Source organism: Arthrobacter sp. ISL-85, from assembly GCF_018613675.1.
Taxonomy (GTDB): domain Bacteria; phylum Actinomycetota; class Actinomycetes; order Actinomycetales; family Micrococcaceae; genus Arthrobacter.
Window position 1 is genome coordinate 53958 of record NZ_JAGGPQ010000004.1, and the last position, 56676, is coordinate 110633.

Annotated in this window: 54 protein-coding genes (2 of these 54 running past the window's edge); 33 read left to right on the plus strand and 21 right to left on the minus strand. The window is 66.5% G+C overall.

The annotated features are described in order from the left end of the window. Nucleotides 1-1154, plus strand: partial view of an alkaline phosphatase family protein gene (locus J7I84_RS02285; RefSeq protein ID WP_214940097.1) — the 3' portion only. Its footprint begins 478 nt before the window's first position; only the last 1154 of its 1632 coding nucleotides appear in the window; the start codon falls outside the window, past its left edge; its stop codon occupies nt 1152-1154. A 44-nt stretch (nt 1155-1198) separates the two neighbouring features. Here J7I84_RS02285 and J7I84_RS02290 read toward each other — a convergent pair whose 3' ends face one another. The 4 genes from J7I84_RS02290 to J7I84_RS02305 all read right to left on the minus strand — a co-directional run bounded on the left by J7I84_RS02290 (nt 1199) and on the right by J7I84_RS02305 (nt 5832). After that, the gene (locus J7I84_RS02290) at nt 1199-2725 is read right to left on the minus strand and encodes an FAD-binding oxidoreductase (protein WP_214940099.1); all 1527 of its coding nucleotides are present in this window, start codon (nt 2723-2725) and stop codon (nt 1199-1201) included. Between the two features lie 131 nt (nt 2726-2856). Next, nucleotides 2857-4002 carry a glutamate--cysteine ligase gene (locus J7I84_RS02295; RefSeq protein ID WP_214940102.1) on the minus strand — a complete coding sequence of 382 codons (1146 nt, stop codon included), beginning with the start codon at nt 4000-4002 and terminating at the stop codon, nt 2857-2859. Next, nucleotides 3983-5482 (minus strand): M20/M25/M40 family metallo-hydrolase, encoded by a 1500-nt coding sequence (locus J7I84_RS02300; RefSeq protein WP_311381048.1) that lies wholly within the window; start codon nt 5480-5482, stop codon nt 3983-3985. The genes J7I84_RS02295 and J7I84_RS02300 overlap by 20 nt, the downstream gene beginning before the upstream one ends. Then, nucleotides 5479-5832, minus strand: a complete 354-nt coding sequence (locus tag J7I84_RS02305) for a hypothetical protein (RefSeq protein ID WP_251045945.1) — start codon at nt 5830-5832, stop codon at nt 5479-5481. The genes J7I84_RS02300 and J7I84_RS02305 overlap by 4 nt, the downstream gene beginning before the upstream one ends. A 313-nt stretch (nt 5833-6145) precedes the next feature. Between J7I84_RS02305 and J7I84_RS02310 the strand changes: the two genes are divergently transcribed. The 3 genes from J7I84_RS02310 (at nt 6146) to J7I84_RS02320 (ending at nt 7992) form a co-directional block, all read left to right on the plus strand. Beyond that, entirely contained in the window at nt 6146-6403 is a 258-nt protein-coding gene (locus tag J7I84_RS02310; RefSeq protein WP_214940105.1) for a hypothetical protein, read from the plus strand. Between the two features lie 381 nt (nt 6404-6784). After that, entirely contained in the window at nt 6785-7507 is a 723-nt protein-coding gene (locus tag J7I84_RS02315; protein ID WP_214940108.1) for a VIT family protein, read from the plus strand. Beyond that, entirely contained in the window at nt 7507-7992 is a 486-nt protein-coding gene (locus tag J7I84_RS02320; RefSeq protein WP_311381049.1) for a hypothetical protein, read from the plus strand. The genes J7I84_RS02315 and J7I84_RS02320 overlap by 1 nt, the downstream gene beginning before the upstream one ends. A 45-nt stretch (nt 7993-8037) precedes the next feature. Here the strand turns inward: J7I84_RS02320 and J7I84_RS02325 are convergent, their stop codons facing one another. After that, entirely contained in the window at nt 8038-8601 is a 564-nt protein-coding gene (locus J7I84_RS02325; protein ID WP_251045946.1) for a nitrilase-related carbon-nitrogen hydrolase, read from the minus strand. Nucleotides 8602-8799: 198 nt separating this feature from the next. Between J7I84_RS02325 and coxB the strand changes: the two genes are divergently transcribed. From coxB to J7I84_RS02365, 8 genes are all read left to right on the plus strand, one after another. Beyond that, nucleotides 8800-9657, plus strand: coding sequence for a cytochrome c oxidase subunit II (coxB, locus tag J7I84_RS02330; RefSeq protein WP_214940398.1), 858 nt, complete (start codon nt 8800-8802; stop codon nt 9655-9657). A gap of 14 nt (nt 9658-9671) precedes the next feature. After that, complete coding sequence (gene ctaD / locus J7I84_RS02335; protein WP_251045947.1) at nt 9672-11426, plus strand: cytochrome c oxidase subunit I; 1755 nt, start codon at nt 9672-9674, stop codon at nt 11424-11426. Between the two features lie 289 nt (nt 11427-11715). After that, nucleotides 11716-12864: a zinc-dependent alcohol dehydrogenase gene (locus tag J7I84_RS02340; RefSeq protein ID WP_214940111.1), complete on the plus strand. Its 1149-nt coding sequence runs from the start codon at nt 11716-11718 to the stop codon at nt 12862-12864. Nucleotides 12865-12877: 13 nt separating this feature from the next. After that, nucleotides 12878-13456: a hypothetical protein gene (locus J7I84_RS02345; RefSeq protein ID WP_214940114.1), complete on the plus strand. Its 579-nt coding sequence runs from the start codon at nt 12878-12880 to the stop codon at nt 13454-13456. 181 nt (nt 13457-13637) lie between these two features. Continuing rightward, nucleotides 13638-14693 carry an iron ABC transporter substrate-binding protein gene (locus tag J7I84_RS02350; protein WP_214940117.1) on the plus strand — a complete coding sequence of 352 codons (1056 nt, stop codon included), beginning with the start codon at nt 13638-13640 and terminating at the stop codon, nt 14691-14693. A gap of 4 nt (nt 14694-14697) precedes the next feature. Beyond that, nucleotides 14698-16287: an iron ABC transporter permease gene (locus J7I84_RS02355; RefSeq protein ID WP_214940120.1), complete on the plus strand. Its 1590-nt coding sequence runs from the start codon at nt 14698-14700 to the stop codon at nt 16285-16287. After that, complete coding sequence (locus J7I84_RS02360; RefSeq protein WP_214940123.1) at nt 16284-17441, plus strand: ABC transporter ATP-binding protein; 1158 nt, start codon at nt 16284-16286, stop codon at nt 17439-17441. Before J7I84_RS02355 ends, J7I84_RS02360 begins: the two co-directional genes overlap by 4 nt. A gap of 109 nt (nt 17442-17550) precedes the next feature. Then, nucleotides 17551-17814 (plus strand): hypothetical protein, encoded by a 264-nt coding sequence (locus J7I84_RS02365; RefSeq protein WP_214940126.1) that lies wholly within the window; start codon nt 17551-17553, stop codon nt 17812-17814. 17 nt (nt 17815-17831) lie between these two features. Here the strand turns inward: J7I84_RS02365 and nhaA are convergent, their stop codons facing one another. Both nhaA and J7I84_RS02375 read right to left on the minus strand, forming a co-directional pair. Beyond that, entirely contained in the window at nt 17832-19184 is a 1353-nt protein-coding gene (nhaA, locus tag J7I84_RS02370) for a Na+/H+ antiporter NhaA (protein ID WP_214940129.1), read from the minus strand. Nucleotides 19185-19268: 84 nt separating this feature from the next. Continuing rightward, nucleotides 19269-19949 carry a PAS and ANTAR domain-containing protein gene (locus J7I84_RS02375; RefSeq protein WP_214940132.1) on the minus strand — a complete coding sequence of 227 codons (681 nt, stop codon included), beginning with the start codon at nt 19947-19949 and terminating at the stop codon, nt 19269-19271. A gap of 418 nt (nt 19950-20367) precedes the next feature. On the opposite strand from J7I84_RS02375, the gene J7I84_RS02380 reads away from it, so the two are divergent. The 8 genes from J7I84_RS02380 (at nt 20368) to J7I84_RS02415 (ending at nt 29581) form a co-directional block, all read left to right on the plus strand. Then, entirely contained in the window at nt 20368-22512 is a 2145-nt protein-coding gene (locus J7I84_RS02380; protein WP_214940135.1) for a copper-translocating P-type ATPase, read from the plus strand. Nucleotides 22513-22517: 5 nt separating this feature from the next. Then, nucleotides 22518-22994: a hypothetical protein gene (locus tag J7I84_RS02385; RefSeq protein ID WP_251045948.1), complete on the plus strand. Its 477-nt coding sequence runs from the start codon at nt 22518-22520 to the stop codon at nt 22992-22994. 56 nt (nt 22995-23050) lie between these two features. Next, nucleotides 23051-23665, plus strand: coding sequence for a DUF305 domain-containing protein (locus J7I84_RS02390; RefSeq protein WP_214940138.1), 615 nt, complete (start codon nt 23051-23053; stop codon nt 23663-23665). 140 nt (nt 23666-23805) lie between these two features. Further along, the gene (locus J7I84_RS02395) at nt 23806-24483 is read left to right on the plus strand and encodes a low molecular weight phosphatase family protein (protein WP_214940141.1); all 678 of its coding nucleotides are present in this window, start codon (nt 23806-23808) and stop codon (nt 24481-24483) included. Nucleotides 24484-24597: 114 nt separating this feature from the next. Continuing rightward, entirely contained in the window at nt 24598-25746 is a 1149-nt protein-coding gene (locus J7I84_RS02400) for an LCP family protein (protein WP_214940144.1), read from the plus strand. A gap of 218 nt (nt 25747-25964) precedes the next feature. After that, on the plus strand, nt 25965-27653 hold the full coding sequence (locus J7I84_RS02405) for an alkaline phosphatase (RefSeq protein WP_214940146.1): 1689 nt from the start codon (nt 25965-25967) through the stop codon (nt 27651-27653). 196 nt (nt 27654-27849) lie between these two features. Then, nucleotides 27850-28656: a histidine phosphatase family protein gene (locus J7I84_RS02410; RefSeq protein WP_311381050.1), complete on the plus strand. Its 807-nt coding sequence runs from the start codon at nt 27850-27852 to the stop codon at nt 28654-28656. Next, nucleotides 28640-29581, plus strand: coding sequence for an ADP/ATP-dependent (S)-NAD(P)H-hydrate dehydratase (locus J7I84_RS02415; protein WP_311381051.1), 942 nt, complete (start codon nt 28640-28642; stop codon nt 29579-29581). Before J7I84_RS02410 ends, J7I84_RS02415 begins: the two co-directional genes overlap by 17 nt. 185 nt (nt 29582-29766) lie before the next feature. Here the strand turns inward: J7I84_RS02415 and J7I84_RS02420 are convergent, their stop codons facing one another. Further along, complete coding sequence (locus J7I84_RS02420) at nt 29767-30189, minus strand: Hsp20/alpha crystallin family protein (protein WP_214940153.1); 423 nt, start codon at nt 30187-30189, stop codon at nt 29767-29769. A gap of 656 nt (nt 30190-30845) precedes the next feature. Then, the gene (locus J7I84_RS02425) at nt 30846-31409 is read right to left on the minus strand and encodes a hypothetical protein (protein WP_214940156.1); all 564 of its coding nucleotides are present in this window, start codon (nt 31407-31409) and stop codon (nt 30846-30848) included. A gap of 147 nt (nt 31410-31556) precedes the next feature. On the opposite strand from J7I84_RS02425, the gene J7I84_RS02430 reads away from it, so the two are divergent. From J7I84_RS02430 to J7I84_RS02440, 3 genes are all read left to right on the plus strand, one after another. Next, nucleotides 31557-33773, plus strand: a complete 2217-nt coding sequence (locus J7I84_RS02430) for a S9 family peptidase (protein ID WP_214940158.1) — start codon at nt 31557-31559, stop codon at nt 33771-33773. Nucleotides 33774-33850: 77 nt separating this feature from the next. Further along, nucleotides 33851-34057 carry a DUF2945 domain-containing protein gene (locus J7I84_RS02435; protein ID WP_214940161.1) on the plus strand — a complete coding sequence of 69 codons (207 nt, stop codon included), beginning with the start codon at nt 33851-33853 and terminating at the stop codon, nt 34055-34057. Nucleotides 34058-34061: 4 nt separating this feature from the next. Next, nucleotides 34062-35258 carry an NAD(P)/FAD-dependent oxidoreductase gene (locus J7I84_RS02440; protein ID WP_214940164.1) on the plus strand — a complete coding sequence of 399 codons (1197 nt, stop codon included), beginning with the start codon at nt 34062-34064 and terminating at the stop codon, nt 35256-35258. 2 nt (nt 35259-35260) lie between these two features. Here J7I84_RS02440 and J7I84_RS02445 read toward each other — a convergent pair whose 3' ends face one another. Together J7I84_RS02445 and J7I84_RS02450 are read right to left on the minus strand one after the other, a co-directional pair. Beyond that, entirely contained in the window at nt 35261-35821 is a 561-nt protein-coding gene (locus J7I84_RS02445; protein ID WP_214940166.1) for a GNAT family N-acetyltransferase, read from the minus strand. 6 nt (nt 35822-35827) lie between these two features. Further along, nucleotides 35828-36988 carry an acetate kinase gene (locus J7I84_RS02450; RefSeq protein ID WP_214940168.1) on the minus strand — a complete coding sequence of 387 codons (1161 nt, stop codon included), beginning with the start codon at nt 36986-36988 and terminating at the stop codon, nt 35828-35830. A gap of 381 nt (nt 36989-37369) precedes the next feature. Here J7I84_RS02450 and J7I84_RS02455 point away from each other — a divergent pair, with 381 nt between their 5' ends. Beyond that, nucleotides 37370-37660 (plus strand): hypothetical protein, encoded by a 291-nt coding sequence (locus tag J7I84_RS02455; RefSeq protein WP_214940170.1) that lies wholly within the window; start codon nt 37370-37372, stop codon nt 37658-37660. 84 nt (nt 37661-37744) lie between these two features. Here the strand turns inward: J7I84_RS02455 and pta are convergent, their stop codons facing one another. Next, nucleotides 37745-39871, minus strand: coding sequence for a phosphate acetyltransferase (gene pta / locus J7I84_RS02460; protein WP_214940172.1), 2127 nt, complete (start codon nt 39869-39871; stop codon nt 37745-37747). Nucleotides 39872-40149: 278 nt separating this feature from the next. Here pta and J7I84_RS02465 point away from each other — a divergent pair, with 278 nt between their 5' ends. The 4 genes from J7I84_RS02465 to J7I84_RS02480 all read left to right on the plus strand — a co-directional run bounded on the left by J7I84_RS02465 (nt 40150) and on the right by J7I84_RS02480 (nt 43118). After that, nucleotides 40150-40626, plus strand: coding sequence for a hotdog fold thioesterase (locus J7I84_RS02465; protein WP_214940174.1), 477 nt, complete (start codon nt 40150-40152; stop codon nt 40624-40626). An 8-nt stretch (nt 40627-40634) separates the two neighbouring features. Further along, nucleotides 40635-42017, plus strand: coding sequence for a phenylacetate--CoA ligase PaaK (gene paaK / locus J7I84_RS02470; RefSeq protein ID WP_214940176.1), 1383 nt, complete (start codon nt 40635-40637; stop codon nt 42015-42017). Nucleotides 42018-42078: 61 nt separating this feature from the next. Further along, the gene (locus J7I84_RS02475) at nt 42079-42717 is read left to right on the plus strand and encodes a TetR/AcrR family transcriptional regulator (protein ID WP_214940179.1); all 639 of its coding nucleotides are present in this window, start codon (nt 42079-42081) and stop codon (nt 42715-42717) included. Nucleotides 42718-42812: 95 nt separating this feature from the next. Further along, entirely contained in the window at nt 42813-43118 is a 306-nt protein-coding gene (locus J7I84_RS02480) for a hypothetical protein (protein ID WP_214940182.1), read from the plus strand. Nucleotides 43119-43207: 89 nt separating this feature from the next. Here the strand turns inward: J7I84_RS02480 and J7I84_RS02485 are convergent, their stop codons facing one another. Together J7I84_RS02485 and paaZ are read right to left on the minus strand one after the other, a co-directional pair. Next, nucleotides 43208-43603, minus strand: coding sequence for a VOC family protein (locus J7I84_RS02485; protein WP_251045949.1), 396 nt, complete (start codon nt 43601-43603; stop codon nt 43208-43210). 212 nt (nt 43604-43815) lie between these two features. After that, a complete protein-coding gene (gene paaZ / locus J7I84_RS02490) occupies nt 43816-45927 on the minus strand; it encodes a phenylacetic acid degradation bifunctional protein PaaZ (protein WP_214940188.1) in 2112 nt (703 codons plus the stop codon). Nucleotides 45928-46070: 143 nt separating this feature from the next. Here paaZ and J7I84_RS02495 point away from each other — a divergent pair, with 143 nt between their 5' ends. Both J7I84_RS02495 and J7I84_RS02500 read left to right on the plus strand, forming a co-directional pair. Beyond that, a complete protein-coding gene (locus J7I84_RS02495) occupies nt 46071-46514 on the plus strand; it encodes a PaaI family thioesterase (protein ID WP_214940191.1) in 444 nt (147 codons plus the stop codon). A gap of 94 nt (nt 46515-46608) precedes the next feature. After that, entirely contained in the window at nt 46609-47316 is a 708-nt protein-coding gene (locus J7I84_RS02500) for a DUF4397 domain-containing protein (RefSeq protein ID WP_214940194.1), read from the plus strand. 76 nt (nt 47317-47392) lie between these two features. Here the strand turns inward: J7I84_RS02500 and J7I84_RS02505 are convergent, their stop codons facing one another. After that, entirely contained in the window at nt 47393-49960 is a 2568-nt protein-coding gene (locus tag J7I84_RS02505) for a trypsin-like serine protease (RefSeq protein WP_251045950.1), read from the minus strand. Nucleotides 49961-50055: 95 nt separating this feature from the next. Further along, entirely contained in the window at nt 50056-50775 is a 720-nt protein-coding gene (locus J7I84_RS02510) for a tyrosine-protein phosphatase (protein WP_251045951.1), read from the minus strand. A gap of 161 nt (nt 50776-50936) precedes the next feature. Here J7I84_RS02510 and J7I84_RS02515 point away from each other — a divergent pair, with 161 nt between their 5' ends. Beyond that, entirely contained in the window at nt 50937-51770 is an 834-nt protein-coding gene (locus tag J7I84_RS02515) for an SGNH/GDSL hydrolase family protein (RefSeq protein WP_214940199.1), read from the plus strand. Here J7I84_RS02515 and J7I84_RS02520 read toward each other — a convergent pair. Continuing rightward, a complete protein-coding gene (locus tag J7I84_RS02520) occupies nt 51767-52387 on the minus strand; it encodes a GNAT family N-acetyltransferase (RefSeq protein ID WP_214940202.1) in 621 nt (206 codons plus the stop codon). The two genes, J7I84_RS02515 and J7I84_RS02520, sit on opposite strands and share 4 nt — an antisense overlap. A gap of 73 nt (nt 52388-52460) precedes the next feature. Between J7I84_RS02520 and J7I84_RS02525 the strand changes: the two genes are divergently transcribed. Further along, on the plus strand, nt 52461-52694 hold the full coding sequence (locus J7I84_RS02525) for a DUF6480 family protein (protein ID WP_214940205.1): 234 nt from the start codon (nt 52461-52463) through the stop codon (nt 52692-52694). 22 nt (nt 52695-52716) lie between these two features. Here the strand turns inward: J7I84_RS02525 and J7I84_RS02530 are convergent, their stop codons facing one another. The 4 genes from J7I84_RS02530 to J7I84_RS02545 all read right to left on the minus strand — a co-directional run bounded on the left by J7I84_RS02530 (nt 52717) and on the right by J7I84_RS02545 (nt 56422). Beyond that, complete coding sequence (locus tag J7I84_RS02530) at nt 52717-53589, minus strand: 3-hydroxyacyl-CoA dehydrogenase family protein (protein ID WP_214940208.1); 873 nt, start codon at nt 53587-53589, stop codon at nt 52717-52719. Between the two features lie 3 nt (nt 53590-53592). Then, complete coding sequence (locus tag J7I84_RS02535; RefSeq protein WP_214940211.1) at nt 53593-54402, minus strand: enoyl-CoA hydratase/isomerase family protein; 810 nt, start codon at nt 54400-54402, stop codon at nt 53593-53595. Continuing rightward, complete coding sequence (locus J7I84_RS02540) at nt 54402-55628, minus strand: thiolase family protein (protein ID WP_214940214.1); 1227 nt, start codon at nt 55626-55628, stop codon at nt 54402-54404. Before J7I84_RS02540 ends, J7I84_RS02535 begins: the two co-directional genes overlap by 1 nt. Before the next feature lie 119 nt (nt 55629-55747). Continuing rightward, nucleotides 55748-56422, minus strand: a complete 675-nt coding sequence (locus tag J7I84_RS02545) for a pentapeptide repeat-containing protein (protein ID WP_214940217.1) — start codon at nt 56420-56422, stop codon at nt 55748-55750. Nucleotides 56423-56552: 130 nt separating this feature from the next. Here J7I84_RS02545 and J7I84_RS02550 point away from each other — a divergent pair, with 130 nt between their 5' ends. After that, nucleotides 56553-56676, plus strand: the 5' portion of a protein-coding gene (locus J7I84_RS02550) for a CsbD family protein (protein WP_214940219.1). 53 nt of this gene lie beyond the right edge of the window; only the first 124 of its 177 coding nucleotides appear in the window; the start codon lies at nt 56553-56555; the stop codon falls past the right edge of the window.

Below are 56676 nucleotides of genomic sequence, written 5' to 3' on the forward strand. Positions count from 1 at the left end.
AGCTGCCCACCTACTGGGACTACGCTGACAACTTCGTGCTGCAGGACCACATGTTTGCTTCCGCCGCAGCCGGAAGCCTGCAGGCCCACCTCTACATGGTCTCGGAATGGTCCGCCAAGTGCACCAAGGCCGGGGACCCGTCGTCGTGCGTCAACTCACTGCAAGGCATCGACCCGGAGCCGGAAAAGTCGGACTTCGACAAGAGCCTCATCGGCACATGCCAAGAGAACGCTGATCCGCAGCCTTGCCGGGACGCCCTCCAGGCCGCGGGCATCAGCCCTGACTTGGCCGGCCAGACTGAGCAGATCACTTCTGCCGCCTGCAAGTCCACCGATTCCTTCACCGGCTGCAAGGCCGCCGTCAACGCTGCGGACATCCCCGATGCGCTGAAGGAAAAACTGGCCGAAGCAGCCAAAAACCTCGGCCGGCCGGACTATGCCTGGACCGACCTGACCTATCTGCTCCACAAACACTCCGTACCGTGGGCCTACTACGTGTTCAGCGGCACCGAACCGGACTGCCGCAACGATGCCGCCACGTGCAAGCCTGTCAAGCAGGACGCCGAAACACCGGGCCGCTGGAACCCGCTGCCGTACTTCGACACCGTCACCGAAGACGGCGAGCAGGGCAACATCAAACCGCTGAGCGGCTTTTACGACGACGCCCGGCAGGGCAGGCTTCCCGCCGTCACCTGGGTGGCCCCCACCGACGACGTCAGCGAACATCCCCCGGCGAAGATCACGACAGGCCAGCAGTATGTGGCCGGACTAGTGAATGCCATCATGAGCGGGCCCGACTGGGACAGCACCGCCATCTTCCTCAACTGGGACGACTGGGGCGGGTTCTACGACCACATCCAGCCACCGGTGGTGGACAACAACGGCTACGGCCTGCGCGTCCCTGGCCTGGTCATCAGCCCCTACGCCAAGAAGGGATACATCGACCACCAGGTCCTCAGCCAGGACGCCTACTTCAAGTTCATCGAGGACGACTTCCTTGGCGGTGAGCGGATCAACCCCGCCACCGACGGACGCCCGGACAACCGTCCCGGCGTCCGCGAGGACAACCCTCTTCTTGGTGACGTGGCCAGCGCCTTCGACTTTACTCAGGCACCGCGGCCGCCCCTCATCATCCCCAACGCCACCACATACTGACGCCTCGTCCCTTAGCACGGCAGCGTTGGCCTTCGGAGGCCCTGCTAGGTCGCCGCCCCCTCTGCTGGATTTGCCCTGGGTGGCATGGCGTCCCGTTGCTGCGCCTGCTCCGGCACCGCTTCTGTCTCCGGCACTGCTTCGGTCAGCAGTACGGCCCGCTGTCCTGCTGGGGCAGCAGCGGCCGCGGCGCCGGCGTGGGCGGGCTTGATGTTCTGGTTGACGTGGAAGAAGTTGTCGGGATCGTACTTGGCCTTGAGCTCAGCAAGCCGCGCGTAGTTCGACCCGAGGGTGTCCTCAATCCTTGACTGGTCATCGGCGTCCTGGAAGTTAAGGTAACCGCCGGGCTCCGAAAACTCGTGGAGTGCGGCCCAGTACTCCCGGACCCAGGCGATGTTCCTGTCGTTCTCGGACGCCTCGGGCCATTGGGCCGCTATGACCGGCGCAAAGTCCACATCACGGTAGGCGAAGGCGGTGGCCCCGGGCGCAACGCGGTGAACGGCACCGTTGATCGGATAGAAGTGGTTGGCGGAGTGCACGCTGGGAATGCCCGGAGCGTAGGCGACGGCGGTGCGGAGCGCCTCATCGCTGAGCGTGCGAAGGAAATCGGCCTTCCAGTAGCCCTGCAGCCCAGGGATGCCGCTGAGCCCGTCGAACATGATGTTCAGTGCCGGGTACGGCATCGGTGCAAAGAAGCTTCCCAGCACCGGACCGGCGTCCAGCATGGCTTGCCAATGGGCGGGCCCGGCGTCAAGATCGCCCGTCCACATGCCCGCGATCACAACCACAGGTTTTCCGTGCCATTCCTCCGGAAGGAAGGGAACCGGAGGACCTTGATGGAACCCCAGGAAAGCGCCCATTTCTTCGGGTTCGGCGGCAAGCCACTCGCGGTAGGCCGCACCGACTTGGGCTCCGATCGCGGCATCGAAGAACATGATCCCCACATGGACCGTGTCCAAGGGGTGCAGGCGGAATTCCATCGATGTGACCACACCGAAGTTGCCGCTCCCACCGCGGAGAGCCCAGAAGAGGTCCACGTTTTCCGCTTCGCTGGCGGTGACAAAGGTGCCGTCGGCGAGGACAACATCTGCAGAGACGAGGTTGTCGCACGCCAGCCCGTACTTACGGCACAGATAGCCAATACCGCCGCCGAGGGTGAGGCCCGCGACGCCCGTGGAGCCGATAATACCGCCGGTGCTTGCCAACTCAAACGCGTGCGTGGCGAAGTTGAAGTCTGCCCACGTGGCGCCTGGCTCCACCCGGGCCAACCTTGCCGCAGGGTCCACGCGCACTCCGCGGCGCGCCGAGAAATCAAGGACCAGGCCGCCGTCCACGGTTCCGAATCCTGGTGCGCTGTGCCCGCCGCCGCGCACGGCAACCTCAATCCCCAGTCCACGGGCGAACCGAACGGCCGCCAGAACGTCCGCCACCTGGGATACCCGGAGGACTGCTGCGGGACGACGGTTGATCATCCCGTTGTATACGAGCCGCGCGGTCTCGTACTCGGGGTCGTCCTCTTCGATAACCTGCCCGCGGACCTGTTCGCGGAGCACGTCGAAACGATCGCTACCCATCACAACTCCATTTATTCTGTGTCGAAGACCAGGGGGCAGCCGGCTCCATACAGGGCCCAGCGGGGGCCAGCATGATGATTCCTTCGGTATACGCCCAGGCCTGAAGGGGGTCAAGAGCGCCGGAAATACGCTTAGGGAGTGGCGAGCGTGCAGTCCGCCGCGTCCTCCACTACCCGTTCCAGGTCCCCGGTCCGGTGCAGCACCTCCATCTGCCGCGCCGCGCCGGTGCCGTCGGCCAGCAGCCTGTCCATCAGGTGCTCCACCCGGTGCAGGTCTCCCATGTCCTCCAGCGCCTCGCGGACGTGGTGCAACAACGAATTGACGACGGCGAGCGCGGGCGCCGGGCGGTGCGTTTGGGGATCCAGCAGCTCACCCCGAAGGCCCCAGCGGCTTGCTTTCCAGCCTGCCAGCCGAATCAGGGCCGACGGGACGGACACGGGTTCGATCCCCTCCCGCCATTCCCTGGCGGCGGTTTCCACCAGCCCGCGGGCAATTCCCGCCAGCAGCACGGTGTTCTCCGGGCGCAGGCAGACGTCAGCCACACGGATCTCCACTGTGGGATAGTGCCGGGAGAGGCGGGCATCGAAGTAGATCATGCCCTCGTCCATGGCCACGCCGGTGCTCACCATGTCATGCACCAGCTGGTGGTAGGAGTCCGGCGTGCCCAGGAGTTCCAGCGGCCCGGCGGACGGCCAGCGGTTCCACACCTGGGAACGGTAGCTGGCGTAGCCGCTGTCCTCACCGTGCCAGAACGGGGAGTTGGCGCTCAGCGCGACCAGCACCGGCAGCCAGTTGCGCATCCGGTCCAGTACGGCCACGGCTTCCTCCGGTGACTCCACCGAGACATGGATGTGGCAGCCGCAGGTGAGCTGTTCCCTGGCGGTGAGCCCGTACTCCTCCATCATCGCCCGGAACCTCCGGAGCTGGACGGGATGGGGATCGGCAGGAAGCGGGGAGGTTCCCAGCGCGGCCACGCGGACGCCCACGTCCTCGGCGGCCTGCCGGGCGATGGCCCGTCCGGCCACGATGTCCTGCTCGAGTTTTGCCAGGGTGGCGTGCGGCGGACTGACCACCTCGATCATTTCCTGCTGGAACTCTGCTGTCAGGACAGGCCCGGACGCGGCCTCCAGCGGACGGACGTAAAGGTCCAGGAGCGCGCCTGCCAGCGGTACGGCTTCCCCGGTCCCGGGATCCACCAGCAGTAGTTCCTCTTCGATGCCGAACGTCCGCCTGCCTGCGCCCGCGCCGCCGGTGCCGTCATTGCCGTAGGTGTCCATCGTCGTCGTCCCCTATCCCCTGCATCGTTGCAAGTTCCTTCCAGAAGCAGGCCAGCGTGACCGCCCCGTTCATCAGGACGTCAAGGCTGGCGCTCTCGTCGCTGTCGTGCCAGTGGTCTTCCAGCAGCCCGGTGCCGAAGAACAGCACGGGCGCGGCCAGGGTGCGGCCGAGCAGTTCGGCCGGGCCGCCGCCGGCGTTGCCCATCCGGCCGGTCCGCTCCGCACCGAAACCCAGCGCCATGGCCCTTTCCAGCGCTGCCACAGCGGGGTGGTCCGGGGTGCGGTACGGCTCCTGCGCCGTTTTCAGGTCGGGGATCAGGCTGAAGCCGTAGGCGTCACCGATGTTGGCGGCCACCCACTCCTGCAGCTGCCCGGCAATCTTCTCCAGCCGCTGGCCGGGAACTGTGCGAAAGCTGAGGTCTGCCGAGGCAACGGCCGGGACGGCGGCGCGTGACACGCCCAGCGGGTCGCCGGCGATGATGGAGGTGACCTCGACGGCGGGCCGCAGCCACAGCCGCTCCAGCACCGTGTACCCCTTCTCGCCGGTGATGGCGCCGGTTTCGGACCGAGCCAGCCAGTCCTCCTCAGTGAAGGGCAAATCTTTGAAGGCGTTCCGGAGGTCGGCGGAGAGGGGCTCCATGTCGTCGTAAAAACCCGGGACGGCCACCCTGCCGTCCGGGTCGTGCATGAGCCCCAGCAGCCGGCCCAGCTCGAAGGCGGGGTTGGGCGCGTTCCCGGACACTGCACCGCTGTGCACGTCCCGCTCCGGCCCGTACACCTCCAGGTGGGCGCTCAACATCCCCCGCAGGCTCACGCAGACAGCGGGGTGCCGGGCGTTCCAAAGGAGGGTGTCGGAGAAGACGACCAGGTCCGCGGCGAACAGGTCCGCATGGTCCGCCAGCAGCTTGGCCAGGTTCGGGGAGCCGCCTTCCTCTTCGCCTTCGACGAGGAACTTCAGATTGATTTGCGGCGCAGTGCCATCCTGTGAAGCCGTTCTGCTCCCACCAAGGTGGGCGCGGACGGCTTCGAGGTGCGCCATGACCTGGCCCTTGGCATCCGAGCTGCCCCTGCCGTACAGCCTGCCCTCGCGGAGCACCGGTTCGAATGGTGGGGTCACTGCCCAGTTTTCCGGGCGGACGGCGCGGACGTCGTGGTGGCTGTAGACCAGCACGGTGGGCGCGCCAGGGGCCTGGCACCACTCCGCGTACACGGCGTGGGACTCGCCCGTGGGCAGCACCTCCACGACCGGGAAGCCCACTTCCCGGAATTCGGCGGCCAGCCAGTTTGCAGACCGGAGCAGGTCCTGGGCGTGTTCAGGGGCACCCAGGACTCCCGGTACGCGGACCCACTCAGCCAGCCGCCGCTCCAGCTCCACCTCCCTGGAACGGACAAAGGCACGCAGGTCCGGGGCGCCGTCGTGCCTGTCCCTGCCGCCGGCGCCCTTGGTGTTCTGCACGTCCCTGCCCGTCCCGCCGGTCACTTGCGGGGCTGTGCCGGGTTGGTGGGATCGCCGTGGGACGGCGGGTTGACCGGCGGGCCCGTCACCTCAGACGCCTGTGGGGTCTCCGGGCTGCCCTGGATCTCCGGAGTGGGCGGCACCTGGGTGCCGCTGGGCTCCGCGCCGTTCTGCAGGTCCTGCAGGCGCCGCTCCAGGATCTGAAGGATGGGCAGCCGGTTTCCGTGTGCCTTCTCATAGGTGAGCAACTGGGCAACGCCCGCTTCGTCCAGCCCGGTGATGCGCGTGGGAAGCGTCCCCACGGGCAGGTGGTCATAATCCGGCAGCGGCAGTTCCTTGTGCTGGGGCGAATCGTTCATCCCGTTGTTCTCCATTTCTCTTGGTTACCCATCCGGAGCACGCCTGAGTCGGACATTCCCCGGCAACCTCCGCACCGGTGCGTTCCGGTCCGGAGGCCGCCGTCCAAAGGAGACAACATGATAAGCAGCCTTAGTAATTTCTGGGAAGGGGTTGCCCGACGGGTTCCCCATGCTGCCTCCGCTGTACTTGCGCCATACCCACGCGTAGATTGGAAACTGTGACGGGCATCATGGTCCGTCCTCCCCGGGATCTTCTGCGCAGGGCCGGTAAGAGCAGCTGCTGTAGTCCACCGGCGGCAAATGTCTGCAGAAGCGGAAGAGACACCCAATGGCGTCCTCGCATTTCCAGCAATTTCTTGACGAAGCAACCACTTCCGAACCCTCCAACGATTTCCCCCTTGGTCCCGACTGCCTCTACGGCCTCTACGTCAGCTGGGCAGCGCTCCACGGGCTGACCCCAAAACCGGACCAGGCATTCCGAGCCGGGATGCTGCGCTGCGGCGTCGACGTCCGGAACTCCAGTCTCCGCATGACCGGCCCCGCCGCCACCGACTACATCCTCAGCAGCTACCCGGCCGTCGCCTGATGGCCGGGTATTCCGGAAGCCGGCGGCGTTCGGCTCCCGATGTCCTTGTATACGGCGGGCAGTACATTCACTGCGGGGAGCCAATGACGGCAAATGGAGCCGAGATGCGCAGCATCCACGGCACGTATGGCAGCCTTCCGGAAACCCTAGGCGTTTACCTGGCCACCAGGGGTGCTGCGCTGCGGGTGCGGGTTCCAGATCGAAATACCGGACCAGGACACCCCGGGCGCGGACTGAGCGTGCCTCGCCGGGTGTCCGCCGCCTGACCCACGGCGGTTATCCGCCGCCTGACCCACGGCGGTTATCCGCCGCCTGACCCACGGCGGTTAGGGGATGCAAACCTACGTAGCACAGGGTTCCGCATGGTGATTTACTGCCACCATGTCCGAAACCCTCAAGCTCAGCCGCAACGAACCCCATGACAGCAGCGTGGCCGCACGCCTGAATTGGCTGCGGGCCGGTGTCCTTGGCGCCAACGACGGCATCGTCTCCGTCGCGGCAACAGTGGTGGGTGTCGCAGGGGTGACCAACGACCTTGCGCCCATCCTGGTGGCAGGCACCGCCGCGGTGGTGGGCGGTGCGGTGTCCATGGCCCTGGGTGAGTACGTTTCGGTGAGCAGCCAGAGCGACAGCCAGCGGGCGCTGATCGAAAAGGAACGCCAGGAGCTCCGGGATGATCCCGAAGGCGAGCTGGAGGAACTGGCGCACATCTACCAAACCAAGGGGCTCAGTGAGGCCACCGCCAGGACCGTTGCAGAAGAGTTGACGGCAAAGGATGCACTGAAGGCCCACCTGTCCGCCGAACTTAACATTGACGAAGAAGAGGTGGTCAGCCCCTGGCACGCCGCCATCGCCTCAGCCATCGCCTTCACCGTCGGCGCCATACTGCCCATGCTGGCCATCATCTTCCCGCCAGAGGAAGCCCGCATTCCGGTCACGTTCGTCGCGGTCATCCTGGCGCTCGCCATCACCGGCACCGTCAGCGCCAAGATCGGCGGAAGCTCCAAGCGCAAGGCGACCCTCCGGCTGGTGGTGGGCGGGGCGCTGGCCATGGCCTTCACCTTCGCAGTGGGAAGCCTGCTGGGCACCACCGGGATCGCCTGATGGAGATCGCCGGCCTTCCCGCCCACATTCTGCTGATCCACGGCGTCGTGGTCCTGGCGCCGCTGGCAGGGCTGTCCGCCGTGGTTTTCGCGCTGGTCCGGCGCACCAGGCGTTACCTTGCCTGGCCACTGGGGATCCTGGCGCTGCTGCTGGTCCCGCTGTCCGTCCTCACGGCGGAGGCAGGGGAACAGCTGGAGAAGGCAAAGCGGGCCTCGAAACTCATCGAGGAGCATGCACATCAAGGAAGCTTCCTCCGGTACGTCACGGTGTTGTTCCTGATCGTGGTGGCCGTGCAGATCGCCGCCGCCTTCCCATCAATCCTGACCCGCCGGCCGGCCTTCCGCGGCCTGCGCGGACTCCTGGAATCCCGCTGGCTCGTTCCGGCCACGTCGGTACTGGGCGTCCTGGCGGGACTGTTCCTGGTGTACCAAAGCATCGTGACTGGCCACTCCGGAGCAGCATCGGTGTGGGCCGCTAGCCAGTAGCCAGCAGCCGCCCGGTTTTGCACATTTTCCGTCCGGACTGGTGCCTCAGCGCGTGACGTCGGGTGAAGGTACGACGGCGTAGCGGCGGTTTTCGAGGACGGGCACCTGCGCGCGCACCCGGGCCAGCCGTCCGCGGCTGAGGCGGGCCACGATCAGGCCCGGTTCCTCTCCCGCGTTGGCTACCACCACCCCCGCCGGATCAACGGCCATCGAGAAGCCTGTGGCGAGCGGACCGGTCTGGTTGGCCGCGAGGAGATGGACCTTCCGGTAGCAGCCCAGGACGTCCCCGCGCCTGTCCAGTGCCACGAGGGTGTTGTACGGCAAGCCCGCATCCGTCCTCTCGTACGTGCCCACCAGCACCGCTATGGCGTGCTCCTTCGCGAATGCTGCAATGTTGCGGATGAACGGGCCGTCCAGGTCCTCTGCCACGGCCGCGATGGCGCCGGCCGCTTCGCTGGTGCCGTACAGGCTTGACTCAGGGAGGACCACCAGCTGTGCCCCCGCGGCCGCGGCCGCCGCTATGAGGCGGCGTGCCGCCGTCGTATTTTCTCCTGGGTCCGAGCCCGCGCTGAACTGGCCCGCCGCGATGATCATTTCTGCTGCAACCATGGCTGTCCTTTTCCGGGTCCGGGAGCGGCGCACCGGTGTTTTCCGGCCGCCGCAAAACCTCTTCCCATCAGCATCCTCCCCGCGTAGGGTGGGGCACACAACTGCTGGCTCCCGGGCCGGTGGCGGCTCATACAGTCGGGCTTCGGGAGCATGCCGGAGGGACCACACGTGAGTAAAAAACCGTTGCGTAACCACACCATGCGGCGCTTCGTGGCGCTGGCAGCAGGGGTTCTTGCCCTGCCCGCGCTGACCTCCTGTTCCGACCTGGTGTCCCGGGGCTTCCTTCCGGGAGCCCGTGACACCACCAACAACACGGAGTTGATCACGGACCTTTGGGTCAACTCGTGGATCGCTGCACTGGTGGTTGGCATCATCACCTGGGGGCTGATGATCTGGGTGATCGTGGCGTACCGGCGCCGGAAGAACACCGTGGGGTTTCCGCCGCAACTGAGCTACAACCTCCCCCTTGAGGTCTTCTACCTGGCCATCCCGCTGATCGTCATCGGCGTCCTGTTCGTCTTCACGGACCGGGAACAGCGGGCCATCGATGAGCGCTACCCCAACCCGGACGTGGTGATCGACGTTTTCGGCAAGCAATGGTCCTGGGATTTCAACTACGTCAAGGAACAGGTCCACGAGGACGCCGGCCAGCAGGCCCACCTTACCGGCGCCCCTGGCGCCGCGGACCGGCTGCCCACGCTCTACCTGCCCGTGGGGAAGAAGGTGGAACTGCACCTCCAGTCCCGCGACGTGCAGCATTCCTTCTGGGTGGTGGACTTCCTGCAGAAGCGCGACCTGTACCCGGGCCACGAACAGTACAACCCCTACATCAACATCACGCCCAACCGCACCGGCGAATACATGGGCAAGTGTGCCGAACTCTGCGGCGAATACCACTCCGAGATGCTCTTCAAGGTCCGGGTGGTGACCCAGCAGGAGTACGACAGCCACATCGCGGACCTGAAAGCCAAGGGCAACACCGGCAGCCTGGGCGCGGACTTTGACAGGCAGCCGGAGTCAGCCCCATCCCCGCAGGCCCTGGAACCAGCACAGTAAAGGACGGCACTGTCATGACCACCACAGGCCAAAGAATGGGCGGAGCCGCGGGCACCGCGGCACCGGCAGTGGTCCGGCGCCCTAAAGGGACCATTGTGGTCAGCTGGATCACCTCCACTGACCACAAGACCATCGGGTACATGTACCTGATCTCGTCCTTCGTGTTCTTCTGCGCGGGCGGTGTGATGGCGCTGCTGATCCGTGCCGAGCTGTTTGAGCCCGGCATGCAGATCCTGCAGACCAAAGAGCAGTACAACCAGCTGTTCACCATGCACGGCACCATCATGCTGCTGATGTTCGCCACCCCGCTGTTCGCCGGGTTCGCCAACGTGATCATGCCGCTGCAGATCGGCGCCCCGGACGTGGCCTTCCCGCGCTTGAACGCGCTGGCGTTCTGGTTCTTCCTGTTCGGTTCCACCATCGCCGTATCCGGGTTCATTACCCCGCAGGGCGCTGCCTCGTTCGGCTGGTTCGCGTACGCGCCGCTGAACAATACGACCTTCACCCCGGGCATCGGTGGCGACCTGTGGGTCTTTGGCCTGGCGCTGTCCGGCTTCGGCACCATCCTGGGCTCGGTCAACTTCATCACCACCATCATTTGCATGCGCGCCCCGGGGCTCACCATGTGGCGGATGCCCATCTTCACCTGGAACACCCTGGTCACTGCGATCCTGGTGCTCATGGCCTTCCCGCCCCTGGCCGCGGCCCTGTTCGCCCTTGGCGCGGACCGCAAGTTCGGCGCCCACATCTTCGACCCCGCTAACGGTGGTGCCATCCTTTGGCAGCACCTGTTCTGGTTCTTCGGCCACCCCGAGGTGTACATCATCGCGCTGCCGTTCTTCGGCATCGTCTCGGAGATCTTCCCGGTGTTCAGCCGCAAGCCCCTGTTCGGCTACAAGGGCATCGTGTACGCCACCATCGCCATTGCGGCCCTGTCGGTGACGGTGTGGGCCCACCACATGTACGTCACGGGAGCGGTGTTCCTTCCGTTCTTCGCGTTCATGACCATGCTCATCGCGGTGCCTACCGGCGTGAAGTTCTTCAACTGGATCGGCACCATGTGGGGCGGGTCGCTGACGTTCGAGACGCCCATGCTGTGGAGCATGGGATTCCTGGCCACGTTCCTCTTTGGCGGCCTGACGGGCATCATCCTGGCCTCGCCCCCCATGGACTTCCACGTGTCGGACTCGTACTTCGTGGTGGCGCATTTCCACTACGTGGTGTTCGGTACCGTGGTGTTCGCCATGTTCGCCGGGTTCTACTTCTGGTGGCCCAAGTTCACCGGCACCATGCTCAACGAGCGGCTGGGCAAGATCCACTTCTGGATGCTGTTCCTGGGGTTCCATGCCACGTTCCTGATCCAGCACTGGCTGGGTGTCCTGGGCATGCCGCGCCGCTACGCGGACTACATGCCGGAGGACAACTTCACCTTCATGAACCAGTTCTCCACCATCGGGTCCTACCTGCTGGGCGCGTCCCTCATCCCGTTCTTCTGGAACGTCTACATCACCTGGCGGGCCGGGAAGAAGGTCACCGTTGACGATCCCTGGGGCTTCGGCGCTTCGCTGGAGTGGGCCACGTCCTGCCCGCCGCCGCGCCACAACTTCACCTCTCTTCCACGGATCCGTTCCGAGCGCCCCGCACTGGACCTGCACCATCCCGAGTTGAGCATCCGGCTCCATCCGTCGGGGGATGCACCTGGGGAAAGCGTCCTGGGGGCGGCGGACATCGGCGAGCAAGACCTCCATGACCCCAACCCGAACAAGTAGCGGAGCCGCTTTTCGACCCGCACCGCACTTTTCGAGGCGCAAAACCGCCGGCGCTACCCGAATTCGGGTAGCGCCGGCGTTTTTGCGCAGCGCCAAGTTTTTCCCGTAGCGCACGGTGAGCCTGTCCGCCAGTCCCTACCCACCGTCGTCGGACCTAAGCACGAACACCACCCTTGACCTCATTCCCCGCGGATGGAAGCCTGTGAAGACCGCGCGGTGGGCCTCAAGCAACGGGGTTTGTTCCTGCCAGGAGCACTCCCACTGCCGGCCAAACACAAAGGCGGCACGAATGCGCGCAATGGTGTACCGCGGCCCGTACAAAATCCGGGTCGAAGAAAAAGACATTCCCAAGATCGAACACCCGAACGATGCCATCATCCGGGTCACCACCGGTGCGATCTGCGGCTCGGACCTGCACCTCTATCACGGCATGATGCCGGACACCCGGGTCGGGACCACGTTCGGCCACGAGTTCGTGGGGGTGGTGCACCAGGTGGGCTCCTCTGTGCAGAACCTGATCCCCGGTGACCGCGTCATGGTTCCGTTCAACGTGTACTGCGGCTCCTGCTGGTTCTGCTCCCGCGGACTCTACTCGAACTGCCACAACGTCAACCCGAACGCGACGGCGGTGGGCGGCATCTACGGCTACTCCCACACCTGCGGAGGATACGACGGCGGCCAGGCAGAGTTCGTGCGGGTCCCGTTCGCGGACGTGGGGCCCAGCAGGATCCCGGACTGGATGGATGAGGAGGACGCCGTGCTGCTTACCGATGCCCTCCCCACCGGCTACTTCGGGGCGCAGCTGGGCGACATCGTGGAAGGTGACACGGTGGTGGTGTTCGGCGCCGGTCCGGTGGGCCTGTTCGCGGCCAAGTCGGCATGGCTGATGGGTGCCGGCCGCGTGATCGTGATCGACCACCTGGACTACCGGCTGGAGAAAGCCCGCAGCTTCGCCCACGCAGAGACGTTCAACTTCGCCGAGTACGACGACATTGTGGTGCACCTGAAGAAGGAAACCGACTACCTTGGCGCCGACGTCGTGATTGATGCCGTGGGGGCCGAGGCGGACGGAAACTTCCTGCAGCACGTCACGGCGTCAAAGCTGAAGCTGCAGGGCGGCTCTCCGGTGGCGCTGAACTGGGCCATCGACTCGGTCCGCAAGGGCGGAACAGTCTCCGTGGTGGGCGCCTACGGACCCATCTTCAGCGCCGTGAAATTCGGTGACGCCGTGAACAAGGGGCTCACGCTGCGGATGAACCAGTGCCCGGTGAAACGGCAGTGGCCCCGCTTGTTCGAGCACATCCGGAACGGGTACCTGAAGCCCAGCGACCTGGTGACACACCGGATCCCGCTGGAGCATATCGCCGAGGGGTACCACTTGTTTTCGGCCAAGCTGGACAACGTCATCAAGCCCCTCATCATTTCCACCACGGCCTGAAAGGGAGTGCATCATGACTGAACCGGCAACCCCGTACATGGCAAGCAAGAAAGCCACCCCCGAGTCCTCCGTGGCGCTGCGTGCCCGCATCCCCGGCTGGGGCGTGGACCTGGACCCGAAGGATCGCCCGTCGTTCCCGCGGGAGCAGCCCGGCATTGAGACCGGCGCACACTGGAAGTTCCCGGACCGGCAGCCCGAAATGCAGCCACGGGAACGGTCCATCGAGCACGCCATGCTGACGCCCGCCTTCGGCACCTCCGCACCGCTCAAGGGTGCCTCCGGCGCCATCCGCGGGCATGCCTACCGGCGGTACAGCGAAGGCCGCGCCGCGCACTGGCTGCTGCTGATTGCCGCGGACCGGGTGGACGCCTGGGAAAACCACCTAAAGTCCTTCGCCACCCTTCGCCCGGACAACCCCATCACCGAGACCGGGATTGGCAGCGAGTTTTCCGGCAACGGGCTCAAGTCCCGGACGGGGAAGCGGGTGGACGCCAACCACTCCTGGCTGGACCCCGTCATTGTGGCCGGGCCCTGGGTCCTGGCCGGGCTCGGGGCCGCGGCAGTGCTGCGGGCCGTGCGCGGACGCCCTTAAAACCACCCGGTAATTACGTCATGCCATGCTTGCGTAATTGATGTGAACCTCGTCACTTAAAGCGCTTTCCAGCTTGGAGCTTAGGTTTGCCTACCCTACAGTTTCCTGACATAGGCAACATTCGTGTTGCCTAATAGGACTTAGGTTCAAGCAGACTTTTTCCCCACCGAAAGCAGCCTCAATGAAGATCCGCAACAGCGCGCTGGCCGGCATCGCACTCGCCGCCACCGCAGCTCTCGGCCTGACCGCCTGCGGCGGCGCCACCCCCGCCGGTAACGGCTCGTCCGCCGCTTCCGGCGGCGCCGCCTCGGGTGAAATCACTGTGTACAACGCCCAGCACGAGAGCCTCACCAAGGAATGGGTGGATGCCTTCACGGCGGAAACCGGCATCAAAGTGACCCTCCGCCAGGGCGATGACACGGAAATGTCCAACCAGATCATCCAGGAAGGCCAGGCCTCCCCCGCGGATGTGTTCCTGACCGAGAACTCCCCCGCCATGACGCAGGTGGAGAACGCCGGCCTGTTCGCCGACGTCAACAAGGACACCCTGGCCCAGGTCCCCGCCGAGTTCTCGCCGTCCACCGGGAAGTGGACAGGCATCGCGGCCCGTTCCACGGTGCTGGTGTACAACAAGACCAAGCTCACCGAGGCCCAGCTGCCGAAGTCCATGCTGGACCTGGCCAGCCCGGAGTGGAAGGGCCGCTGGGCCGCCTCGCCCACCGGCGCTGACTTCCAGGCGATTGTCTCGGCCCTGCTGGAGCTGAAGGGCGAGTCCGCCACCGAGGACTGGCTGAAGGCCATGAAGGACAACTCCAAGGCTTACAAGGGCAACAGCACGGCCATGAAGGCGGTCAACGCCGGTGAAGTGGATGCCGCCCTGATTTACCACTACTACTACTACGGCGACCAGGCCAAGACCGGCGAGAACTCCAACAACGTCACCCCGTACTACTTCAAGAACCAGGACCCGGGTGCGTTCCTGTCCGTCTCCGGCGGCGGCGTGCTCAAGTCCTCCAAGAATGCTGCCGCTGCCCAAGCGTTCCTGAAGTTCATCACGGGCAAGAAGGGGCAGGAAGTCCTGAAGGACGGTACGTCCTTCGAGTACGCCATCGGCTCAGACGTCCCCGCCAATGACAAGCTGGTTCCTATCAAGGACCTGCAGGCTCCCAAGGTTGATGCAGCAAAGCTCAACTCCCAGAAGGTCAGCGATCTGATGACCCAGGCCGGACTACTCTAATTCCGTGACCTCTGATTTATCGGCTCCGCCAAGGGCGGGCGCGACGACGGCGGGCCGGGGCAGCAGCCCCCGCCCGCCTTTGGGCGTTTCCGCGGTATCTGTCGTGGCGGTGCTGATCGCCCTCTTCTCCCTCGTCCCGCTGGGGTACGTGGCATACATGACGGTGGCAACCGGGTGGGATACCGCCGTCGGCCTCATCCTGCGGCCCCGCGTGGGCGAACTGCTGGCCAACACCCTGCTCCTGATGGCCGCCACCATCCCGCTGTGCCTGCTGCTTGGCGTCTCGGGGGCATGGCTGGTGGAACGGACCAACCTCCGCGGCCGCCGGGTCTGGGCGGTCCTGCTGGCCGCGCCGCTGGCCGTCCCGGCGTTCGTGAACAGCTACGCCTGGGTTTCGGCCATCCCGGCGCTGGGTGGACTGGGCTCGGGGATCCTGATCTCCACCCTGTCCTACTTCCCGCTGGTGTACATTCCGGCGGCAGCCACCCTCAGCCGGCTGGACCCTGCCATCGAGCAGTCCGCCGCCGCGCTGGGACTGGGCGCCTGGCGGGCCTTCTTCCGGGTGGTGCTTCCCCAGATGCGCATCGCCCTGACGGGCGGCGGGCTCCTGGTGGGGCTGCACCTGCTCGCCGAATACGGTGCGTTCGCCATGATCCGCTTCGATACCTTCACCACGGCCATCATGACCCAGTACCGGTCCACCTTTAACGGGGCGGCCGGCAACATGCTGGCCAGCGTGCTGGTGTTCTTCTGCCTGCTCCTGCTGCTGGCCGAGGTCCGGAGCCGCGGCACGGCCCGGTACGCGAGGATCGGCCCAGGTGTCCAGGGCAGGGCCCTGCGGCTCCCGCTGCGCGCCTACCAGGTGCCGGCCCAGATCTTCCTGCTGGCGCTGACCGCCCTCGCGTTCGGGCTCCCGCTGATCTACGTAATGCGTTGGATCCTGGCCGGCGGGGCGGAAGTCTGGACTGCGGCCGAATTCCTTCCGGCCCTCCTTGCCACTTTCGGGTACGGGATCGCCGGTGCCGTGGCCACCATCGTGGTCGCCTTCCCCATGGCGTACCTCGCGGTCCGGAAGCCCGGCTGGTTCAGCAAGTCCCTGGAACTGTCCAACTACGTCACCAGCTCAATGCCCGGCATCGTGGTGGCCCTCGCGTTCGTTACCGTCAGCATCCGCATGGTTCCCGGGATGTACCAGACCGCCGGGCTGCTGGTGGCGGCGTACGTGCTCCTGTTCCTCCCCCGGGCCCTGGTGAACCTGCGGGCCGGGCTGGCACAGGCCCCCAAGGAACTGGACGAGGCCGCCCAGGCGCTGGGCAAGCCCCCGCTGCTGGCCTTCATCCGCGTCACACTCCGGCTCACGGCACCTGCCGCAGCCGGCGGGGCAGCCCTGGTATTCCTGGCTATTGCCAACGAGCTCACCGCCACCTTGCTGCTGTCCCCCAACGGCACCAAGACCCTGGCCACCGAGTTCTGGAGCAAGAGCAGCGAAATCGACTATGCCGGCGCCGCGCCCTACGCACTGCTGATGATCCTGCTTTCCGCCCCCATGACCTATCTCCTCTTCCAACAGTCCAAGAAAGTAGCCGGACAGTGACAGCACCATCAACCCGCAGGCTGCCCGAGCCTCGGGTGGCAGCCTCCGTGGCAGCAAGCACCAACAGCCACCTGCAGATCACGGACGTCACCAAGAACTTCGGATCACAGGCGGTCCTGCGGGGCGTCAACCTGTCAGTGGCCAAGGGCGGCACCACCGCCATCGTGGGCCCGTCCGGTTCCGGCAAGACCACCCTGCTGCGCCTGATCGCCGGGTTCGAACATCCGGACACCGGGACCATTTCGCTCAACGGCACTACCGTTGCCGGCGACGGCGCGTGGCTGCCGGCGCACAAGCGGCAGATCGGGTACGTGGCCCAGGACGGCGCCCTGTTCCCGCACCTTACCGTAGGCCAGAACGTTGCCTTCGGCCTGAATGCGGCCAAGCTCGAGGGCGGCCGCCGCGCTGTGGCCGCCCGCGTGGCGGAGCTCCTGGAAATGGTGTCGCTGGACGCGTCCATGGCCAAGCGCCGGCCGCACCAACTCTCCGGCGGCCAGCAGCAGCGCGTGGCCCTGGCCCGGGCGCTGGCCCGTGAACCCGAGCTGATGCTCCTGGACGAGCCCTTCTCCGCCCTGGATGCGGGCCTGCGCGTGGCAACCCGCCGCGCGGTGGCCAAGGTCCTGGCCGAGGCCGGCGTCACCACCATCCTGGTCACCCACGACCAAGCCGAGGCGCTCTCCTTCGCAGACCAGGTGGCCGTAATGCGCGGCGGCAAGCTGGCGCAGATCGGCAACCCTTTTGTGGTGTACACCCGGCCCGCAGACAGGGCCACCGCCGAGTTCCTGGGCGACGCCGTCATCCTGGACGCCTGGCTCGAGGGATCCCTCGCCACCTGCTCCCTGGGTGGCATTCCGGTGCGCAGGCCCCCGGCGCAGGGACGCGTGCAGCTGATGCTGCGGCCGGAGCAGATCCGCATCGCCGAAGACGGCCCCATCCGCGGCGTGGTGGTGGACACCGACTACTTCGGCCCCGAAACCACGGTGCGGCTGAAGCTGAACGTCCCCCAGGAGGTGGCGGAGCACGCGGACCACCGCTACCCCGGGGGCGGCGAAGTGATCACCATCCGGCACTGGAACGCCTCGATCGCGCGGCCCGGCATGGAGCTGTGCCTTCGGGTTGTGGGCGAAGCCGTCGCGTTCCCAGTGGATGCTTAAGCCTCAGCAGCCACAGGCGACACAGAGAAAACACCGGGCGGAAACACTCCGGCAACCTGCCCACGGCAAGCTGTGCTTACGGGGATACAACAGCAGGAGGCAGCCCACCATGGAGTCACAAGGAATTCGCACCGCCCAGCTCCGCATCGGAGACCAGATCGAGGCATGGCACCGGGGCAAGCTCTTCCACAAGGGCCGGGTGACCGACGTCGTCCCGGCCCTCGAACTTTTTTGGATCCTGGACGCCCGGACCGGCGCGCGCAAGCTGCTGGACCCGGAGGCCCTGGAGATCCGACACGTGGACCCGGCTCCGGCTGCCGTGGATGGCCCGGCCGAATCCCACACGGCGGCCGTGCCCCTCGCGAGCGCCTGAACCGTGGAGTGGGCGGGTCAGCCGCGCTCCTGGTAGACGTCCGGGACGCCGTCCTGGTCCGAATCCACCCGCTCCAATTCTTCGGCGAGGCGGTACTGCCGGTTGCGGGTGCGCAGCACCGCCGTCGCCAGCACCGCGGCGATCAGTGACGCGGCGAGGATGCCCACCTTGGCGTGGTCGTCGTGCAGGCTGCCGTTGCCGAAGCTGAGCTCTGCCACCAGCAGGGACACGGTGAAGCCGATCCCTGCCAGCAGGGCAACCCCAAACACGTCAATCCATTTGAAGGAGCTGTCCAGGGTGGCCCTGGTGGCTTTGGTCAGGATCCACGTGGTGGCCAGGATGCCGACGGGTTTGCCCAGGACCAGGCCCAGGATGATGCCCAGTGCCACTGGATCGGTGAGGGCCGAGCCCAGGCCCGCCCAACCGCCTACCGCCACGCCGGCGGAGAAGAACGCGAAAACAGGCACTGCCACTCCGGCGGAAATGGGCCGGAACCGGTGTTCGAAGATCTCGGCCAGTCCGGGTCCCGCTTCCGGCCCGCCGGAGGCCTCCGACCTGATCACCGGAATCGCGAAGCCCAGCAGCACCCCGGCCACGGTGGCATGGATGCCGGAGGCATGCACCAACGCCCACGTCACGGCCCCGAGCGGCAGCAGCACCAGCCATGCCGCGGCGGCGTGAAGGCCAAAGAACCGGCGGAACTTCTGCGCCAGGAAAGCGTAGAGGGCCAAGGGAACAAGCGCCAGGAGCAGCGGCAGCACCTGGATGTCGCTGGAGTAGAAGAACGCGATGATGGTGATGGCTATCAGGTCATCCACCACGGCGAGCGTGAGCAGGAAGATCCGCAGGGCGCTGGGCAGGTGCGAGCCGATGATCGCCAGGACCGCGACGGCAAACGCTATGTCCGTTGCCGTGGGAATGGCCCAGCCGCGGAGCGTTTCAGGGCTGGAAAGATTGACGACGGCGAAAATCACCGCAGGGACGGCCACGCCTCCCACGGCGGCCGCCACCGGCACAATCGATTTGCTCAGCTGGCGCAGGTCGCCGGCGACGAATTCGCGCTTGAGTTCAAGCCCCACGAGGAAGAAGAAGATGGCCAGCAGGCCGTCCGACGCCCAGGCCCCCAGGCTGAGTTCGAGATGCCACGATTCGTAGCCCACCTTGAAGTCGCGGAGGGCAAAGTAGCTGTCCGAGGCCGGGGAGTTGGCCCAGACCAGGGCGACCACGGCAGCAATGACCAGGAGGGCGCCGCCTACCGTCTCCTTGCGGAGGATCTCCCCGATCCGCAGTGCTTCGGAATAGCTGCCGCGTGAAAAGACGGTGGAGCCCGGGAACTTATTCCTGTGGGGGGTGGGCGGGGTGGAGTTCATGCGGGCGTCCTTAAATCCGGGTTCGACAAAACCATGCCGACCAGACTTCCCGGCGCACCACCATTTATCCTACGGGTAACCGGCCTAGCCCGCGCGGCGGCCTCCTGCGTGGTCTGGCTGCCCGTGCAGCTGGATGGCCCGCACGGCCCGGTCCAAATAGATCCGGGCTTCCGGGGAATTGGCCAGCTGAACCAGCTCCGCCGCCACCGCCACCAGTTTGACGTTACGGTGGCTGCTGGTGCTCACCAGCAGCTGGAACGCATCATCAGAGCCGAGTTTCAGCTGGCCCATGAGGATCCCCCTGGCCTGGTCGATCACGGTGCGGGTAGCCATTGCGCCCGCCACGGCGTCCCGCGCCGTTTGTTCTGTTTCGCGCTGCAGCGTCCGGCTGAGGTCCACCATCACACCTTCGAGCGCAGTCACGGATCCGTCCGGCCCAAGGACCGCCTCGCCGGACGTGACCACGCGGTGGGTCCTGCCGCGGGCGTCAACCATCCGGTGATACATGCAGAAGAATCCCCCGGTGGCCGAAACCTGTTCAACGATCTCTTCGCAGCGGTCACGGTCATCGGGATGTTTGTGGGCAAAGACCAGCTCCTTGGTGGGAACAACCTCGCCGCGGCGGTAGCCGTGCAGCCGGAACATCCCGTCCGACCATTGGAAGGTTGGGCCTGCCGGATGGATGTCCACCCTGAAAGTACCGGCATCGCTTTCGCTGTCCCCGAGGGCACTCGAATACGTGTACAGGCCACTGAGCTCCGCCACAGGTCCACCTCACCGTGCATAGGCCAGCCCCCAGCGGGCCGGCTCTCTCCTCGCTCCTCCCAGTATGGCTGCCGGAACCAGCAGAAGGTAGTGAGGGAGGGCCTATGGTAGTCAGGGCCGAAATGCGCTACCCCTTGACGCTTATACCCCCGGGGGGTATATTGGTGTTGTTGTCAGTGAAGTGGTATGTCCCGGCTGGTTCCCACACCCGCCTTCACAGCCGTTCAACCCCAGCGCCCTGCCTGCGACGGCGGTACAGGAAGTCCCCAGCGGCCGTGCGGCATCACGACGGCGGGCCCTCCGCAAAGCCGTAACCGCCGCAGGCTGAACCCTGGCCTGAGCTGCCCGCGCCTTTAGTGCGCAGGCCCCGAATTTTCGCCGGCCAGGTATCACCGGCGACCGCCTCCAAGGAGGAACAATGCAGGACCACCAAGACATGCATCATCAAGGCAGTTCCCAGGACCACCACCAGCCACCCAGCGGGACGCTTACGCAGCCCCCGGCACACGGCCAGGGCCACACGCAGCACGGCGGGCACAGTACGCACGGCGACGACGACCACACCATCCACACCCATGGCCAGCACGCGGGGCACAGCACTGCCATGTTCAAGAACAGGTTCTGGCTGACCCTGGCCCTCGCTGTTCCCGTGGTCTATTTCAGCCCCATGATGGCCCACCTCCTGGGCTACATGCCGCCGGAGTTTCCCGGTTCCGCCTGGATTCCGCCGGTCTTGGGCACGGTCATCTTCCTTTACGGCGGCCAACCGTTCCTCAAGGGTGGCCTGCAGGAGCTGAAGGACCGCACGCCGGGAATGATGCTGCTGATCGGCATGGCCATCACGGTGGCGTTCGTGGCATCCTGGGTCACCAGCCTGGGCATCGGCGGCTTCGACCTGGACTTCTGGTGGGAGCTGGCGCTGCTGGTGGCCATCATGCTGCTGGGCCACTGGATTGAGATGCGCGCCCTGGGGTCCGCGCAGGGCGCACTTGACGCCCTCGCCGCGCTGCTGCCGGACGAGGCCGAACGCATCACTGACATCGGCACCGAAACCGTGCCCGTGTCCCAGCTCAGCCCCGGGGACCTGGTCCTGGTCCGGCCCGGTGCCCGGATGCCGGCTGACGGGAGTGTGGTGGACGGTCAGGCCGAGTTCGATGAGTCCATGATCACCGGCGAATCCAAGACCGTGGCACGCGGCGCCGGTGACGCAGTTGTTGCCGGAACCGTGGCTACGGACAGCAGCGTCCGGGTCCGCGTTACGGCCGTGGGCGACCAGACCGCCCTGGCCGGGATCCAGCGGCTGGTGGAGGAAGCACAGGCGTCATCCTCGCGCGCGCAGGCCCTGGCGGACCGTGCCGCGGCGTTCCTCTTCTACTTTGCCGCCGGCGCAGGTGTCCTGACCTTCATCGCCTGGACGCTGATGGGAAGCGTTCCGGATGCGGTCACCCGCACCGTGACCGTACTGGTCATTGCCTGCCCTCACGCCCTGGGCCTGGCCATCCCGCTGGTGATCGCCATTTCCACCGAACAGGCAGCGCGGGCCGGGGTCCTGATTAAGAACAGGATGGCGCTGGAGCGCATGCGCACCATTGACGTGGTCCTGTTCGATAAGACCGGCACCCTCACCACCGGCGAGCCGGAGCTGAAGGATGTTGCCGTGGCTGAAGGCGCGGATGCCGATGCGGTGCTGGCCCTGGCCGCCGCCGTCGAATCCGACAGCGAACATCCGGCGGCACGGGCCATTGTGCGGGCTGCCAAGGCCCGCAACCTGCCCCTGCCCGCCGCCACCGGCTTCACCGCACTGACGGGACGCGGCGTCCGGGCCGGCGTGGACGGACGCACCGTGCACGTGGGCGGCCCCGCTCTCCTGCGCGAACTCGGCGTCGTCGAACCCGCCGCTTTGGCCAGGAGCACCAGGGTGTGGATGGACCGCGGAGCCGCCGTGCTGCATGTTGTGGACGGCGGCAGCGTCCTGGGTGCCGTGAGCATGGAGGATGCGGTGCGGCCGGAGTCGCGGCAGGCCGTGTCAGCCCTGCAGCGGCGCGGCGTCAAGGTGGCGATGGTCACAGGCGATGCCCACCAGGTGGCCCAGGCCGTGGCCGCGGACCTGGGCATCGATGAGGTGTTCGCCGAGGTGCTCCCCGCTGACAAGGACAAGAAAGTGGCGGAGCTGCAGGGCCGCGGCCTGAAGGTTGCCGTGGTGGGCGACGGCGTCAACGACTCGCCCGCGCTGGCCCGCGCCGAGGTGGGCATCGCCATCGGCGCCGGAACCGACGTGGCGGTGGAGTCCGCCGGCGTGGTGCTGGCCGGAAACGATCCGCGGGCGGTGCTGTCCATGGTGGACCTGTCCCGCGCCAGCTACCGGAAGATGTGGCAGAACCTGGTGTGGGCCACCGGCTACAACATCCTGTCCGTGCCGCTGGCCGCCGGCGTCCTGGCCTTCGCCGGGGTAATCCTCTCCCCGGCGGCAGGAGCGGTGCTGATGTCCGCATCAACCATCGTGGTGGCGCTGAACGCCCAGCTCCTGCGGCGACTGAAGCTGAACCCGTCAGAGGTGCGTTGAACATCATGAACCGCCTGGAGGGAGGGGCGCCCGTGGCCACCCGGGCCGCGGCGCCCCTCCTTCGCCGGGCCCGGCTGCTCGCTGCTGCCCTGGCCATCATCGGCGGGCTGCTGGGCATGCACGTGCTGACCTCCGGCCATTCCTCGCACGGGGCAGTGCCGAACGCCTCCCACCGGGCCGGGTACACCGCCGTCGCCCATCCTGCAGGCGCGGGGTGCGGCAGCCATGCTGGCCACGCCCCGGCCGCGTCCCCCATGGACATGCCTGTCATTGGGACCGCCTGCAGTGGTTCGTGTCCCGGAGCGCAGGAATCGGGGGCGCCCTGCATCCCATCGGCTCCCGGCGCCCCGGTCACCCTTTCACCGCCACAGGCAACCCTGGCTGTCCTGCCGCTGCAGCCCGGAGCCAGCAACGCCGGCCCTGCCTACGGCTACCTGCCGCCCAGCCCAACCCCCTGCGACCTGTCCATCAGCCGGACGTAAACCGGACTGCGCCACCCATCACGGCCCAGTTCCAACCACATCCCTGAAGGACAACCATGAACACCACTCTCAAGACCCTGTCCATTGCTGCCGCCCTGGCCTCCTCGCTCGGCCTCGCTGGTTGCGCCGCCAACACCGGCTCCGGCAACAGCGCGCCTCTGGGCCACGGCAGTTCCAGCCCCATGGCCAGCATGGCTCCCAGCGCCAACGTGGACCACAACCAGGCGGACGTCATGTTTGCCCAGATGATGATCCCGCACCACGCCCAGGCCGTGGAGATAAGCGACATCATCCTGGCCAAACCGGACATGCCTGCCGAGGTGACCGCGCTGGCCACGAAAATCAAGGCGGCGCAGGCACCTGAAATCAGGCAAATGACCGGCTGGCTTACCGGCTGGAACGTGCCCACCATGATGAGCGGCCACTCCGGGCACGGCATGGAGGGCATGGTGGACGACGCCGGCATCGACAAACTCAAATCCGCCATGGGCGCCGAGGCCGCACGGCTGTTCCTCGAGCAGATGACCGGCCATCACGAGGGCGCCATCGACATGGCACAGCAGGAGATCAGCGCCGGGAAGTTCCCGGATGCGGTCAGGCTGGGCCATGACATCGTGGACGCCCAGCAGGCGGAGATCAGTCAGATGAAGCAGCTGCTGGCAACCCTGTAGCCGGCCCTCCGGCCCGTCCGGAAATGCGCACGGCGCGGCAGCGCCACCCAGGTTGGAGGCCGCCGCCGCGCCGTTGCATGTTAAGTTGAAGGGCACGGGCCCGAACGGATCCGGCACCAGCTGGGAAAGAGAAAATCTCCTTGGACACTTCCGCGCCAGTACGCATCCTGACTGTCTGCACCGGGAACATCTGCCGTTCACCCGTGGCCGAGCGGCTGCTGCAGGCAGGGCTGGACCAGGTGGTGCCGGGCGGCTTCCAGGTGGCCAGCGCCGGCACCCGTGCCCTGGTGGGCGAGCCCATGCAGCCCATGTCAGCGGACATCGTGCGGACCTTTGGCGGGAACCCGGAAGGATTCGCCGCGCGGCAGCTCACGCCGAAGATCCTGCGCGGCGTGGACCTGGTGCTCACCATGACCGCCGGGCACCGAGGCGAAGTCCTCCAACTCGATGCCTCGCTGCTCAAACGGACCTTCACCATCCGCGAGTTCGCGCGGATGGTGGACGTCCTGGACCAGCGGGCCGCCGCCGCTGCTGACGGCGAGCCCGCCGCCGTCGTACCTTTGGAAGGAAACGCGTCCGACGACGACGCCCGGCTCGCTGCCAACGCCGCCTTATGGCGGGGCTTGCCGGCGCGGGCCGCCGGGGTGCGGCACCTCTCGCTTCCTGCGGACGCTTCGGACAACGACATCGTGGACCCGTACCGCCGCGCTCCTGAGGTCTACCGGGAGATGGAGGACCAACTGGCCCCCGCGATCGTCTCCATCCTGCGCCATGCGCGCCTGAACGCCCCCTTGAGCCCAAACGCTGCCCAGCCGTAAATGATGCCGGAGCCGCACTGGGAACCCTAAGGTGACAGTTTGGATACTCCTGTAGCCAACTTGGGCCTGGGGGACGGACACTGATCCCACCAGTCACAATGAGGTGGAGGCGTCATGAGCATCCCAGGCGGTCCTGATCAATCCGGACCGGGCGGCGCCGGAAACCCCGGTTCCAGGCAACCCGGCCCGACCAGTTCCCACCGGCCTGCCTGGATGCTTGCGATGGGGCGCCGCCGCTGGATCGCCGCGCTGCTGGCGCTGGTGCTGGTGGTGGCGGCCGGCATCGCGGTCTTCAGCCTTAACCGGGCGGGCACGGACGCCCAGCCTGCAGCCACCCAAACCCAGTCGCCCAGCGCAACTCCCACGCCCACGCCAACCCCGTCCGAAACTCCCCCACCGGCTCCCGCGCCCCCACCGCCGCCCGCCCCGATTCCGGACCTGCCCGCAACCGCGATGAACATTCTCGTCATCGGCAGCGACACCCGCGATGTCCCTGCACGCGACGCCGCCGCCCACACGGCAGCCACCGGCGAACCCCAGGACCAGCGGGCGGACACCCTGATGGTGGTGCACGTTCCTGCCGACCGGCGGAACCTTTACCTCATCTCCATCAACCGCGACAACTGGGTGGACATCCCCGGTTTCGGCAGCGCCAAGATCAACGCCGGGCTGCAATATGGCGGGATCGATATGGAAACTGCCACCGTGCAGCAGTTGCTGGGGATCACCATTGACCACACCCTGATGCTCGACTTCGGCGGCTTCAAGATCCTGGTGGACGGCCTGGGCGGCATCGACGTCAACGTGCCCATCGCCTTCCAATCCACAATCGAAACCCAGCACGTCTTCAGCGCCGGCATGAACCACCTCGATGGCCAGGCCGCCCTGGAATTCTCCCGCGAGCGCTACGCCTTCTCCGACGGCGATTTCCAGCGCGTCCGCGACCAGCAGATCATGCTCCGCGCCATCCTCGCCCGCCTCACCGGTGGCGGCGCCCTGAACGACGTGACCGCGGTCCGGTCGCTGGTCGACTTCGCCTCCTGCTGCCTCACGGTGGACAGGGGCTTTGATCCCGTCCAGGCCGCGATGCTGGCCTACAGCCTCCGGAACCTTGATGTGAACGCCATCGGCACCATGACGCTTCCGACGGCGGGCTCCGGCTTCGTTGCCGGGCAGTCCGTACTGTTTCCGGACTACGGCGGCATCGCGGCGGTGGGCGCGGCGTTGCGGGAGGGCCGGATCGGCGACTTCGCGAAGCCATAGAGCTGCCAGCCGGCTTCGCCCGGCCCGCTTGGCGACGCGCATATTCGATACCGCGGCGCATGTTCCCCTCCGCGGCCCGCATATCGGGGGCGGTTGGGAACGTGCGTGTCGGGGATGTACTTGCGCGTCGGATCCAGCCACTCCATGTTCAGCGTCGGCTCACCGCTGGTTCACCCGAGGGACAGGATCTGTGTGCCGGCGCGCGAAAGCCTGAGGACATGACTGAAACTTCCCGCTCCACAGTTTCCCGCCGCACCATCGTCAAGGGTTCGGTCGTTGCCGCCGCGCTGGCCTCCGTGCCTGCCGCCAATGCCACGGCAGCCGCCCAGTCTCCCGCCGGCGTCGCGCTTGTCCGCAACCGGCTCACCCTGCCCAGCGGTATGGCCACCGGCGACGTCACCTCCGATTCCGTCGTCCTCTGGTCCCGTGCCTCGGGCGCGGGCCGGATGACAGCGGTCCTGCGCGCAGTGGACGACGGCGGCCAGGTCCTGGGTGGGCGCGGTGCCTTTGAGCGGGTCCTCCGCGGGCCCCGCGCCACCCAGGCGTCCGACTTCACCGCGAAGATCCACGCCGGAAACCTGCCGCCCAACACCCGCTTCGCGCTGGAGATCAGCTTCGAGGACGACGGCGGCGCGGCAAGTGAGACGGTCCGCGGCAGCTTCCGCACGGCGCCGGACACCGGGACGGTCAACGGCAAGGGCCGCACGGGTGCGACAAGCGGCGGCGACGTCCCGGCGTCGTCCGCGCAAAGCTTTGTGTGGACCGGCGACACTGCCGGCCAGGGGTGGGGCATCAACGAGGAGATCGGCGGGATGCGCGGCTACCGGGCAATGCACCAGACCCGCCCGGACTTCTTCATCCACTCCGACGACACCATCTACGCCGACGGCCCCATCGCCGAAACCGTGGTGGAAAAGGACGGACAGGTGTGGCGGAACCTGGTCACCGAGGAGGTGTCCAAGGTGGCCGAAACGCTGACCGAGTTCCGCGGCCGGCACCGCTACAACTCCATGGACGCCAACGTGCGCGCCCTGTTCGCTGACGTGCCGGTGATCGCGCAGTGGGACGACCACGAGACCCACAACAACTGGTACCCGGGCCAGATTCTGGACGACCCCCGCTACACGGTGCGGGACGTCAACACCCTCGCTGCCCGCGGCCGGCAGGCGTGGCAGGAAAACATGCCCATCGCGGACACCTCCGCCCTGTGGCGGCCAGGAACATTCGACGACGCCGGCCAGTACCAACCGGCCCGGATTTACCGGAAGATCTCCCGCGGGCCGCAGCTGGACATTTTCTGCCTGGACATGCGCACCTACAAGTCCCCCAACACGGACGGCAAGGAACCCTACGCCACGGCCATCCTGGGCCAGGAACAGGTGGACTGGCTCATCAGCGAAGTCTCCAAGTCCAAGGCCACGTGGAAGGTCATCGCCAACGACCTGCCGCTCGGCGTCGTGGTGCCGGACGGTCCAGTGAACGAGGAGAGCGTGTCAAACCGCGACGCCGGCGCGCCCTTGGGCCGGGAGCTGGAGATCGCCGGGGTGCTGAGCGCCTTCAAGCGCAACGGAGTGAAGAACACGGTCTGGCTCACCGCCGACGTGCACTACTGCGCCGCCCACCACTACTCCCCCGAGCGGGCCGCCTTCACCGACTTCGATCCGTTCTGGGAGTTCGTGGCCGGGCCCATCGCCGCCGGTTCCTTCGGGCCCAACGCCATGGACGGCACCTTCGGCCCCGAGGTGGTGTTCTCCAAGGCGGGGCGCTTCGCCGGGGAATCACCGCGCGACGGCGAAAACCAGTTCTTCGGGCATGTCCAGCTGGGTGAGGACAACAGCTTCACGGTGAGCCTGCGCAATGCCAACGGCGCCACGGTGTTCTCCAAGGTCCTGACGCCGGAGCGGTAGCTCCCGCTCCACACATCGTGCGGCGACGCGCAAAACTTCTGCCGACGCGCAGATTCCCTGACGCCCCAATCTTTTGGGGCGCGACGATGAGTTTGCGGGTCGCGAAGGAAAATGCGCGTCGAACTGCGTCCGTTATTTTCCGCCGCCCCGTGGGTAATGTTCCTGCATTTGGTACGGCGAGCGGACGGGGTGTGTTGTGAAGGGTGAGCGAGCGAAGGGTGCTTCGGCGAACGACGACGGCCTGACGGAGGGGGTCCAGCAGGCCGGGGCGGTGGAGCTGCTCCTGATCCGGCACGGTGAGAGCGAAGGCAATGTTGCGGCCACCGAGGCCCGTGAGGCCGGGGTGGAGGTCATCGAGGTTCCCGCCCGCGACGCAGACGTGGATCTGTCCGAAACCGGCAGGGACCAGGCAAAGGCACTGGGCATTGCCTTGGGACGGACCGCGGAGGAGTTCCGCCCGGACGCGGTGGTGTCCTCTCCGTATGCACGGGCACGCCAGACGGCCGGGATTGCCGTGGAAACCGCCGGCTGGCCGCTGCAGGTGCGCACGGACGAGCGGCTCCGGGACCGCGAGCTCGGCATCCTTGACCGGCTTACCCGGCGGGGCGTGGAAAACCGGTACCCCGAAGAATCCGAGCGCCGGGACTGGCTGGGCAAGCTGTACTACCGGCCGCCGGGCGGCGAATCCTGGGCGGATGTGGCGCTGCGGCTGCGGTCGGTCCTGGCCGAGCTGAACAGCGTCGGCATGGGTCAGCGGGTAATGCTGGTATGCCACGATGCCGTGATCATGCTGTTCCGCTATGTGCTGGAAGGGCTGAGCGAGCAGGAACTGCTGGACATTGCGGCGAGGGAGGCCATCCTCAACGCATCGGTGACCCGGTTCGTCCGGCCCTCCGGCGTGGGCCCCTGGACCTTGGAGAGCTTCAATGTTGCCGACCACCTGGCGGAGCAGGGCGTTGCCGTCACCGAGCACGCGGGAGACACCAGTGTCCGGCCACGGTGATTCCTCCGGCGCCACCCTGGTGGCGCCGTCCCTCCTGCGGGAATGGCCGCTGCCGGCGCCGGGCGAGGACAAATATTCGCGCGGCTCCGTGCTGGTGGTGGGCGGAGCCCGGGCCACCCCCGGCGCCGCACTGCTGGCCGGCGTTTCAGCACTGCGGGCGGGGGCCGGGAAGCTCACGCTGGCCGTGGCCGGGTCCGTGGCCGTGCAGCTGGGGGTGGCCGTGCCGGAATGCGGCGCAATCGGCCTGCCGGAAACTCCCGGGGGCTCCGTCAAACCGGAGCTCGATGGCATCTCCTCCTACCTGGACCGGGCCGACACCCTGCTGGTGGGGCCCGGGTTGGATGATCCGGACCTGGCCGTTGAGCTGCTGCAGGCGATGCTCGAACGCGAGGTGCGCCGTGACGGTGACGGCAACTCTGAGGGTGCCGCGGGCGACGAGGAAGGCCCCGCCGTCGTCCTCGATGCCTACGCGCTGGGCGCCCTGGTGCAACTGGAGGACCAACTGGCCCCGTGGCGGGGCCGGCTGATCCTGACGCCGAACCCCAAGGAAGCGGCCATCCTGCTGGGACGGGATGTGGAGGACCTCGAAAAAGACCTCGCCGAAATCTCCGCAAGGTTCGACGCCGTGGTCAGCTGCCAGGGACTCATAACCCAGCCGCCTGGCCTGAACCCGGACGAGCCCGCACTATGGAAAATCACCACCGGGTACGGCGGCTTGGGGACCTCCGGCAGCGGCGACGTCCTGGCAGGCACCATTGCCGGGCTCCGGGCCCGCGGAACCACCGGCGCCCAGGCGGCCTGCTGGGGTACCCACCTGCATGCAGCGGCGGGGGACCGGCTGGCGAGCAGGTTGGGGCCGCTGGGATTCCTGGCCCGCGAACTTGCCGATGAACTGCCGGCGCTGATGCTTGAACTCGGCGTCTGACGCAGGGCACTGGCGGCGGGTCCTTAGGCGTGGATGGCCCCCGGCCGAAGCCGGGGGCCACCGTATCGGGAGGTTAAGGCCTAAGCTGCCGATGCGCTGTCTGGCGCTGTGGCGTGCACAGAATGGCTATTCGCCCCAAAAAGGCAGTCAACAAGATGTGCCCGCCTCCCGGTCCTGTGATGAAACTAAGCGGCGATTTCCTGCTTTGCCCCCTTCGTTTCAATCTCGATTTTGCGCGGTTTGGCCTTTTCGACAACCGGGATCCGCAGCGTCAGGACGCCGGCATCGTAGCTGGCCTTCACATGCTCCGTGTCGAGCGTGTCGCCGAGGATCAGCTGGCGGCTGAAGACGCCGCGCGGCCGCTCAGCGGCAATAAGTTCCGTGTCCTTGCCTGTGGGGTCCGGGCGTTCGGCCCGCACCGTCAGGACATTCCGTTCAACATCCAGGTTTACCGAGTCGGCTGTAACACCGGGCAAATCGAAGGCGACGACGAATTCCTGGTCCTCACGCCATGCATCCATCGGCATCGCCGCGGGGCGTGCAGCCGTGCCGAGGACCTGCTGGGCCAGCCTGTCCAGCTCGCGGAACGGATCGGTTCGCATCAACATGGCTTCCCTCCTTAATCAGAGATGGTCCAACATAGTTTCCACATCAGCCGATCTGTAGTGGCTGATATAGATTTTTTAGCACTGGAGGAGCAGGCCTGCAAGGGTTTTGAGCTTTCAATTGCGGAAGATTTTCGTCCCCTCCCGGGACATGGGAAAGGGGTCTTCCACGCGCATTTGCAGTCAGCGGAAGGCCCCTTTGCGGTTTGCAGTCAGTCCCTGGTGGGGTCCGGACGGAGCGGCGCCGGTCCGGGATCCGGGACGGGCAACGGGCCCGGCGCCGGCGGGGCGGGGAACGGATTTGGGGACGGCGGTCCCGGCGGGCGCGGCTGGGTGGGATCCGGGGACGTGGGCTCCGGACCTGGCTCCGGCGGAAACGGCTCAGGTTCGTGCACTGGCGGGATGGTCATGAACTTCCCCTCTCACACTGGGCGGATCACGCACTGGGCGGATGTGCCTTGAACTGAAAAGACTACGCTTGCCATCCGCCCGCAACCAGCCTTCAGGCCGGGCTTGTCCAATGCTTCCCACAGCGCCGACCAGGCGCAGCCAGTCGCGCAGCTGGGCGGAGTGCGCGTCACCGCAGCGGAATCCCACGGACCCGTCGGGGCGGACCGCCAGCACGCCCTGACGTCATGCCTGCCTGTGGCGCCTGGACCTCACACCTGGGGAAGGAGCCGCCACCAGGCGTGGTCGGAACGGGGCGCACCCTGCATTAAACCGGGATTGGCGATCACCTGGTCGCGGCGCAGCCCGGGAAGCACCTTGTAGCTGATGGAGCCGGGGACGCTGACGAGTGCCAGGACCCGCCAGAGTGCCGCAGCGTATTCTTGGGCCCGCCCGGCACCGTCCCACTCATACAGCCCCCGGTAGGCACCGAAAGTGTCATGGGCGCACCATAGCTTGGAGACAAACCCCGGGAACCCCACGAAGAGCGGGGTGTTCAGGATGCTTTCCGCCTCGAACAAGCGGTGCGCCCGGCCCCGTGCCAGCCGCAGCGTGAACACCACCACCAGGACACAGGGCTCACTGGGTTGGTGGTCGACGGCGGTCTCCCGGTAGACCCGCGACGTGCTCCCGTCGGCGAAACGCAGCACACGGCCCACGTTTTCCTTGGGAAGGTGCACCCTCCTGCGGACAAGCATGACGCCGGACGTTCCCACGCCCCTGGCCACCTCAAGCCATGCCTTGGCCCGGGGAGCCGGTCCGGATTCGACGGTCATGGCTTCTCCTTTCCGTAAAGCGCACTTCCAGCCTGCCAGGGGCCGCGCACCGGATCCCAGAGTCTTTCGCCCCTTTCCAGTTGCCCCCCTCTCCCCCGGTAGCGAACGCCCTGCCGGCGCGGCGGCAGTGGTCTATATATTGAATCCATGACCTCCACTTCCCTGCAGGACTCCACCGGCACTGCGATCCCGGCGCCCCCGGCCGCCAAGAAGATCCCCACCGAGCGCACCCACCACGGAGAGACGTTCGTGGACAACTACGAGTGGCTGCGGGACAAGGAGTCGCCCGAGGTAGTGGAGCACCTGAGGGCCGAAAACGCGTACCAGGAAGCAGTCACCGCCGGCCAGGAACCGCTCCGCGAGGCCATCTTCCAGGAGATCAAGGGCCGCACCCAGGAAACCGATCTTTCCGTCCCGCACCGCAAGGATGGCTGGTGGTACTTCAGCCGCTCCTCGGAGGGCAAGGAGTACGGCATCCACTGCCGCGTGAAGGCGGAGGACAGCGGGGACAAGGTGGCCGACTGGACTCCGCCGGGCGTGGAGGCCGGCGCGGGGATTCCCGGTGAGGAAATCCTGCTGGACGGGAATGTGGAAGCTGAAGGCAAGCCGTTCTTTTCCGTCGGCGGGACCGCCGTCACCGTTGACGGTAACCTCTACGCCTACGCCGTGGACAACTCGGGCGACGAACGCTTCACCCTGCGGATCAAGGACCTCCGCACCGGCGAACTGCTGCCGGACGTCATCGAGGACATTTTCTACGGCGTCGCGTTCTCCCCGGACGGCACCCGCCTGTTCTACACAGTGGTGGATGAGTCCTGGCGCCCCTACCAGGTGAAGGCGCACGTCCTGGGCACCCCAGTGGCCGACGACGTGGTGGTGTACCAGGAGGATGACGCCGCCATGTGGCTGGGCTTCGAGCTCTCCGCGGACCGGCGCTACCTGGTCCTGGGGATCGGCTGCTCGGAATACAGCGAAACCAGGCTGCTGCGTTTCGGCGACCCCACTGCCACGGTGACCACCGTGATTTCCCGCGACGAGCGCGTCCTGTATGAGGCAGAACCCTTCCTCCTCAACGGCGAAGAGCGCATCCTGCTCACCCACAACCGCGGTGCCATCAACTCCATGGTCTCCCTGGCGGACCCGGCCGAGCTCGCAAAGCCGCTGGCCGAACAGGCCTGGCAGACCGTCGTCGAGCACTCCGACGAGGTCCGCGTCAACGGCGCCGGCGTCACCTCAACGCACCTGATCGTGTCCATCCGCAAGGACACCATCGAACGCGTCCAGGTAATGGAGCTGGCCGGGCTGGGCACGCCAGCCCAGCAGGAGCCCATGGAACCGGCCTTCGACGAGGAGCTCTACACCGCCGGCGTGGGCGGCTCGGATTACGAGGCACCTGTGATCCGGCTGGGCTACACGTCCTACTTCACGCCGTCGCGCATCTACGACTTCGTCCTGCCCACTCCCGGGCAGCCTGCCGGCGAGCTTCTGCTGCGCAAGGAAAGCCCCGTCCTGGGCGGCTACGACGGCAGCGACTACGTGGCCACCAGGGAATGGGCCACCGCCGGCGACGGCACGCGCATCCCGCTGTCCGTCCTGCGGCACAAGGCCGTCCAACAGGATTCGACGGCGGCCGGCCTGGTCTACGGGTACGGCTCGTATGAGATGAGCATTGATCCCGGGTTCGGCGTCGCCCGGCTGTCGCTGCTGGACCGCGGCGTGGTGTTCGTGATTGCCCACATCCGGGGTGGCGGGGAGCTGGGCCGGCACTGGTACGAGGACGGCAAGAAGCTCACCAAGAAGAACACCTTTACGGACTTCGTGGACGCCACCGACTGGCTGGCGGGCTCCGGGTGGGTGGACCCCGCACGGATCGCGGCGCTGGGCGGTTCGGCCGGTGGGCTGCTGATGGGCGCCGTGGCCAACATGGCGCCGGAGAAGTATGCCGCCATCGTGGCGCAGGTACCGTTCGTGGACCCGCTCACCAGCATCCTGGACCCGGACCTGCCGCTGTCCGCGCTGGAGTGGGAGGAATGGGGCAACCCCATCACGGATCCCCAGGCCTACGCCTACATGAAGTCGTACTCCCCCTACGAAAACGTGCGGGAAGTGGCTTACCCCAGGATCGCCGCCGTAACCTCCTTCAACGACACCAGGGTTCTCTACGTGGAACCGGCCAAATGGGTGCAGGAACTGCGGAACAAGACCACCGGGTCCCAGCCGATCGTCATGAAGATCGAGATGGACGGCGGCCACGGCGGAGCCTCCGGCCGGTACGTGCAGTGGCGGGAACGGGCCTGGGACTACGCGTTCATCGCCGATGCCCTGGGCGCCACCGGACTCCTGCCAGGCGCGGGCCTGAAATAGCACATACATGCAAAAGCTAGCCATGCTTACCATTGGGGGGCACTTGTTTTCCGGCACGGAATAGCAGAGGAGCAGGCATGTCATTGAGCAAGGGAACCCGCGTGGAATGGAACACGCCGCAGGGCAAGACGCACGGCAGGATCGTGGAGAAGAAAACCAGCGACTTCGAGCTCGACGGCAGCACGCACCGGGCCAGCGGGGATGAACCGCAGTATGTGGTGGAATCGGACAAGACCGGTGCCCGGGCAGCGCACAAGGCCTCGGCCCTGACCGAGAAGAAGTAGGCCCGTGGCTGCCCAGAATGAGGTAGTGATCATCGGCGGGGGCAATGCCGGCATCTCCCTGGCGGCCCGCTTGCGGCGCTACGGCGTCAAGGACGTGGCCGTAATCGAGCCCCGGGACAACCACCTCTACCAGCCGCTGTTCTCGCATATTGCAGGCGGCCGGGCCCAGGCCCAGGAGGCCGTCCGCCCGCAGCAATCGGTTGTCCCCCAGGGCGTCACCTGGATCCGGGACGCCGCCGCCGGCGTCGACGCGATCGCCAATACGATCACCCTGGAATCGGGGGCTTCGGTGGCTTACGGCCAGCTGGTCGTGTGCCCGGGGCTGCAGTATGACTGGGACGCAGTGCCCGGACTCGCCGAGGCCGTGCATTCGCCGCACGGAGCATCCCATTACGAATTCGACCTCGCTCCCAAAGCCTGGACCCTGCTCAGTGCCATGACCTCCGGGACCGCCGTTTTCACCATGCCGGCGGGGCCCATCAAGTGCGGCGGGGCAGCCCAAAAACCCATGTACCTTGCCTGCGACTACTGGCGGGAACAGGGAGTCCTGGACAAGATCCGGGTGGTGATGGTCCAGCCCTACCCCACCGTGTTCGGGGTGCCGGAGGTGGACCGGGAGCTGGACCGCAAGATCGCCGAGTACGGGATCGAACTGCGGACCAACAGCGAACTGGTGGCGGTAAGCCCGGCCGGCCGCAGGGCCACCATCCGGAACCACGCCGCGCACACCACGGAGGACCTGACCTACGACGTCCTCAATGCGGTCCCGCCGCAGTCGGCGCCGGACTGGCTCAAGGCCACGGACCTGCCCGCCGCCGGTGATGCGGGCGGCTTCGTGGAGGTGGACCGGCAGACGCTGCGGCATCTCCGGTACCCCAATGTGTGGTCCCTGGGCGACGCCGCAGGTACCACCAATTCCAAGTCCGGCGGGGCGCTGCGCAAGCAGACCAAGGTGGTGGCCAAGAACCTGGTGGCAGCCCGGAAAGGCAAGCCGCTGCGCGCCAAGTACAACGGCTACTCGGTGTGCCCGTTCACTGTGTCACGGGACACCGTGGTGTTCGCCGAGTTCGACGACAGGTACCGGTCCATGCCCACCATCCCACGGGTGCCCACCTGGAATGAAAGCAAGCTGTCCTGGGTGGTGGACCGGGACCTGTTCCCCAAGATCTACTGGAACCTGATCCTCAAGGGCCGGGCGTAAGGCTAACCGCCGGAACCGATGCGCCACTCGTCGGCAAGGATGGCGTAGATGAGCTCGCTGGCCCACTGGCCCTTGTAGAACCACTTGTCGATGTGCCGCGCCTCCAGCCGCATGCCCAGGCGGCTGCAGAGCGAAGCGGAGGCATTGTTGAGCTCGTCCAGCCGGGCTTCGATCCGGTGCAGGCCCAGCTCCCCGAAACCCAGCCGCAGCATGGCGTTGGCCGCCTCCGTGCCATAGCCCTTGCCGCGGGCGGCCGGCGCCAGCGTCCATCCCACTTCGGCCTGTCCGCGGCCCGGCAACCATTTGAGCACCACCTCACCCAGGAGGCCCGGCTCGTCAGCTGCCTCGATGGCGAGGGCCACCCAGTCCCCCTCCTTCTCGAAGACAAAGTTGGCGTACCGCCCCACGCGCTCCATCGATTGGGTATAGGTCTTGGCAGGACCGGGCAGGAACCGCGCAGTCTCCGGCAACGAGTGGTAGGCGTGGAAGGCGTCCAGGTCGCCGCCGTCGAACCGGCGCAGGACCAGGCGTTCCGTCCGGATGGGCAGGGAGATCGCAGGCATGCGGACTTACCGGATGGAGGAGACGACGGCGGCAGTCGCCTCCGCGATGGCGCGTTCCTCGTCCGTGGGAACCACCAGGACAGGGATGGCGGACTGCGGCGTGGAAATGACGCGTGGCTCCTTTGACCGCCCGGCGTTCAGGCCGGCGTCGAGTTCGATCCCCAGCGCCCCCAGCCGGTCCGCCACCTGCGCACGGAACTGCTGCGAGTTCTCGCCGATGCCGGCGGTGAATACCAGCGCCTTGGCCCCGCCGACGGCCACGTGGTATCCGCCGATGTACTTGGCCAGCCGGTAGGACGCCACGGCGAGCGCCATGGTGGCCTTATCGTTGCCAGACTCTGAGGCCTCCACTACCGAGCGCATGTCATTGTTGCCGGCCAGGCCCTTCAGCCCCGATTCCCGGTTCAGCATGGTGTCGATGTCCTCCGGTGTCCATCCAGCACGGCCAAGGAATACCAGGATGGAGGGGTCCAGGTCGCCCGACCGGGTGCCCATCACCAGGCCCTCGAGCGGGGTGAAGCCCATGGAGGTGTCCACGGAGCGGCCGCCGCGGATGGCGGTCACGGACGCGCCGTTGCCCAGGTGGGCGATCACGCCGTCGAACTCCTCGACGGGGAGGTCCAGCAGCGCCGCCGACCGGCGCGCGACGTACTCGTTGGAGGTGCCGTGGAAGCCGTAGCGGCGGATGCCGTGGTTGGTGTAGAGCTCGTCCGGCACGGCGTAGCGCCAGGCGTGCTCGGGCAGGGTGCGGTGGAAGGCGGTGTCGAACACGGCCACCTGCGGCATCTTGGGCCACTTCCTGGTGATGGCCCGGATGCCCAGGACGTTGGCGGGGTTGTGCAGCGGCGCCAGCGGGTTGAGGCGTTCGATGGCACGGGTGATTTCGTTGTCTATCAGCACGGGCTCGGCGAACCGCTCGCCGCCGTGGACTACCCGGTGGCCCACGGCGCCCAGTTCCTGGTCCCCCAGTTCCTCGTGGATGGCCGCATCCACTTGCTCCAGCGCCTCCGCGTGGTCCCGCGGGCCCACCGGCTCGCCGTCCCCGCCGCCGCCGTTACCCATGCCGATCTTCTCGATGAGCCCCTCGGTGAGCACCGTCCCGGCGGCCACGTCCCGGACCTGGTACTTCAGCGACGACGAACCGGAGTTGATGACGAGCACGAGCATGCGGGGCCTCCTCAGTCTGGCGTCTGCAGTTCAACCCCCACTATAGGTTGCAGGGCCAACGGCCGGTCGGCAGCTCCGGAGGACAGCGCCGGGTTGGCGCACTTTTGGTCCTGACCTGCGGCGCTGATAACGCTTTCGCCACAGCCGCCCGGGAGATTTGTCAAAAAGATCATCAGTATGCTTACTATAGGTGCAGTCGATCGGAAACGGCTGCGAACGGAAAATCGAAAAGGTGCGCTCAGCGAACGGGGCGCACCTTTTTCGTGTCTTCATGTGCGGGCGGGCTCCTGACGCAGTCAAGCCGGCGGGTTCCTTGCGGAGAGGCGAAGCCTGTGCATAGAGTCGGCGGACAAGGCTGGACCACGCCGAGAGGACAATTCCATGACGAACGAGCCCAATTCGATCGACGAGAACGACCCCACCAATACGGGATCCAGCAGCACCGCCCCGCTCAACGCGCAGCCGGACTCCGGCAGCAAGAATGATCCCACCGGGGTGGAGGGCGCCAACCCGGCCCTGGACGACACCGGGCACCTTAAGGCTGGCGAGACCGGGGAAGCGCCCCAGGCTCCCGAGGACCGGGAAGGCCTGGACCTCACGCCGCAGGGCCTCTCCGACGAGCCTGCCAAACAGGAGGACCCGGAGAGCCTGGCCAAGCCGGACAACAGCTGACCGTTCCCCCGGGAAAAGCACAACCGACAAAGTACGACGCCGGCACTCACCCGAGTGCCGGCGTCGTACTTTGTAAATGGTCTCCTAGGAGGCGGGTGCCTCCGCGGGGGCGTGTGCGGCGACCTGGGCCTGCGCTGGATTTTGCGCTTGCGCCTGGATGGCCGTGATGGCCACCGTGTTCACGATGTCCTCCACGGTGCAGCCGCGGGAAAGGTCATTCACGGGCTTCCGCAGCCCCTGCAGGACGGGCCCCACGGCCACGGCACCGGAGCTCTGCTGCACGGCCTTGTAGGTGTTGTTGCCGGTGTTCAGGTCCGGGAAGATGAACACGGTGGCCTGCCCCGCGACGGTGGAGCCGGGCATCTTGGACGCGGCGATCGAGGCATCCACGGCGGCGTCGTACTGGATGGGGCCCTCCACGGCGAGGTCCGGGCGGCGCTGGCGCACCAGTTCGGTGGCCTGCCGCACCTCGTCCACCGCTTCCCCTGCGCCGGAGCCGCCGCTGGAGTAGGAGAGCATGGCCACCCGCGGTTCCACGCCGAACTGTGCAGCGGTCTCGGCCGAGGCCAGCGCGATGTCCGCCAGCTGCTCAACGTTGGGGTCCGGGTTGACGGCGCAGTCGCCGTAGACCAGCACCCGGTCCGGCATCAGCATCAGGAACACCGAGGACACGATCTTCACACCCTCACGGGTCTTCACGAACTCCAGGGCAGGCCGGATGGTGTGCGCGGTGGTGTGGGCGGCGCCGGACACCATCCCATCCACCACGCCCAGCTGGACCATCATGGTGCCGAAGTAGCTTCCGTCCTGCATGATCTCCAGCGCCTTGGGCAGGTCCACGCCCTTGTGCGCCCGCAGTTCTGCGTACTTCTCGGCGAATTTGAGCCGCAGGTCCGAGGTGGCGGGATCGATGAGGTTGATGCCGGACAGGTCGACGCCGCTCGCCGCGGCCAGTTCCCGGACGGTTGATTCGGGGCCCAGCAGGGTCAGGTCGCAGACGTCCCGGCGGTGCAGGATCTCGGCCGCGCGCAGGATCCTGACGTCAGTTCCTTCCGGCAGGACCACGTGGCGCCGCTGCGCCCTGGCCCGCTCGACGAGGTCATGCAGGAACCGCAGCGGCGTCATCCTCTCCGCCCGCGGCAGGTGCAGACGCTCCACCAGTTCGGCCTCATCCACCCTCCGGGACCACAGCCCAAGGGCGGAAGCCACCTTGCGCCGGTGCCCCGACCAGATCTCGCTGCGCACCTCGGACACCCGGCGGGCCGTCTGGTACGTGTCTTCATCGGCCGCGAACACCGGGAACGGCGCCTGGGCAAGGAGCGGGTAGATATTGGCGTCCGGCGCCAGGCCACCGGTGAGGATGAGCGCTGACGCCACGGGGAACTCGGGCGAGAAGGATGATGCCAGGCAGGCCACCATCACGTCCGCCCGGTCCCCGGGCACGATCACCAGCGCGCCCTCGTCCAGCACGTTCAGGAAGTTGCCCACGTTCATCGCGGCCACCTTGATGTCCCTGACGTCACGTTCCATGTCCGGCGTCCCGGCGATCTGCCGTACGCCCAAGGCCGCTGCCACTTCCCCCGTGGTGGGGCGCGCGATCTCCTCCAGCTCAGGAAGGATGTACACCGGCCGTCCGGAAGCACCCGGCTTCAGGGCGGCCGCGATGGCGTCCAGGTCTCCGGCGCTTGCCCGGTTGACCATGATGGCCAGCAGCGCGCACCTTTCAGCGGCGAGCTCTTTGCGGGCCACTTCGACGGCGGCAGCGGTCTCGGTAACCGTCCGGCCCTTGGCACCCACCACAGCCACCACGGGTGTGGCCAGGTTGTTGGCCAGCCTGGCGTTGAGGTCGAATTCGACGGCGGAGTCCTGGCCCACCAGGTCCGTTCCCTCGACGATCACCACGTCGCAGTGGCGCGCGATGTCCGCGAAGATCTCCACGCACCGGGCGTCGATTTCCGCGCGGTTGCCTTCCGCGAGCAGCGTGCGGACTTCATCGTGGGTCAGGCCGCCGCGGCACCTCTCGTCCTCCAACGCGAACCGGGACTTCATGAGGGCCACCATGGGGTCATTGGCCGCCGAGGGCCCGTGGACCACCGGCTTGAAGAAGCCAATCCTGTCCGCGTGCCGGTGCAGGGTGTCCGCCAGGCCCAGGGCGATCAGGGATTTGCCCGATCCGGGAGTTGTTGCGCTGACGTAAATGCCTTTGGCCATGGTCCGCCCTTTGCTGTCCTTGCTGGTGCCGGTACCCCCATCCTTGCACTTCAGGCAGCGCGCGGGACTCCTCACCTGCATCGGCTGCTGCGTAACTGCCGTTTTGAGTGCCCAAAAGGACAGTTACTCAGCAATCGATGAAGGCTGAGGCGGGCTGACCGCGGGAGGGATGTGCCGCCGTCGTGCGTTCCTCCCCAAACCCACTTCCCCTTGACACCGGACCCCCTCATGGGATTACCTAATGAACATTCGGTAAATAAAGCTGGAGGCAATGACGCATGGCTGAAACTACAATTTCCGGGGCCACCCACCCGATCCTGGAAAACGACTACGCCTCCGAATGGATGGGAATCACGGTCCTCGCCCTCAGCGACGGCCATGCCACCATCCGGATGACGCTCCGGCAGGAAATGCTGAACGGCTTCGGCATGGCCCACGGCGGAATGATCTTCGCCTTCGGCGACACCGCCTTCGCCCTGGCGTGCAACCCCATCCACCCTGCACCCGGCGAGGAAAGCACCATCACCGTCGCCTCCGGCGTCGACATCAACTTCCTCAAGCCCGCATTCCGGGGCCAGGTGCTCACCGCCGTGGCAGACCGCCGCTCCAGCGCAGGCCGCAGCGGACTCTACGACATCCAGATCTTCGCCGCCGACGCCGGTGCGCCGGCTCCCGAAAGCCAGCCCAGCTCCAGCACTCCGGGCGAACTCATCGCCGAGTTCCGCGGACGCAGCCGCACCATCCCCAAGAAGTAGGAAAAATAATGACCCTGCACGCCCCCGAAACCCCCGCCGCTGCCGTTTCAACCCCGGCGGACGCCCCAGCCGCCGGCACCGACGCCGCCCTGGACCGCGAGGAAACCATCTCCCGCGACGAGCTCGAAGCGCTCCAGCTCAGCCGGTTGCAGCACACCGTGGCCTACGCCTACGAGCGCGTGCCGCTGTACAAGCGCAAGTTCGACGACGCCGGCATCCACCCCAACGATCTGCGCGAACTCAGTGACCTGGGCAACTTCCCCTTCACCACCAAGGACGACCTGCGCGAGGAATACCCGTTTGGCATGTTCGCCGTGCCGCAGAGCGAGGTGGCACGCATCCACGCGAGCTCCGGCACCACCGGCCGCCCCACCGTGGTGGGCTATACAAAGCAGGACCTGGCAGACTGGGCCAAGCTGGTGGCCCGCAGCTTCCGCGCCTCCGGCATCCGCCCCGGCATGAAGGTCCACAACGCCTACGGCTACGGCTTGTTCACCGGCGGCCTCGGCGCCCACGCAGGCGCCGAAGCGCTGGGCTGCACCGTCATCCCCATTTCCGGCGGCCAGACCGAACGCCAGATCCAGCTGATCCAGGACTTCAAGCCGGACGCCATCCTGGCCACCCCCACCTACCTGCTCACCATCGCCGACGCCATGGCGCACATGGGCATCGACCCCGCCTCCACGTCGCTGAAGTTCGCCGTACTGGGTGCCGAGCCATGGACGCAGGAGATGCGGCACGAGCTCGAAGTGACGATGAACATCAAGGCGTGCGACATCTACGGCCTGTCCGAGGTCATGGGCCCGGGCGTCGCCGGCGAAGCCGTGGAAACGCAGGACGGCAGCCACATCTGGGAGGACCACTTCCGCCCCGAAATCATCGACCCCTTCAATCCGGTGGCGGGCAAGGAGAACGTCCTGCGCGACGGTGAACACGGCGAACTCGTGTTCACCTCGCTCACCAAGGAGGCGCTGCCGATCATCCGCTACCGGACCAAGGACCTCACCCGCCTGCTGCCGGGCACCGCCCGCCCCGCGCACCGCCGGATGGGCCGCATCACGGGCCGCAGCGATGACATGATCATCCTGCGCGGCGTGAACCTCTTCCCGTCCCAGATCGAGGAAATCGCCCTCCGCATCCCCGAGCTCAGCCCGCACTTCCAGCTCGAACTCACCCGGCCCGAGGGCCAGCGGATGGACCAACTGACCGTGCGCATCGAGCGGCGGGACGCGGTCACCATCGAGCAGAGCACGACGGCGGCACGCACCTTGAAGGAGCAGATCAAGATCCACGTGGGTTCTTCGTGCACCGTGAACGTGGTGGAGCCGGGCTCGCTTGAGCGGTCCAACGGCAAGCTGCGCCGCATTTACGACATGCGGCCGAAGGCGTAAGTGTTTCGGTGGTGCTGCGCCGTCCCCGGACTTACCGACCGTTCGTGAGAAACTAGCGATTATGCCCAGCACTACCGAAAGATCCAGTCCCGCCGGCGCAGCAGCCAACGGAACAGCAAAGCGCGGCCGCCCCGGCTACGACCAGCAGTCCGTGCTGCGCATCGCCGTCGACGTCTTCAACCGCCACGGCTACGACGCCACGTCCATGGGGATCCTGGCGGACAACCTGGGCATCTCCAAGTCCGCCATCTACCACCACGTGCCCTCCAAGGGCGACCTGCTCAAGCTTGCCCTTGACCACGCGCTGGGCGGCCTGGAAGCCATCCTTGAGCAGCCCGAGGCCGCCTCCGGGGCCGCCGACTCCCGGCTGGAGTTCGTGCTCCGGCAAACGGTGGCGGTACTGGTGGACCGCCTGCCGTTCGTCACCCTGCTGCTGCGGCTGCGGGGCAACACGGAAATTGAGCGGGACGCGTTGGAGCGCCGCCGGGCCTTCGACCACAGGGTAGCCGTGCTGATTTCGGCCGCCCGCGATGAAGGTTCGCTCCGCCAGGACATCGATCCCCGGACCGTCACCCGCCTCTTGTTCGGCATGATCAACTCGATCGTGGAGTGGTACAAGCCGGGCGGATCCCTCTCGCCGCAACGGCTGGCCGACGACGTCATCACCATGGCGTTCGACGGCCTGCACACGGACGCGTAGGCCGCCTCCAGGACGGCGATAATAAGCGTGCTTGGTATTTCTACGCTCCCCCGTTACGGTGGAAGAAAACCACCACCCGCTGGAAGGAAATGAAGATGAGCCATTCCAAGGAAGAACCCGAAGCAGGATTCATCATTCCTGATCCGTCAAAACTTCGTGAAGACATCCCCGGTGATGCGGCCGACGAGGCGAACGTAATCCGCTTCAGCGAGGAGCAGGCCCTGATCGAGGAGCAGTCGCACGGCGTCCGTCCGGACACCTACAGCGTCCCCTCCGGCGGACCCACCATGGACGAGGCCCGCGGCAACATGGACCTCTCAGACCGCAGCGAAGATGGCCGCGGTACCGGCCGCGAGGATGACAGCAGCGACGACGGCCTGCACGGCGGCGCCGAAAGCTGACGCCGAACCACCGCGACAAGCAGCAGGGGTGCCCCGATCCGACCGGGGCACCCCTGCTGCCGTATTTTTACTGGCCGCGTACGGACTGCCTAGACCTGGTATTCCATGTTGCCGGCGAGGTTCTGGTGGACGCACAGGATGTTGTGCTCAGTGTCCATGAACCACGCGCACTTTTCCGAGTCCGTGGTGCAGATGTGGTTTTCAGTCCTCAGCGTGGGCAGGTCGTAGTCCTGGAACATCACGCCCCGGGCCTCCATGTCGCGGACCGTTGCTTCGATGTCCGTGACCTCGAAGCTCAGCGCGGTATGGTCCGAGTGCCTGCCGTCCGAGACCGGCATCAACTGCAGCATGGGACCGCCGTCTGTGCCGAGTAATTCGCTTCCATCGTCCGCCATTCCGCGGTGCGGGAGTCCGAGCTTTTCGGTGTAGAAGCTGCGGGCGCGGGCTGCATCATCGACTGGCAGGATGGTTGTGGCTGTGTTCATTCTAAGGTTCATTGTGGCCACCTCCTACGGGCAGAATCTTACGCCGGACCAGCCCAAAAAGACCCGCCGGAAAACGCCCCATCAGCTCCTGCAGCAATCCCCTAAACGCCCCATCACTTCCTGCACCCAAAACCCAAACGCCCCATCACTTTCTTTGGAGAAGTGATGGGGCGTTTGGGAAAAACCTGCGAAAGGTGAGCGGGCGTCGGAGGCTACTTTTCGACGAGGGTAAGGACGTCGTAGGTGGCAACGATCTCGTCGTCCTGGTTGGTGAGCAGGGCGTCCCAAGCCACCTCACCGTATTCGTCAGTTTCGCGCGGCGTGATCTTCTTGGCGGTAAGGGTCACCCTGATGGAATCGCCCGCAGCGACCGGTTTGGTGAAGCGGGCGTTCTCCAGGCCGTAGTTGGCCAGGACCGGGCCCGGCGCGGGATCCACGAACAGCCCGGCTGCCCAACTGAGCAGCAGGTAGCCGTGCGCCACAATGCCCGGGAAGATGGGGTTGGCTGCCGCGGCTTCTTCGTTGGTGTGGGCGTAGAACGTGTCGCCGGTTGAATTGGCGAATGCAGTGATGTCCTCCAGCGTGACCTGCCGCAGGTCCGAACGGACAGCGTCGCCGATCCGGAGGGTGGACAGGTGCTTCCGGAAGGGGTGAGTTCCCTCCGTCTCCAGCGTAAAGTTCCGGTCGGCCCCGGCATGCCAGACGCCGGTGACGGCGGTGAGCATGTTCGGCGAGCCCTGGATCGCGGTCCGCTGCATGTGGTGCAGCACGGACCGGATGCCACCCAGTTCCTCGCCGCCGCCGGCGCGGCCCGGGCCGCCGTGGACCAGGTGCGGAACCGGCGAGCCGTGGCCGGTGGAGGAGCGGGCGTCCTCTCGGTTGAGCATGAGGACGCGGCCGTGGTGCGCCGCGATGCCGGTGACCAGCTCGCGCGCCACCTGCGCATCATTGGTGCAGACCGAGGCCACCAGGGATCCGCCGCCGCGGGCGGCAAGACGGACGGCGTCCGCGAGGTCCTTGTAGCCAATGACGGAGGATACCGGTCCGAACGCTTCCAGCGAGTGAATGGCTTCTGATTCGGGACTGTCCCAGTTCAGGACCACGGGGGCCATGAACGCGCCGCCGTCCACTACCCCGGTGGTTCCGTCGGCGGAGGTGACCGACGGCGAAGCGAGGGTTCCGTACGCAAGCTCACCGCCGGCGTCGAGCATTGACTGCACGGCGGCACGGACGTCCTCAAGTTGCTCCACGGACGCGAGGGCTCCCATGGTAACGCCCTCGCCGCGGGGGTCACCCAGGACCACGCGCTCGGCGATGCGCTTGCCGATGGCCGCGGACACGGCGGGCACCAGATCCTGCGGCACGATGGCCCTGCGGATGGCTGTGCACTTCTGGCCGGCCTTGACGGTCATCTCAGTGACCACCGACTTGACGAAGGCGTCGAATTCCGGGGTGCCCTCCACAGCGTCGGGACCAAGGATGGCGGCGTTGAGGGAGTCTGTCTCGGACGTGAACCTGACGCCGCCCTCCACCACGTTCGGGTGGGCCTTCAGCGACTTGGCCGTCGAGGCAGAACCGGTGAAGGCCACCAGGTCGCGGTAATCCAGCACGTCCAGCAGTCCGCGGACCGAGCCGGAGATGAGCTGCAGCGAACCCTTGGGCAGGATGTTGGACTCGATGATGGCCTTGACCACGGCAGCCGCAACATACCCGGTGGGGGTGGCCGGCTTGACGATGGTGGGAACGCCGGCCAGGAAGGCCGGGGCGAACTTCTCAAGCATGCCCCAGACCGGGAAATTGAACGCGTTGATCTGCACGGCAACGCCGGGGATGCGGGTGTAGATGTGTTCACCGGCGAAGGAACCGTCCTTGGACAGCACCTCCATGGGGCCGTCCACCACCACCTGGGAGTTGGGCAGCTCGCGCCGGCCCTTGGAACCGAAGGTGAACAGGACGCCGATCCCGCCGTCGATGTCCACCATGGAATCGATCCTGGTGGCGCCGGTCTGGTAGGAGAAGCCGTAGAAGTGGTCGCGGCGGGTATTCAGGTACTGCGCCAGCTCCTTGAGCTTGAGGGCGCGCTGGTGGAAGGTCAGCTGGCCCAGTCCAGCCTGGCCGGTGGTGCGGCCGTACTCCACGACGGCGGCGAGGTCCAGCCCCTCCGTGCTCACCTTGGCCAGGACCTCCCCCGTGCTCGCGTCCCGGACGGGGACCGCGGAAGCCGACGAGCCGGCGTCGGGCGTCCACCACGCGTCCATGACGAAGCTGGGCACTGTCTCCACGGTGTCGACCGTGGCCTGGGGAGCTGTGGCTGTGGTGGTCATCGTTGACGGTCCTTCCAACAAGGGGGCAGGCAAAACGGGCCGGCCATTACTGACCGTCCGTTCGGTAATATATTCACCATACATGAAGTGCCGTGCTGCACACTAGAAGCCTGGATTGAATTGGCCGCCTCAAAGGAGAACCTATGAACGCCCCGTCCCCCGTGGATGCCGCCGGAAACCAGCCGTCAGAGCACGAAATGTGGAAGATCACCCTCGGTGAGCTGGACGAGAAGATGGGCGTGAAGATCCTGGAGGAGTCCGTGGAGCGCGTGGTGGCCACCATGCCGGTGGAGGGCAACCGGCAATCGTTCGGGCTGCTGCACGGCGGCGCTTCCCTGGCCGTGGGCGAGGCCGTGGGGTCCTGGGCGGCGGTGATCCACGCCAGCACCATGGGCAAGACGGCGGTGGGCGTTGATGTTTCCGCCACCCACCACCGTTCCACACGGGAAGGCCAGATCACCATCACCGCCACCCCCATCCACCTGGGCGGCACGCTCACCACGCACGAGGTACTGATCACCAACGAGGCCGGCCAGCGGCTGTGCACACTTCGCATCACCAACCTGCTGATGAAGCGCAAAAACTGACGCTGAACTTTGCATCCAAAACCGGCACTCCAACGGTATTAAGCGCGTAAGTACAAACCGCCCGGCAACCGGGCATCCTTCAAAGGAGTTGGACATGCGCAAAATGACGTACGCCGCCGGAGCACTTTCACTCGCCGCTTCCTTGGCGTTCGCCGCTCCCGCCCAGGCCGGCGGATGGCACCACGATGACGATCCCGCCCTGCTGTCCGTCCTGCACGCCGTACCGGGGCTGACTGTGGACGTGTGGGTCAACGGCAAACTTACGCTGGATGACTTCACACCAGGGACGCTGGCCGGCCCCCTGGAACTGGCCCCGGGTGACTACCAGATCGCGATCACCGCGGCGGATGCCACCAGCGCGGCGAACCCCGTGATCGGCCCTGTTGACGTGGACCTCGAAGGGGGCGGCAACTACACGGCCGTGGCGCACCTCAACACTGACGGGGTGCCCACCGCGTCGCTCTTCACCAATGACACCAAGGCTCCCGGCGATGACGAGAAGGGCAAGCTGACGGTCAGGCACGTAGCTGCTGCTCCCGCCGTCGACGTTCTGGCCGGCGGTGCACCCGTCATCGAAGGGCTCAGCAATCCCGATGAGGCAACCCTGAAGCTGAAGGCCGGGACAATTTCTGCCTCCGTGGCCGCAGCGGGGACCACCGACCCCGTGATCGGCCCGGCCGACATCACTGTCGAAGGTGGGAAGAACACGATCGTCTACGCCTGGGGAAGCCTGGCCGACGGCACGCTGGACGTGGCCGTGCAGGTTGTTGACGGCAAGAAGCCGGCGGGCGACTGCGACTGATCCAGCACGTCGCACGCTCCGCGGCAGCGCCGCCACGGGCGGGGTTCGCCTCAATGGCGTCCCCGCCCCTCGACGGCTACCGTGTCCGGCGGCGGTTTCGACGACGGACCACCACCGTCAGCACGATCCCGGCCGCGAGCGTGGCCAAGGCGGCGATTGCGGCTGAGACCACCCCTCCGGCTCCGGTGGCTGCCAGCGCGCCGCGTGTGATGTTCCCGGCGGGAAGCACCGGCGCCGGGGCATCGATGGTGAACGTGAGCTGCGCCGGAGCGGAGGCTACTCCGTCCACGGCCTGCGTTACAGACACCGTGTGGGCACCAAGGGCCAGTCCGGCGGGGAACGGAACCGTCCAGTTTCCACCGGCCACCAGCACCAACGGTGCAAGGCTGCTTCCCACTGAGCGGGATCCTGTTGAGCCCGGCCCAGCCGATCCACCAGCGCCGGGGAGCGGCGTCCCGTCAATGGATACCACCACGTCCGCGCCGCTCAGGCCGGTTCCCTGGATGGATGCGGGGAGGGCCTCCTGCTTGAGGTGCTGCCCGTCCGAAAGGCTGGTGACGGCTGGTGGCGGCGGCATGACGGAGAAGGTCACGCCGGTCGCCGGGCTGTCCGCCAGGCCCGGGTAGGACTGGACGGCAGTGACATCTACCTTTCCGGCCGGGGCAGGGGCAGGCAGGGCAACACTCCAGCGGCCGTCGGCCCCCACCATGGCCGAGCCGCTGACGTTACCGGACAGGGTGATGGTGGCGCCCGGCGTTCCCGTCCCGTCGACGGTCGCCAGCCCGGGCAGCGGCTGGGTGGCCGGTGTGGTAATGGCGGGTGCGGGAAGGAACGATGGCGAAATGACGATGTCCAGTGACACCGCAGCGGAGCGGCTGAACCCGTTCACGGTCTCTGCCGTGAAGCTGAATGGGCCGGGTGCTTCCGGTGCCTTAAAGGACCACGTGCCATCGGGTCGGACGGGCACGTCGAACGGCTGCCGGCCCGCATACGTGATGCGCACCTGGGAACCTTGGGCGACGGCGGAGGCGGGCGCGGCCGGAACCCGGCCGGTGATGCTGGTACCCGCTTTGAACGTTTTGTCCGCCGGAGCGACGAGTTCGGGCTTGTTGAGGAAGAGTTCCAGTTGGTAGTCGGGCAGCACCTTGAGGGAGTCGTCGAGGGTGGCTGCGACGGCAAAGTTCTGGGTCCCGCCCCAGTCGCCCGCACTGTGCGTTCCCACTGCGTAGTTCCCGCTGACCCACGGGCCTCCGGAGTCACCGCCGTTGGACTGCACGTCGTAAGACAGGAAGCCGTTGAATGCCCGGATGTCTGTTGGATCCGCAGGGTAGTTGTGCCCGCCCACCAGGAAGATCCCCACAGCGCTGATGTGTCCACAGGACCATTCGGTCCGCCAGCCGGAGCGGCACACCGGCATACCGATGACCGGGGCAGAAGTGCCAATGATTTTGACATCGGGCCCCGGCTCAGACGGGTCGCCGTAAGTGCTCGCCGCCGGCAGCGGATCCAGGCCCTGCCGGATGCTGCCAATAACGGCGATGTCGGCGCCAACGTTGCCCGGCTGGGGACTGTTGGGTTTGAGGACGGTGGAGTTTCCCGGGCCACCAAACTGGCTGAACTGAAAAGAGCCCAGCCGTCCATTGGCCTGGCCCTGGAGCAGCAGGTCGGCAGTCTTCACCGCGCCGTCATCCGTGCAGTGCCCGGCCGTGAGGACCGCGGGCAGGCCCGAGGGGTCGAAGGCGGAGAAACCCGTGGAGCAGATGACCTGGTGGTCAGTCTGGTACCCAACGCCCCCTGGAACGTCCGCCTCCGGCTTGAGGGGACCGGCGCCGTCGAGTTCAACGTTCGCGTACCGCGAGGCGAATGCCGACGGCGAGATCTTGCCGGGCGCAGCGGCTTCTGACGTGCCGGCCGGAGTGGAGGTTGCTCCGGTGGCGCCGCCTTGTGTCGACTGCGCGGACGCGATGCCACCGGTCCTGATCACGAATTTGCCGCCGGAGGTCACCACTGCCTGCAGCCCTGCAGTCCCCACGTCCCGGACATACTCCTGGAAAAGCTGTTCGGTGTTCACCGCCAGTTGGGACCGCGCGGCTTCTACGGGCGGGGAGGTCCCAGCAGCCTTCGTGGCAGTGGGCGGAGCAGGTTGCGACGGCGGCGCAACTGAAGGTGCCGCGGCGGAGGGCACGGACGGGGGTGCTTCGAGTGACAGCCCGTGGATGCTCCCGGCGAGGCTGGCAACGGCAGCCTGCAGCTCGCTCCCGGAGCCAGTCACCACAATCGATGTGCCCTCGATGCGAATTCCCACGTAGCCCGGAATTTGGCGCAGCCGTACCGCTGCAGCCGCAGCCTGCGACCCCAGCTCGCCCGCTGCTTCAAACTGCTGGGGCGTGAGCTTGAGGTCCCGCTGCACCGCGTCGGCGAGAGCTGCCTGAGAGAGGCCGGAAGACGCGGCCGGACTGGACGACGGGCCGGGTGACGGCGAGGGGCCGGGTGACGACGACGGGCTGGGTGACGGCGGGGGGCTGGCGGCCGTCGTCGGACCGTCTGATGTAGCCGGAACCGGAAAGGCCATCGCAGGGGCGGCAGCCAATCCGAGTGACAGCACCACGCCGGCCACGGTTCCTGCAGCAGAGATTCTTTTCATGGGGTTCGCCGTTCCACTCATCCACGCCCGCCTTCAGGCGCCCTGCGACTATGCCCACTGATTGGAAGCATCAGCAGCCACACCAGTAACTTTAGTCACAAGGGTAGCTTTCCTGATGCCAAGCCGGAAACAGAATCCAGTTCCGCCTCTCGCAGGCCATGCGACAGGAGGTAGCTGCGGGTGTCCAGGCCGCGGACAAACGCGACCACCGCGAGCCCGCGTTGCTCCAGCAGCGGCGCCAGTTCTGAGGCCTCCAAATAACGTTCCCGACTGTGCGGTGGGCCATGCGTCCGGTAGCGCTCGTTGATGCCGCGGGCGGCGCACCGGTAGCCCTCAGCGATCACGTCGTCGGAGTCTCCCGCCAGGTCCTGGACCATTGCAGCCACCAGCCCACTGCGGTCACGCCCGGCGGCGCAATGCAGCAGGACACCGCCTTTGCCTGCAGCCAAGGCGATGGCCCTGAAAACACCCACCAGCTTTTCCGGGAACAGGCGCGCGTTCTCGGCATAGTGCCCGGGATCGCTGAGGTACGGCCCGGTAAGCGCGGTGAATCGCGGATCATCCGGTACCTCGGTAGGTGCCTGCACCACCCCGATGCCGGCCCAGGCAGCTGCAGGCACCACGGGATCGGTGTCCCGGCGCCGGCCCTCACCTGGGTTACGAAGATCCACGACCGTGCGGATGCCGTCGTCGAACGCCTGCATCCACCCCTTCCCGGTCAGCCATTCACGCCGCCCCATCCGGTAGATGCCGCCCGAAACGTGCCACGCGTTGACAGCACCGTCCCAGTCCATACGAATGCCCCGTCTGCTCATGCGGACAGCTAACCACAGACCCTGAACAACGTGTCATCTACCCGAAAACCGTTGCCGAAAGAAGGGCTGACTGACCCAAGGCGCACCGGCAGCCCGCCGTATAGCCTTGCACTCGGCTGCCCTCACTCAGGGAGGCAGCACAATATCCCAGGGGACAAAAGATGAAGATTTCAGCACGACGGCGGCCACGGGCTTTCGGTGCCGCCTTTGCCACGCTCGCGATCGCCGCAGGCTTTGCGGCCGCTCCGGCGCAGGCCGTAGACAAAGACAAGTACATCGCACTGGGTGATTCCTATGCCGCAGGACAAGGTGCCGGGCCCTACCTGGACGCCTGCTATCGCAGCAACAGCGCCTATCCCGAACTTGCGAATGAAGCCAAGTCAATCCAACTGGTGGTGAATGCTGCGTGCAGCGGCAAGACCACCTGGGACGTCGTGAACAGCCAGCTTCGCCAGCTGAACAAAAGCACGGAACTCGTGACCATCACCGCAGGGGGCAACAACATCGGTTTCGGTGACATCATCACCTCTTGCGGGGCTGCCCTGGCCGACCCCTCCGCAGGACCCGCATGTGACGCGGCCACCGCCTCTGCGGCCGCGATGATCCGGAGCGGACAGCTCACCCGGGACGTCATTTCGATGATCCAGAGCGTGAAGGCCGCTGCACCCAATGCCAGGATCGTTGTGACGGGCTATCCCTACCTCTACGACCCGGTCACCCCCAATCCTGCCGATCCACTGTCGCTGTTTATTCAGCAGGCCACCGTCCTGGCCGGTGGCCTGGACGCCTCCGTCGCGACGGCCGCCAGTGCCACAGGGGTTCAGTACGTGGACGTCAGGGGCGCGTTCGCGGGCCACGGCGTCAACTCCGCGGATCCCTGGATCAATTTGGATCTGACCAACCCCGCTAGCCCGGATAACTTCCACCCGAACGCCGCGGGCTACGAGGCCTACTTCGCTGCGCTCAGCGGTTCCGGCGCCTACTCCGTCCCCTAGCCATGCCCCGGAACGCGCCGGTCCAGCCGGTACTCAAGCCCTGCGCGGACCGCCGGCCATTCGTGCTCCAGGATGGAGAACACCACCGTGTCCCGCAGGTTTCCGTCGCTGGTCCGTGAGTGGCTGCGCAGCACGCCGTCCTGTTTGGCGCCCAGCCGGGCGATGGCCTCCCGCGACTGGTGGTTCAGCCAATGCGTGCGGAACTCCACGGCCGGGCAACCCAGCACCTCGAAGGCGTGCCGGAGCAGCAGGAGCTTGGAGTCGGGGTTGGTCCCGGTTCCCTGCACGGACGCTGCGTTCCAGGTGGAGCCAATTTCCACGCGGGGCGTGGCGGCATCGATGTTCATGTACGTGGTCATGCCGATGATGCGCCCGGGTCCGCCTGTGCCGGGGTCAATCAGCCGGGTGGTGAACGGCAGCATGGAGCCCTGCTCCTGCAGGGTGAGCCGGCGTCGGATTTCCGCCGGCATGGCGTCCGGTGCGGGCACCGACGTGTACCAGAGCTTCCACAATTCGCCGTCCCTCGCAGCGTGCGCCAGGCCGTCGCTGTGCTCCTCTGCGAGCGGCTCCAGGATTACATGGCGACCGGTCAGGGTAAGGGGTTCAAGGAAAGTCACCTCCCCAGCCTAGGCCCGCCGACAGGCCGGGCTACGCGGGGAAGGCACCACGACGGCTAGCGAGGGAGTAATTGTGTCAGGACCCAACCCGGATCCCGAGGACGAAAAAATCACCGGACTGGAGCCCGGCGGCGGAGTTCCGCCCGGCGAAACCCCGCCAGGCGAAGCCTCCACCGCAGGTCCGCAGGGTCACGACGAGCACGGTACAAGGAAGGGCACGCAGTTCCTGTGGATCGGCATCATCGGCGTCGTGGTCCTGCTGTGCCTCCTGTACTTCATCGGCTACATCGTGGGCTTCTTCGACTAGACCCAAGTCCTGAAGGCGGTTCCTAGCTGGGCCAGTCGAAAAACCCCTTGCCGGTTTTGCGTCCCAGTTCGCCACGGGCCACCTTGTCCCTGAGGATCTGCGGGGGCGCAAACCGGTCGCCAAGGGTGGAATGCAGGTACTCGGCAATGCCCAGGCGGACATCGAGGCCCACGATGTCCGTGGTTTTGAGCGGCCCGGTGGGGTGTTTGTAGCCCAGCACCATGGCGGCATCGATATCCTCCGCAGAGGCGACTCCTTCCTCGACCATCCGCATGGCTTCAAGCGCGATGGCCACGCCAAGGCGTGAGGACGCGAACCCGGGGGCGTCATTGACGACGACGGCGGTCTTGCCGAGTGCCTCCACCCAGGTTTTTGCCGCGGCGGCAAGTCCGGGAGACGTGCGCTCCCCCAGCACCACCTCGATGAGGGTGGATGCGGGGACGGGGTTGAAGAAGTGCAGACCGAGGAAGTTCTCCGGCCGCTTCAGCTCACGGGCCAGTCCGTTGACGGACAGCGAGGACGTGTTGGACGCAATGTAGGCGTCCTGCCCCAGCCGTTCCTCGATGCCCCGCAATGCCGTCACCTTGAGGTCCCAGTCTTCAGGGACCGCCTCCACCACCAACTGGCGGTCCGCGAAGGCGTCGTAATCAGTGCTGACTGTCAGCCTGGTCACCAGCTCTTCGAAGTTGGCGTCCACCGCCCCGCGTTCAATGCTCTTCAGGGCTGCCGACTCCACCCGTTCCTGCGCAGCCTCGCAGGAGACGTCGTCGCGTTCCACCACCAGCACGTCTGCTCCCTTGATCAGGAAGGCGTGGGCGATGCCGGCGCCCATGCGGCCGCCACCCAGCACCCCCACGAAGGGGGGAAGGCCGGGGGTTACTGATGAATCACTCATGGTCTACTTTCCGTCGGCGGGCTTGGGGGAGGCAGCGTCTGCCTTCTTCGCTGCATTGCGGTCCAGGAACGCCTGCATCCGGTCGAACTTCGCCTGCGACTCGAAGAGGATGCCCTGGGCCAGTTGGTCGATGAGCGGATGCGCTTCTGCGGGGGCGTGGAATACGGATTTGGTGATGCGGACCGCCAGGGGGTCCTGCCGCCCGATCCTATTGGCCAGGCTGTGGGCAGCGTCCAGGAGTTCGGACGGATCGTGGATTTCGGTGATGAGGTTGGCGGCTTTGGCCTCGTCGGCGCCGAGGACCAGCCCGGCCAGCAGGATCTGCTTGGCCAGCGGCTCACCCACAAGCTCCCTGAGCCGCCAGCTGGCGCCGGCAGCAGCCAGGATGCCCAGCCCTGTTTCCGGGTTTCCGATCCGCACGTTGGGGGTGCCGATCCGGAAATCCGCGGCGTAGGCGAGTTCAGCGCCGCCGCCCAGGCAATAGCCGTCGAGTGCCGCAATGACCGGCATGGGCAGTTTGGCGATCCGGACAAAAATGGTGGAGTTGATACCTTGGAGGGCATCGTCCCGGCGCCGTTCACGCAGCTGGGCGATGTCGGCACCGGACGCGAAGACTCCCTCCACGCCAGCGATGATCAGCACCTTGGGGTTCTGTTCAAGCGCGGTACAGACAGTGTGGAGCTCCTCCACCATCTGCTGGTCGATCGCGTTCTTCACCTGGGGCCGGTTGAGCAGGACCACGACCCGGTCTGCACGCTCCTCCACGAGGAGCGCGGAGAAGTTCTCTGCCGCGAGGTCCACAGGGTCCGCCATCAGATTTTCTCCAGCAGCATCGCGGTGCCCTGCCCGACGCCAACGCACATGGTGGCAAGGCCGATTTTGGCGTCCTCGCGTTCCATCCGCCCCAGCAGGGTGATGGCGATCCGCGATCCGCTGGAACCGAGCGGGTGCCCCAGGGCGATGGCGCCGCCGTCACGGTTTACGATTTCCGGTTCCAGTCCAAGCCGCCGGATGCAGGCAAGGGACTGCGTGGCAAAGGCTTCATTAAGTTCGACGGCGGACAGGTCACCGACGCTCAGGCCGCTCCGCTTGAGCACTTTCTGGGTGGCGGGGACGGGGCCGATGCCCATGATCTCGGGTTCGCAACCGGCAGAGGCGCCGTCGATAATGCGGCCGCGGGGAGTCAGGCCCAGCCGTTCAATGGCCGCTTCCGAGGCAACGATGATGGCCGAGGCGCCATCGTTGAGGGACGAGGAGTTGCCGGCCGTGACCACGGAGCCGCCATGTGCCACTGGCTTCAGCCTTGCGAGAACGTCCAGGCTGGTGCCGGGGCGCGGGCCTTCGTCCGTGTCCACCACTGTCTCTGACTTGCGGGTCTTGATCGTGACGGGCACGATCTCGTCCTTGAACCGGCCTGCCTCGATGGCGTCCAGGGCGAGCTGGTGGGACCGGACGGCGAATGCGTCAGCGTCCTCGCGGGAGATGCCGTCCACTCTGGCCACTTCCTCCGCCGTTTCCGGCATGGAGTAGGTCATCTTCCCGTCGCGGGACAAGCCGCCATGCTGGAAATGGGGATTGGTGAAACGCCAGCCGATGGAGGTGTCGAAGATCTGGCCCGGCTTGGCGAACGCGCTGGTGGGCTTCTCCTGCACCCAGGGCGCACGGCTCATGGACTCTACGCCGCCGGCGATGACGATGTCCGCAGCTCCGGCCTTGATCATGTGGCTGGCCTGGATAATGGCACTCAGACCCGACGCGCAGAGCCGGTTGACTGTGATTCCGGGAATGTGCAGCGGCAGACCGGCAAGCAGGGTGGCCATCCGGGCCACGTTCCGGTTTTCCTCCCCGGCGCCGTTCGCGTTGCCCAGGATTACTTCGTCAATGCTCTCCGGGTCCAGACCGGCACGGTGCACGGCCTCGCGGACCACCAGGGCCGCAAGATCGTCCGGCCGTACGGAGGACAACGCGCCTCCGTACCTGCCCACGGGCGTTCGGACGCCGCCAACAAGGAAAGCCTGCGGACCTGCGGTTGCAGCCATGGAAACACCCTTCACGCGATAAACAGCACTGTCATCGGCGGCCGGCGCAGCGAAACCCTCCACTTACCGACCGTTCGTTCTGTAAATGGTACACGGCAAGGCTCGTGGTGCGCATCCGGTTACAGGATCTTCACCCCCAGGTGGGCGGCGATCAGTGGCGCCAGGAGGCCCAGCTGGTACTCGTCAATGACAAGTCCGAAGAGGCTGCCGAGGCCGCTGACCTTTCGGAATTCCGTGCCCCTGATATCGAAGTCCTTCAGCTTTGCCCCCGCCAGGTCCAGCGACCCGATGGTGCAGTCTTCCAGCCTTACGCGGGTTGCGCCGACGGCTCCGAGGTCCAGTTCATTGATGATGCAGCCACTGATCAGTACGTCCGAGAGTTTGGCGCCGCGGAGATTGAGGAAGTCAACCTTGCCGCCATCGATCCGGACCGACTGCCAGCCACTTTCATACAATTCTGCCGAGCCAACGCGCGGATTACGGAACTCAACCCCGCGCCAGGTACTGCGTGCACCACGGAGCACGGGCGCATACAGCTCCGCCAGGATGCAGTCGCGGAACGAGGCACCGCGGAGCTGGGCCTCGTTGAAGGATGCACCGTCAAACCGGCATTCGGCAAAGACGGCATCCCCGAGCTCGAGACCTTCCCCGGCGACCTGGGTGAACCGCGCATTCTCAAGCCTGCCACCGCCCTGGATGGCCGCACCCGGCATATCTTCAAGGTCCCGCAACTCCACCGGGGAAAGCCTCGGCGGCGCCACTTCCGCCGCCCGTTTGCCACGCACTTTGTCCATGAACAGAGCCTAACGGCGGCCCCTGACAAGGAACAGCGCGCAAGGATCCCCGGACCCTTGAAACAGTAAGCAAGCTTTGCTTACCCTGAAAGGGCACGGTTGATCGACGAAACGAAAGGAGGCCGGAACCATGGGCCTCGGAGACAAGATCAGTAACGCGGCAGAGGACCTTGGCGGCAAGGCCAAGGAAGCTGCAGGCAACGCGACCGGCAACGACCGCCTCAAGGCGGAAGGCCAGGCCGACCAGGTCAAGG

Coding starts and splice junctions, on each gene's coding strand:
- J7I84_RS02290 (WP_214940099.1), bottom strand. CDS start 2,725: ATGGGTAGCGATCGTTTCGACGTGCTCCGCGAACAGGTCCGCGGGCAG.
- J7I84_RS02295 (WP_214940102.1), bottom strand. CDS start 4,002: ATGGACACCTACGGCAATGACGGCACCGGCGGCGCGGGCGCAGGCAGG.
- J7I84_RS02305 (WP_251045945.1), bottom strand. CDS start 5,832: ATGGAGAACAACGGGATGAACGATTCGCCCCAGCACAAGGAACTGCCG.
- J7I84_RS02310 (WP_214940105.1), top strand. CDS start 6,146: ATGGCGTCCTCGCATTTCCAGCAATTTCTTGACGAAGCAACCACTTCC.
- J7I84_RS02315 (WP_214940108.1), top strand. CDS start 6,785: ATGTCCGAAACCCTCAAGCTCAGCCGCAACGAACCCCATGACAGCAGC.
- J7I84_RS02320 (WP_311381049.1), top strand. CDS start 7,507: ATGGAGATCGCCGGCCTTCCCGCCCACATTCTGCTGATCCACGGCGTC.
- J7I84_RS02325 (WP_251045946.1), bottom strand. CDS start 8,601: ATGGTTGCAGCAGAAATGATCATCGCGGCGGGCCAGTTCAGCGCGGGC.
- coxB (WP_214940398.1), top strand. CDS start 8,800: ATGCGGCGCTTCGTGGCGCTGGCAGCAGGGGTTCTTGCCCTGCCCGCG.
- ctaD (WP_251045947.1), top strand. CDS start 9,672: ATGACCACCACAGGCCAAAGAATGGGCGGAGCCGCGGGCACCGCGGCA.
- J7I84_RS02340 (WP_214940111.1), top strand. CDS start 11,716: ATGCGCGCAATGGTGTACCGCGGCCCGTACAAAATCCGGGTCGAAGAA.
- J7I84_RS02345 (WP_214940114.1), top strand. CDS start 12,878: ATGACTGAACCGGCAACCCCGTACATGGCAAGCAAGAAAGCCACCCCC.
- J7I84_RS02350 (WP_214940117.1), top strand. CDS start 13,638: ATGAAGATCCGCAACAGCGCGCTGGCCGGCATCGCACTCGCCGCCACC.
- J7I84_RS02365 (WP_214940126.1), top strand. CDS start 17,551: ATGGAGTCACAAGGAATTCGCACCGCCCAGCTCCGCATCGGAGACCAG.
- nhaA (WP_214940129.1), bottom strand. CDS start 19,184: ATGAACTCCACCCCGCCCACCCCCCACAGGAATAAGTTCCCGGGCTCC.
- J7I84_RS02380 (WP_214940135.1), top strand. CDS start 20,368: ATGCAGGACCACCAAGACATGCATCATCAAGGCAGTTCCCAGGACCAC.
- J7I84_RS02385 (WP_251045948.1), top strand. CDS start 22,518: ATGAACCGCCTGGAGGGAGGGGCGCCCGTGGCCACCCGGGCCGCGGCG.
- J7I84_RS02390 (WP_214940138.1), top strand. CDS start 23,051: ATGAACACCACTCTCAAGACCCTGTCCATTGCTGCCGCCCTGGCCTCC.
- J7I84_RS02400 (WP_214940144.1), top strand. CDS start 24,598: ATGAGCATCCCAGGCGGTCCTGATCAATCCGGACCGGGCGGCGCCGGA.
- J7I84_RS02405 (WP_214940146.1), top strand. CDS start 25,965: ATGACTGAAACTTCCCGCTCCACAGTTTCCCGCCGCACCATCGTCAAG.
- J7I84_RS02420 (WP_214940153.1), bottom strand. CDS start 30,189: ATGTTGATGCGAACCGATCCGTTCCGCGAGCTGGACAGGCTGGCCCAG.
- J7I84_RS02425 (WP_214940156.1), bottom strand. CDS start 31,409: ATGACCGTCGAATCCGGACCGGCTCCCCGGGCCAAGGCATGGCTTGAG.
- J7I84_RS02430 (WP_214940158.1), top strand. CDS start 31,557: ATGACCTCCACTTCCCTGCAGGACTCCACCGGCACTGCGATCCCGGCG.
- J7I84_RS02435 (WP_214940161.1), top strand. CDS start 33,851: ATGTCATTGAGCAAGGGAACCCGCGTGGAATGGAACACGCCGCAGGGC.
- J7I84_RS02445 (WP_214940166.1), bottom strand. CDS start 35,821: ATGCCTGCGATCTCCCTGCCCATCCGGACGGAACGCCTGGTCCTGCGC.
- J7I84_RS02450 (WP_214940168.1), bottom strand. CDS start 36,988: ATGCTCGTGCTCGTCATCAACTCCGGTTCGTCGTCGCTGAAGTACCAG.
- J7I84_RS02455 (WP_214940170.1), top strand. CDS start 37,370: ATGACGAACGAGCCCAATTCGATCGACGAGAACGACCCCACCAATACG.
- pta (WP_214940172.1), bottom strand. CDS start 39,871: ATGGCCAAAGGCATTTACGTCAGCGCAACAACTCCCGGATCGGGCAAA.
- J7I84_RS02465 (WP_214940174.1), top strand. CDS start 40,150: ATGGCTGAAACTACAATTTCCGGGGCCACCCACCCGATCCTGGAAAAC.
- paaK (WP_214940176.1), top strand. CDS start 40,635: ATGACCCTGCACGCCCCCGAAACCCCCGCCGCTGCCGTTTCAACCCCG.
- J7I84_RS02475 (WP_214940179.1), top strand. CDS start 42,079: ATGCCCAGCACTACCGAAAGATCCAGTCCCGCCGGCGCAGCAGCCAAC.
- J7I84_RS02480 (WP_214940182.1), top strand. CDS start 42,813: ATGAGCCATTCCAAGGAAGAACCCGAAGCAGGATTCATCATTCCTGAT.
- J7I84_RS02485 (WP_251045949.1), bottom strand. CDS start 43,603: ATGAACACAGCCACAACCATCCTGCCAGTCGATGATGCAGCCCGCGCC.
- paaZ (WP_214940188.1), bottom strand. CDS start 45,927: ATGACCACCACAGCCACAGCTCCCCAGGCCACGGTCGACACCGTGGAG.
- J7I84_RS02495 (WP_214940191.1), top strand. CDS start 46,071: ATGAACGCCCCGTCCCCCGTGGATGCCGCCGGAAACCAGCCGTCAGAG.
- J7I84_RS02500 (WP_214940194.1), top strand. CDS start 46,609: ATGCGCAAAATGACGTACGCCGCCGGAGCACTTTCACTCGCCGCTTCC.
- J7I84_RS02505 (WP_251045950.1), bottom strand. CDS start 49,960: ATGAAAAGAATCTCTGCTGCAGGAACCGTGGCCGGCGTGGTGCTGTCA.
- J7I84_RS02510 (WP_251045951.1), bottom strand. CDS start 50,775: ATGAGCAGACGGGGCATTCGTATGGACTGGGACGGTGCTGTCAACGCG.
- J7I84_RS02515 (WP_214940199.1), top strand. CDS start 50,937: ATGAAGATTTCAGCACGACGGCGGCCACGGGCTTTCGGTGCCGCCTTT.
- J7I84_RS02530 (WP_214940208.1), bottom strand. CDS start 53,589: ATGAGTGATTCATCAGTAACCCCCGGCCTTCCCCCCTTCGTGGGGGTG.
- J7I84_RS02535 (WP_214940211.1), bottom strand. CDS start 54,402: ATGGCGGACCCTGTGGACCTCGCGGCAGAGAACTTCTCCGCGCTCCTC.
- J7I84_RS02540 (WP_214940214.1), bottom strand. CDS start 55,628: ATGGCTGCAACCGCAGGTCCGCAGGCTTTCCTTGTTGGCGGCGTCCGA.
- J7I84_RS02545 (WP_214940217.1), bottom strand. CDS start 56,422: ATGGACAAAGTGCGTGGCAAACGGGCGGCGGAAGTGGCGCCGCCGAGG.